Here is a 57,671-nt window from a genome sequence, read left to right as displayed (position 1 = left end):
TTGTCGAGATGCTGGTTCGACAGGACGATGGCCTGCCCGTTGATGTTCTCTACCGCCGGCATGATGTAGGGCGTGGCAACACTGCCTGCGCCAAGGGTCATCGCCAGAGGCATGGGCGTCAGCATGTGCGAGGCGTCATATTCCCCCGCCAGAGACTTGTCGCGCGCCACGGCCCAGCCGGCGGTCTTGATCACCTGGGCGTTCAGTCCATGCTTTTCATAAAAGCCCATGGGCTGAGCCATGATGATTGGCGTCGCACAGGTGATCGGAACGAAGCCGATGCTCAGATCGGTCTTTTCCGGCTTGCCAAGTGTATCCAGGATAGCTGCCTTGGCCTTGTCGATCGGAAATACCGAGGCCAGGGCTGCTGCAAAGGTGCTGCCGCCAACCAGTCCCATGAAGGACCGGCGGGACAGGTCATTCTGGCCGAACATTGACCTGACGATCGCATTTTCGACGGCCCGTTCCATCATGTCGTCCGACGACATCAGAGGCGCATCATCCGCCTTGAAGCCTTGGGTGGAACAAGACACGCAACGGCATCCCGAGCCATGGCGCAGATCTGTCTTGTGCGAGAATGGATTTCCGAGACTTTTGGTCATTGAGGTCCCCCTGCATTGCTGCCGAATTTAAATCTGCACCAAGGGTAGCCGACCTGAAGCTTAGATATTGAGCATGCCTAAGAAAAGACATTTCTTTTTTAGTCTTTATAATTCAATGTCTTATTAAATTTCAAATTGAGAACAAGTTACGCTATTTCATATTTTACGAGATTTCGTATTCTTGACCCATAGGAATTTGGAGCAATGCCATTTCAGGAGAAGAGCCGGTTCGATGATTGTCCTTTTTTCCAATGAGGCGATGCTCAATCGTCTGCCATCGGCGGCCATCGTGATTGATGCTGCAGCGGATGAGATCCTTCATGCCAACACCAAGGCGCAAGAACTGCTCGGACCAGATGCCCAGCCAGGGCAACGCTTCTCGGGTTTTATTTACAAGGATCTCGCTGCGTTCATCGTTTTCCTGGACGAGGTTATTTACCGGCGCCAGGCATGGACCCGCGCTGTTCAGCTCATAGTGGGCGACGGTGACCGGCTGAATGTGGAAATGCGCGCCTGCCAACTGGATGACAGCCCAAACCGGATCTTGTTGCTACTGATAGACCTGGAAGAATTTCGATGGCATGAGCGTGTCACCGACACGGAAAAACTTCATCGCGAAGGTCTTATGGGCTGGCGCCGGGCGCAGGAGTTCTTCTCGGAACTGGAGCACCAGAACCAGCTTATTCTCAATGCTGCCGGTGAAGGCATTTATGGTGTGAACACAAAGGGGCAGACGACTTTTGTCAATCGGGCTGCCCAGGAGATGCTTGGCTGGGACACCGAGGATCTTCTCGGAAAGCCGATCCATAACATCATCCATCATCACCACCAGGATGGAAGCGTCTACAAGGCGCATGATTGCCCGATCTACCAGGCCTTCAGGTCCGAAAAGGTCAACCGGGTGGAGGATGAGGTTTTCTGGCGCAAGGACGGCAGGCCGATCCAGGTCGAATATATCTCGACCCCGATCTACGACCGTAATGTGCTTGCCGGAGCGGTCGTGATTTTCCGGGATGTGACCGAGCGCAAGCTGAACGACAAGAAACTTCGTGAGGCGTTGGCCGAAGTCGCAGAGCTTCGCGACCGGCTGGAGAAGGAAAATGCCTATCTTCAGGAGGCTATTACCAATGAACGCGCACATCACGACGTCATCGGTCATTCTCCTGCCATTCGTCAGACCCACGCGAAGATCAAGCTGGTTGCGCCGACTGACGCTCCGGTCTTCATTACCGGCGAGATCGGGGCCGGCAAGGCCATCGTCGCAAATTCCATTCACAAAGAAAGTAGCCGCAAACGCCGGCCGCTGATCCAGTTTCGATGCGGATCGATTAGCCGCCGGGCCATGGAAATGGAGCTCTTCGGGCATGTCGGTACAGGAGAGCACTCCGGGCCGGATACCTCAGGTGCACTCGAGCTGGCAAACGGCGGAACGCTCTATCTGGAAGACATTTGCGACCTACCTCTAGACCTCCAGGGTGAATTGCTGAGGGTTCTTCAGGACAAGAAGTTCAAACGGGTGAACGATGCCCGTTTTCGCAATCTCAATATACGCGTCATCGCGTCTTCAGCTAAAAATGTGGAGCAGGAAGTTGCCCTTGGCCGATTTCGCGAAGACCTTTATCTGTTGCTCAGCGTCTTTCCCATTCATTGCATTCCCTTGCGCGACCGCCGGGAGGATATCCCCGAGCTGACAGCCCGGATTCTGGAAATTATGTGCGAAAGGTTGAACCGGAAGCTGCCGATCGTGACGGAGCGCACGATGCAAACGCTGATGGATTATCACTGGCCGGGAAATGTCCGGGAATTGCGAAATGTCATCGAACGGGCGGCCATCGTTTCCACTGGTGGGAAGCTCATAGTGGAGCTCGGTCAGGCCGGTCAGAAAGCGGAAACTCATCTCCGAACGGTGCGAACGGAGAAGGAAATGCAGCAGGAAGTTCGGGCCAACCTTGTTGCGGCTCTGCGCGAAACCGGAGGGCGGGTCGCGGGGAAGGAGGGCGCCGCGGCTCTTTTGGATATGAAGCCCACCACGGTTTATTCTCGGATTGAGAAGCTGCAGATTAAAGACCAGGAATGGTGCGCGGATTAGGTGCTCCGCGATGACCTTGTCCGTCTTTCTCCGGCTCGGCGAGGATACAATTGAGCATCCGCAGCCATGTGATAGTACTGCGAGCCTTGTCCGGCAAAGCAGAAGGCGATGGGCAGGGCGGAGGAATTGAAAGCCATGCATAAGACCCAGATGGGCAATCCGGACACTGAAGGTTTCTTGTTGGATGGCCCCGTCGCTGACGGCCAGCAGCTCCTTTCCTCCAATCGCGTTGCGGTGTGGTGGCTGTCGCTAGATGAAATCCAGGACATGGATTGGGGGAAGCTTGATAGCCTCTTGATTGAGGAAGAACGTGAAAGATCAGAGCGGTTTCATTTTGACCGGGACAGGCTGGTTTATGTTGCCGCACATGCAGCCTGCCGGGGCCTGCTAAGCTATTGTCTCGGGGGATCGCCTCTGAGTTGGCGATTCAGCGTCGAAGATCACGGCAAGCCTGAACTCGTTTGTTCGCCGGGGCAGCCCCGGTACCGGGTCAACATTTCCCATACGCGCGGGCTGGCAGCCGTTGCGCTGTCGCAAGAGCACGATATAGGCGTCGACGTTGAGTGGCGGCAGCGGAATGCGCCAGCGGATCAACTCGCCAGGCGGATGTTCGCTGAAAGTGAGCGATTGAGGGTCGAAGCTGCGGCGGGTGCGGAGAAACTCGATCTTTTCCTCGGCTTCTGGACCCTCAAGGAAGCCTATGTGAAAGCCATCGGGAAGGGCCTGTCTCAACCGCTGGACGCCTTTGCCTTCGATTTGGAAACCCATGAAATCAGCTTCCGGGACAGTCTGGCGGATAGGCCTGCCAACTGGCACTTTGAGCGCTACCGGCCCGGGCCGGACTACCTGATGGCTTTGGCCGTGCGCCACCCCGACAAATCCAGTCTGATTGTCGACGCTCGACCGGCTCCACTGGGCTATCTTCTCGACCTTGCCGGATCTGAGCTTTGATCGTGAACGCGCTTATTGGCACGTGCACCCTGAGTCATGCGGCCGCGTTCATGCGATCTGACGAGGTTACTGCTTATGCCGCGTGAGATTGGGTGACCGCTGCGCAAATGCTCCCGTTTTGACTCTTCGGGGAATTGAGCTATTCCTTGAATGAAAATCGCTGCTAAAATTTACTAAACTATGGCGCGCAATGGGCACTATCCGGTCGTTGCTCGTGGGAAATGACGATCCATGGTCACCATCAAGCAAATCGCCAAGGCTGTCGGCGTATCGTCAGCAACTGTTTCCCGCGTCCTGAATTATGATCCAGCGCTATCGATTTCAGCGGCCAAGCGGGAAGCGATCATCGAGACCGCCGAAGCTCTGAATTACGAAACCCCTCGGAACCGGAACCGGGGTGCGAAACGGGGAACAGTTGGAAATTCTGCCGATGACCGGTTGCCGCGGCTCGCATTGGTGCATTTCCTTCAGCCTTCGGAAGAACTGAGCGATCCCTATTACATCGGCGTCCGGCTCGGTATCGAGAACCGTTGCCGGGATCTGAAGACGGAAATCGTCAAGGTCTATCACTCTGATGAATTTCCGGCCCCGGATCTTCTTCAGGAGGCAGCCTGTGTCATCGTCGTCGGCAAACATTCTGCCAGGGAAGTCGCCTGGCTGAAGGCGAACAGCCGCCATCTGGTCTTTGCCGATTTCAATCCCCGGCGCGACGATATCGATTGCGTGTTCTGCGACCTTGGATCCGCAACCCGCGCTCTGCTTGATGAACTGGACAGCCTTGGCTACCAGCGCATCGGTTTTATCGGCAGCTTCGAAAACATTGACGGCCATTCGGAGCCACACGGAGAGCAGCGGTGCCGCTCCTATATCGACTGGTGCCGCGAGAAAGGCCGGTTCGACGAGAACCTGCTGGTTCTCGGCAATATCTGCGACAGCGGCCAGAACCTGCGGCTTGAAACCGGCTACATGCTGGCGCAGCAGCTACTTGCGGCCGCCGCCAGGCCTGATGTGATCCTGACCGCCAACGACAACATGGCGATCGGGGCCTATCGCGCCATTCAGGAGGCGGGCTTGTCTATCCCCGAAGACATCGCCATCGTTTCCTTCAACGACATTCCCGTCGCACAGTTTTTGAACCCACCGCTTTCGACTGTGCGCATTGCTGGCGAGCATGTCGGCGAAGCTGCGGTCGATCTGTTGCTGGAGCAGATCGCGGGCAGGGACTTCAACAAGAAGGTGATCATCCCTACCCGGATGATCTGGCGTCAAAGCAGCCGCGTGCCTGAGCTGAAGACGCTCGTTGCGGCGCAATAAATTTTTAGTAAACTTTACTTGCAGTCCATTTCGCTTTCAGCTTAACTCCTCGTTGCGGAGAGGGAGCTCCGCATCCACTCCGTGGGAGGAACGAATGAAGAAAGCGATTTTGCCGCGTGCGCTGGCTGCGATTGCACTGGGGTCCGCCAGTCTCTTTGCAATGACGGCCGCCCAGGCCAAGGAAATCACCATCTGGTGCTGGGACCCTAATTTCAACGTCGCGATCATGAAGGAAGCCGGTGCGATCTACGCCAAGACCCATCCGGATGTGACTTTCAATGTGGTCGATTTCGCCAAGGCTGATGTGGAGGCCAAGCTTCAGACTGGTCTGGTCTCGGGTGTGACTGACAGCCTGCCGGATATTGTCCTGATCGAGGATTACGGCGCGCAGAAATACCTGCAATCCTTCCCTGGGTCCTTCGAACCGATGACCGGCACGGTCGATTATTCCAAGTTTGCGCCCTACAAAGTCGCGCTCGCCACCGTTGAGGGCGAGACCTATTCCATGCCCTTCGATTCCGGTGTGACCGGCCTCTATTATCGCAAGGACTATATCGAGGCGGCTGGTTTCACCCCTGCGGACATGCAGAACCTGACCTGGGACCGCTACATCGAGATCGGCAAGACCGTTCTGGAGAAAACCGGCCATCACATGCTGGGCCTTGATCCGAACGATGCGGGCATGATCCGTATCATGATGCAGTCCGGTGGCGAGTGGTATTTCACCGAGGATGGTGATCTCAACATTTCCGGCAATGCGGCCTTGAAGGCGGCGCTGGAAACGGAAGCCAAGATCCTGCAGTCGGGCATCGCCAAGCCGGCGGCCGGCTGGTCGAACTGGGTCGGCACCTTCACCTCCGGCGATGTTGCCTCGGTCATTACTGGCGTCTGGATCACCGGCACGGTGAAGGCAACTCTGGACCAGGAAAACAAGTGGGGCGTCGCTCCGATCCCGACGCTGGACATTCCCGGCGCGGTCGCTGCCTCGAACCTCGGCGGATCGAGCTGGTACGTTCTGTCCAGTTCCGACGTGAAGTCGGAAGCGGTCGATTTCCTCAATGAGATCTACGGCAAGGACGTGGACTTCTACCAGAAGATCCTCACCGGTCAGGGCGCGGTCGGCTCGCTTATGGAAGCCCGCAATGGTCCGGCTTATGCAGTCGCCGACCCCTTCTTCGGCGGTGAGAAGATCTGGCAGAACTTCGCCGACTGGCTCGCCATGGTTCCGTCCCTCAACTACGGCATCTTCACCAATGAGGTCGATGCAGCCGTGGCCTCCCAGTTGCCACCTCTCGGCAAGGGCGGTTCGGTTGACGATGCACTGGCGGCCATCGAGGCTCAGGCCCGCTCTGCGATCCAGTGACCGCAACAGGGCAGGGGAGAGTTCTTCTCCCCTGTTCCCTTCCTGGTCTTTTTCCCCTGCACCCACCGGCGACCCCTGGGCGGAGTTTGCCATGCGGACAAGGCATTCCATGGACAAAGCATCGCCAAGACTGAACCGCTACTTCGATGTGAACGGCTGGCTCTTCGTTGCGCCCGCAGTGCTGCTGATCGCGGTCTTCATGGTCTATCCCATCCTCTATTCGCTCTGGATGTCGTTTCAGACCGGACGTGGGATGAAGATGCATTTCGACCTGACCGCCAATATCCTCCGGCTCTTTTCCGACCCCATGCTGGGGCTGGCACTTTACAACACCATGATCTTCTTCATCGTGCAGGTGCCGGTGATGCTGATCCTGGCGCTGCTTCTTGCCACCATGCTCGATGACAAGAGGGTCCGCTTCCGAGGCCTGATCCGCACGGCAATCTTCCTGCCCTGCGTGTCCTCGCTGGTGGCCTATTCGGTTCTGTTCAAAAGCATGTTCGTGCAGGACGGGCTGGTCAACACAACGCTGCTGGACCTGGGGCTGATCTCTTCGCCCATTCCCTGGATGACCGATCCGTTCTGGTCCCGTGTCCTGATCATCATCGCCATCACCTGGCGCTGGACCGGCTACAACATGATCTTCTATCTGGCGGCCTTGCAGAACATCGACAAGTCGATCCATGAGGCTGCCCGAATCGACGGCGTGCCTGCTTATGGCCGGTTCTTCTTCCTGACCGTTCCGATGCTGAAGCCGGTGATCTTGTTCACCACCGTGACCTCGACCATTGGCACCTTGCAGCTCTTCGACGAGGTGCGAAACATCATGACCAGCGATGCAGGCGGTGCCGCCGGGCCCTCGAATTCAGCCCTGACCCTGTCGGTCTATATCTACAACCTGACCTTCAAGTTCATGCCGAACTTCGGCTATGCCGCCACGGTTTCCTATGTGATCGTGATCGCCGTCGCACTGCTGTCGCTGCTCCAGTTCTATGCCTTGCGGGAGCGGACCTGATGGATCTCTATTTCCAGCGGCTGCGCGGCGGCCTCGTCTATCTCTTTCTGATCACGGCAGCTTTCCTGTCGATTTTCCCCTTCCTCTGGATGGTGCTGGGGGCAACGAACACCAGCGCGGACATCAGCCGCGGCAAGTTTGGCCTGGGCGGGGCGCTGTTTGACAACATCGTCAGCTTCCTGGCCTTTGCCGATGTGCCGCTGATCCTGTGGAACTCGCTGAAGATCGCGCTTCTGACCACCTTGTTCACGCTGGCCGTGGCTTCGATCGCCGGATACGGCTTCGAGATCTTCCGCTCGCGCCTGCGCGACCGGCTCTACCGCGTTCTGCTGCTGACCCTGATGATCCCCTTTGCGGCGCTGATGATCCCGCTCTTCATCATGATGGGCAAGCTGCACCTCATCAACACCCACTGGGCCGTGATCCTGCCCAGCATCGGCTCGGCTTTCATCATCTTCTATTTTCGCCAGTCGACCAAAGCCTTCCCGCTGGAACTGCGGGATGCGGCGAGGGTGGACGGACTGAAGGAATGGCAGATCTTCCTGCTGATCTATGTGCCGGTGATGCGGTCCACCTATGCGGCCGCCTTCGTCATCGTCTTCATGACCGCATGGAACAATTATCTCTGGCCGCTGATCGTGCTGCAGTCCAACGACACCAAGACGATCACGCTCGTCGTCTCGTCGATCGCCTCGGCCTACTACCCTGACTATGGCGCGGTGATGGTGAGTGCCATTCTCGCCACGCTCCCGACCCTTATCGTTTTCTTTCTCATGCAGCGGCAGTTCGTGCAGGGCATGCTCGGCTCCGTCAAATAGGACTTTCCATGCGCAAGACCACCCTTTTCAACGATGGCTGGACCTTCCTCGACGGCTTTTCCGAGGAGATGAAGACGCAGATCCAGCCCGGGGCAGAGGTGCGCCTGCCGCACAATGCCGTTGATCTGCCGCTGAACTATTTTGATGAGACCAGCTATCAGCGCGTCTTCACCTATCAGAAGCAGCTGGACTGGCAGCCGGAGTTCGAAGGCAAGGAAGTCTCGATCCAGTTCGACGGCGCCATGGCCAATGCAGTTGTCTGGGTGAACGGGCTGGAAGTGGCCGCCCACAAGGATGGCTACACGCCCTTTGAGGCACGCCTCACCAGACATCTGAAGCCCGGCGGAAATCTGATCACCGTGAAGATCGACGGATCGGAAAATCCCGAGATTCCGCCCTTCGGTGGCCGGATCGATTATCTCACCTACGCGGGCATCTACCGCGATGCCTGGCTGAAGGTGACCGAACCTGTCCATATCCGCCGGCTCAAGATCGAAACGCCCGATGCGCTGTCTCATGAGAAGACGGTGACCGTCCGCGTTGATATGGCTGAGGCCGAAGGTCTGCTGAATGTTCAGCTGAAGGATGCCTCGGGCACGGTGATCGCCAGCTTAGAAAAGACCGTTTCGGCAGAGAGCGAAACGTTGTTCTTTACCGGCCTGACCGGTCTTTCGCTCTGGGAGCCGGGCAATCCGGTCCTTTATACCGCCGAGGCTGTGCTGACATCGTCCACGGGAACGGATGATCTGTCCTCCACGTTCGGCTTCCGCACCGCGGAATTCACGCCGGAAGGCTTCCTGCTCAATGGCAAGCCCTTCAAGATCCGAGGCCTGAACCGGCACCAGGCCTGGCCTTATTCCGGCTATGCCATGGGCAAGCGGGCGCAGGAGCGGGATGCGGAGATCCTGAAAGAGGATCTCAAGTGCAATCTGGTGCGCACCTCGCATTATCCGCAGTCGCCCTGGTTCCTGGACCATTGCGACCGGATCGGGCTGCTGGTGTTCGAGGAAATTCCCGGCTGGCAGCATATAGGCGGCGAGGAGTGGCAGGCCGAATCCGTGCGCAATGTGGAGCGCATGATCGAGCGCGACTGGAACCATCCTTCCATCATTCTTTGGGGCGTGCGCATCAACGAATCCCAGGACAATCACGCCTTTTATCTGGAAACCAACCGGGTCGCCCGTGCGCTTGACCCGACCCGCCAGACTGGCGGCGTGCGCTACATCACCGACAGCGAGTTCCTCGAAGACGTCTACACGATGAATGACTTCATCCTGGGGGATGAAGAACTGCCGGGCCGCAACCGGGGCCGCATCGCGCTTCGGGACCAGCAGGAATGCACCGGCCTGCCGCGCAAGGTGCCCTATATGATCACCGAATATGGTGGCCACATGTATCCGACCAAGCGCCATGATCAGGAACAGCGCCAGGCGGAGCATGTGACGCGCCATTTGCAGGTGTTGAATGCCAGCTACGGCGACCCTTCGATCTCCGGCTCCATCGGCTGGTGCATGTTCGACTACAACACCCACAAAGACTTCGGCTCCGGCGACCGGATCTGCCATCACGGCGTGATGGATGTGTTCCGCGAGCCGAAATTTGCAGCGCATGTCTATGCCAGCCAGTGCGATCCGGCGGACGAGGTCATCCTGAAGCCTGTCACTTTCTGGGCGCGGGGCGAGCGCAACATCGGCGGCATCCTGCCCCTGATCGTGCTGACCAACTGCGACGAGGTGGAACTTGCCTATGGCGAGAGTGTCGTCAAACGGGTCGGCCCGGACCGCAGCACCTATCCGCATCTGCCCCACGCGCCCGTGGTGTTCGACCGGCGGCATTTTTCGGCAGACGAACTCGGCCTGTGGGGCATGCAATGGGAAGATGGCCGGGTCACAGGCTTCATCGATGGCAAGCCGGTCATGACCGTCAGGCTGACGTCAAGTCCCTTGCCCGCCAAGTTGCAGGTGGAAGCCGACGAGGACACCGTGACCGCCGGCCACAAGGACCAGGTGCGCGTCATCGTCCGGGCGCTCGACCAGACGGGTCATATCCTGCCGTTCCTGGACGAGCCGGTGCATGTCTCGGTCACCGGTCCCGCCCGGCTGCTGGGGCCGGATATGCCGGTTCTCACCGGCGGCACCACCGGGTTCTGGCTGGAATCCACCGGGGAGACGGGAGACATCGGCGTTACCGTGTCCTCGCCACGGTTCAGCCCTCAGCACCTGCGCCTGACGGCGGTATAGGGGAGGGTGGCATGAGCGAACTGAGCCTCAGACAGGTCAGCAAGTCCTTTGGCACCTTGAAGGTCATCAAGGATGTCGATCTCGAGATCGAACAGGGGGCCTTTACCGTTTTCGTCGGGCCATCCGGCTGCGGCAAGTCGACCTTGCTGCGCATGATCGCCGGACTTGAGGACATCACCTCCGGCGACCTGGAGATCGGCGGGGCGCGGATGAACGACACTGATCCGTCGAAACGCGGCATCGCCATGGTGTTCCAGTCCTATGCGCTTTATCCGCATATGAGTGTCCGCCAGAACATGGGTTTCGCGCTGCGTTTCGCTGGTGTGCCGAAAGCACAGATCGACCGTCAGGTGATGGACGCGGCCCGGATTCTGGAGCTGGAACCGCTGCTGGAGCGCAAGCCCGGCCAGCTATCCGGCGGCCAGCGCCAGCGGGTGGCCATCGGCAGGGCGATCGTCCGCCACCCCAAGGTGTTTCTGTTCGACGAGCCGCTGTCCAACCTCGATGCGGAACTGCGCGTTCACATGCGCATCGAGATCGCCAAGCTGCACAAGCGGCTCGGTGCGACGGTTATCTACGTCACTCATGACCAGGTGGAGGCCATGACGCTGGCCGACAAGATCGTCGTGCTGCGCGCGGGCCGGATCGAGCAGACCGGCACACCGCTTGAGCTCTATACCGATCCGGACAATCAGTTTGTCGCCGGTTTCATCGGCTCGCCGAAAATGAACTTCCTTCCGGCCCGCGTGGCCGGGGGCGGTGACGGGCAGGGCGGACCGGCGGTAACGCTGGAGGATTTTGGAGTAACAGTGCCAGTAACTGGCCTGAAGAACCTGCCCGCGCCCGGGACACGGATCACCGTGGGCATCCGTCCGGAAAAGTTCAATGAGCAAGGAGATCAGGGCTTGAGCGTCGCCATTGAAATGGTCGAGCATCTGGGGTCTGAAACTCTGGTCCACGGACGTGGTTCGGGCGATCTGATCACAGTCAAATATCCCGGCATTTCCGCCATTGACGACGGCCGTCTCGACGCCCGTTTCAATGCCGGGGATCTTCTGTATTTCACAGAAGGAGGCGAGCGCATCCGCTAGGCTGCGCCGCTTCCACTGCAGAGCTGCCTGATGCTGCCGGTCCAGCGCTGGCAATTTGGACCTTCTAAAATATGCCGCGCAAGGCTGCGGCTTTCCGGAGACTGCAATGCACGCCCCCAAGATTACCTTCATCGGTGCGGGCAGCACCGTTTTCGCCAAGCATCTGATGGGCGATATCCTCTCCTTCGAGGAGCTGCGGGATGCGGAAATCGTGCTTTACGACATCGACGAGCAGCGCCTGGGAGAATCGCTTGCTGTCGGCAACAAGATCAAGCGGCAGCTCGACGTTCCCGCGAGCATCAGTGCGACGACGGACCGCTCCAGAGCTCTGGATGGCGCCGATTTCTGCATCAATATGATTCAGGTCGCCGGTTACAAGCCTGGCACGGTCGTGGATTTCGAGACGCCCAAGGCCTATGGCCTGCGCCAGACCATCGCCGACACGCTCGGCATCGGCGGCATCATGCGGGCGCTGCGTACGGTTCCGGTTCTGGCGGATATGTCGAAGGACATGGAACGCCTGTGCCCGGACACGCTGCACATCAACTACGCCAACCCCATGGCGATGAACTGCTGGGGCCTGAGCCGCCTGTCGAAGATCCGGACCGTTGGATTGTGCCACTCCGTGCCACACACGGCGAAGGAACTGGCCGACGATATCGGGGTTCCGGTCGACGAGATCGACTATCTCGTCGCCGGCATCAACCATATGGCCTTCTATCTGAAGTTCGAGCACAAGGGCGAAGACCTCTATCCGCGCATCCGGCAGGTGATGGAAGAGGGGCGCGTGCCGGACTGGAACCGGGTCCGCTATGACATGTTCAAGCGGCTCGGCTATTTCGTTACGGAAAGCTCGGAGCATTTCTCCGAATATGTGCCCTGGTACATCAAGTCCGGCCGCGAGGATCTGATCGAACGTTTCAACATTCCGCTCGATGAATATCCCCGCCGCTGCGAGAACCAGATCGCCGACTGGCAGCGGCTTTCGAAAGACATGCAGGACCCGGACAAGACGGTCGAGATCGAGCGCAGCGTCGAATACGGTTCCCACATCATCCGCGCCATGGTCACCGGACAGCCTGCGGTGATCTACGGCAACGTCACCAATGACCAGATCATCTCGAACCTGCCGCAGGGCTGCTGTGTCGAAGTGCCGTGCCTTGTTGACCGCAACGGCATCCAGCCGACCCGTATCGGCGCCCTGCCACCACATCTTGCCGCCCTGATGCAGACCAACATCAACGTCCAGGCCCTGACAGTCGAGGCCATCGTCACCGGCAACCGCGACCATATCTTCCACGCAGCGATGCTCGACCCGCATACGGCGGCGGAACTGGATCTCGACCAGATCTGGGCCTTGACCGGCGACCTGTTGAAGGCTCACGGCGACTGGATTCCGGAGAACCTGCGCTGACAGAGCTGTTCATTGCGCCACGAAGCAACCAGGCGTTTGACGGGCTTTTGCGTTTGGTCGCTCGATAGATCGGCAAGTGGGCTCGTCTTGAGGACCGCTTGCCTGCTTGCCATGGCTTAACCAGAGCTTGGTCTATTATCCGCCGAGCTCTCGTTTGAAAAACTCTGAGCATCTTGCGTCATCCACATAGGCCACGTTCAGTCTGAGGTGGCTCCGTTTGCTTGGATCATTATCGATTTCGAATACGGAACCCGGTGCGAGAAAGATGCTCTCGCGCGCAGCGCGGCGTGTGAGTTCTATGTCGTTGATCCCTTCCGGCAGTTCGACCCAGAGATAATAGCCATCGACCTCTTCGATCCAGGGCTGCAGGCCAAGTTTGCGAAGGCTCCGTATCGCAGACACTTGCGCATCCCTGATCCGTCCATTGAGGCGCTTGAGGTGATGGCGATAATGGCCGTCGTTCAGAACGGTGTGAACGATACGTTCGACATATCCGGAGGAGTTGACGATCGTCAGCATCTTCATATTGACGAGATTGCCGATGAAATCCGCTGAAGCGGCGACATAGCCTACCCGAAGGCTGGCGGAGAGGATCTTGGCGAAGGTGCCGACGTAGACGACGCGGCGTAACTGGTCGAGTGCGGCAAGCCGGGCAGCGCTTGCCGGCATGAGATCGCCAAACGCATCGTCCTCCACGATCATAAAATCCAGCTGGTCGGCGATCCTGAGAATGTCGTATGCCCGGCCGAGTGTCAGGGATGAGCCTGTCGGATTGTGCGCGAGCGATTGTGTAAAGAAGAAGCGGGCGCCACTTGCCTGCGCTTTCGCCGCAAGATCGTCGGGATCCGGACCGCTTCGGTCGCGGCGCACGCCAATCAATCGCGCACCGGCCAGCTTCAGTTTCGCGAAGAGGGGATAATATCCGGGACTGTCGGTCAAGACGGCATCGCCCGGGCGCAGATACTGACGGATAATCAGATCAAAGGCATGGTTGGCGCCGAGGGTCAGAAGGATGTTTTGCGGATGAACGGCGATGGACCGTTCCTCAAGCGTCCGTGACAGTGTTTCGCGTAGCGGCAGATAGCCAATAGGGCTTTCATATGCATGCTCGAACAACCCCCTGTGACCGCTCGCTATATTGCGCAGATGGCTCTTCAGGACGGAACCTTCCACCCATTCGGCTGGTGGGCGTCCTTCGCCGAGGCGTGTGGTGAAGCTGTGCTCCAACTGTTCGCGCAGCAGTGTTGCGATGTCGACCGCTTCGGCCTGCCGGACCCCGACCGCATCATCCGGTTGGCGACGGATGCCGGTCACATAGTAGCCAGCGCCGTGCCTGGGTTCCACGTAGCCACGCGCGACCAGGCGGTCATATGCCTCGACGACCGTATTCTTCGACACGTTGTAGGCTGTAGCCGCAGCTCGCAACGAACGTAGCCGCGTGCCCTTCTGCAACACTCCTTCGTTGATTGACAGTACGATCCGGGCCGCGATCTGCTCGGCCTTGCTGTCCTTGCCCGTCACCTGCCTCTCCCACTGTTCCTAAAACTTGACTGGTACAGCAAGTTCAAACTGGTCCAAACTGTACCTTGTATTGATGGTACAATATCAGCAAGCTTAGGGAAAGCTGGCGGACGAGGCAAAGAGCTAGAGTCGCCGAATAATCACTTGGGAGGATCAAAGTGAAAGCTCAGTCGGGCGTCGCAAACTCGCGTCTGGAAGGTTTCCGCAATCTCACGCCGCAACAGCGTTGGCAGAAAGTGGTCGAGGCTGTCGACCTGGATGATGCCGACGCGGCATTGCTGGCTCAGCCGGGTGCGCTTCCGCTCGCGACGGCCGACGGCATGATCGAGAACGTCGTCGGCACCTTCGAGCTGCCGCTGGGTGTTGCCGCCAATTTCACGATCAACGGCAACGACTACATCATTCCGATGGCAGTCGAGGAGCCGTCGGTCGTGGCTGCAGCTTCCTTCATGGCCCGCATCGTGCGCGACTGCGGCGGTTTCCAGACATCTGTCACCGACCCATTGATGCGTGCTCAGGTGCAAATCATTGGTCTCTCCGATCCGTATGGCGCCCGTCTGAAGATCCTGTCCGAACGCGCGCGCATCATCGCGGCCGCCAATGCCTGCGACAAAGTTCTGGTGGAACTCGGTGGCGGCTGCCGCGACATTGAAGTCCACGTGTTCCCGGATATGCCCGGGGGCGCCATGGCGGTGATGCACTTGATTGTTGACGTCCGCGACGCGATGGGGGCCAACACCGTCAACACGATGGCCGAACGCGTGGCGCCTTTGATCGAGGAACTGACCGGTGGAACGGTGCGGCTACGTATCCTGTCGAACCTGGCTGACCTGCGGCTGGCACGGGCACGGATAGTGGTGACGCCAGAGGCGCTGACAACGAAGGACATTGCCGGCGAGGAGATGATCGACCGCATGGTCGCCGCTTACCAGTTTGCGGCGATCGATCCCTATCGGGCCGCGACCCACAACAAGGGCATCATGAACGGCATCGACCCGCTGATTGTCGCGACAGGAAATGACTGGCGTGCGATTGAGGCTGGCGCCCATGTCTGGGCGGTCCGCAAGGGCCACTACACGTCGCTGACGACCTGGGAGAAGGACAGGTCCGGAAACCTCGTCGGTACACTTGAGCTGCCCATGGCCGTCGGGATCGTCGGTGGGGCCACCAAGACGCATCCGCTGGCAAAGCTGGCGCTGAAGATCCTGAATATCAGTTCGGCCGCCGAACTGGCTCAGATCTGCGTGGCGCTCGGCCTTGCACAGAACATGGCCGCGATCCGGGCCCTTGCCACTGAAGGCATCCAGCGTGGACACATGGCGTTGCATGCCCGGAATATTGCGATCGTGGCCGGTGCAGTTGGCGCCGAGATCGAAGCGGTGGCGAGAGAGCTTGCTGCTGCCCACGATGTCCGCGTAGAGCGGGCGCGTGAATTGCTGGAGACGCTGCGCAAGTAATCATTGAGGCCGGAACCTTCGGGAAGGGTTTGGGTGGAGGAAGCCGGCCGCACCGGCGAAGAGAGGCCTGCCCTTTGAGGCAAGTCATTATTTTCTAGGGAGGAACACATGACCAAGATCAACATTTCACGCCGCTCGCTTTTGCAGTTAACCGCTGGCGGCATTGCCGCGGTGGGGGCAAGCAAGCTCGCGACACCGGCTATCGCACAAGGCAGCAAGGTGTCCTGGCGTATCCAGTCGCTCTGGGACGGTGGCACCACGCCACAGAAGTACGAGGAAATGTTCGTCCAGAAAGTCGCCGAGAAAACCGGCGGCGCGTTCGAACTCAAGCTGTTTTCTGCGGGCCAGATCGTTCCTCCGGCGCAATCCTTCGATGCCGTGCGCGGCGGGGCCTTTCAGATGATGAAGACCTTCGACGGATATACCGCCGGCAAGATCCCCGCACATGCCTTCACCAGCACGATCCCCTTTGGTTACAAGAATTCCCAGGACTATGCCGCATGGTTCTATGAACTTGGCGGCTTGGAAATGGCAAGGGAATCCTACGCGCCGGCCGGGTTGCACTATATTGCGCCGACCATCTACGACCAGGAACCTATTCATTCGAAGGTCGAGATCAGAACCGTCGCCGAGTTCAGCGGCAAGAAGGGCCGTTTCACGGGCCTGGCATCGACTGTTATGGGCGCCTTTGGCGTTGCGGTCACTCCGCTTCCCACCGCGGAAGTGTATTCAGCCCTGGACAAGGGCCTGATCGACATCGCCGATCGCGGAGACCTGCAAGCGAACCTTGACGCTGGTCTTGCCGAAGTCGCGCAGTTCATCATCCTGCCGGGCGTGCACCAGCCGACCACCGCAACGTCTTATGTTGCCAACAAGGCGGCGTTTGACGCTTTGCCGGACGATTTCAAAAAGGCACTTGCGGACGCTGCCAAGGAAATCTCCGACAAGTATCAGGCGAACAAGACCAAGACGGATGCCAGTGCGCTTGCAGCTTTCAAGGAAAAGGGTGTGACCGTTATCGAACTGGACGAGGGTGATGTCGCCGCAAGCAGACTTAAGGCTGTTGAAGCGTGGCGTTCCGCGGCCAAGAGCGATGCGCTTGCCAACAAGATTCTCGACAGCCAGATTGAGCAGATGAAGAAGCTGGGGCTTCTCGCCTGATCTTCAAAAGGCGCGCCGCTCGCGGCGCGTCTCCCCTCTGATTTCCAGCCGTCGAGCAGCTATGCCCACTCCGGTCAAAATACTCTACGACGCGGTTACCGCACTCAATCGGTTCATCTTTCAAGCGGCCAGCCTGTTGATGTTCCTCATCGTGCCGGTCATGCTTTTCGCCGTCGTTTCCCGTTATGTGTTCAACTCTCCCTCGACCTGGGCGATGGAGCTTGCGACGCTCATTTTCGGCCCGTACTTCCTGCTGGCCGGGCCCAATCTCCTGCACGAACGCGGCCATGTCAGCCTGGACCTCGTTCAGCACGCAGTTGGAGCGGGCGCGCGCCGGGTCCTGGAAATCATCAATTATCCCATAATCATCGCCTTCTGCGTCATCCTGCTGTTCTATGCGGTTCCCTTCGCCTGGCAGGCCTTTGAATATGGCGAGACGTCCTACTCTTCCTGGAACCCGCCGATCTGGCCGGTGAAGCTTTTCATTCCCGTGGCGTTGGTGCTGCTCGGTCTGCAAGCGGCTGTCGAATGGCTGAGAGTTCTCTTCGATCCCACCGCTGTGACGGGACCCCATGCGGACGATGAGGTCGCAATCTGATGTCGCCGACCGAAATTCTCATCATCATGTTCGGAGGCCTCAGCCTCTTCCTGCTTGCGGGCCTGCCGGTTGCCTTCGTGCTGGGTGGCCTCTCGGTCATCTTCACGGTCGTATTCTGGGACTCGAGCGCGCTTGTCGTCCTCGTCCTGCAGATGTTCGACACAATGCAGTCGGAAGCTCTGCTCGGCATTCCGCTCTATATTTTCATGGCCATGCTGCTGCAGCGCTCGGACGTGATCCGCGATCTCTATACCGCCATGGAGCTGTGGTTCGGCCGCGTGCGCGGTGGCCTTGCCATCGGCACCGTAGTGATCTGCCTTGTCATGGCGGCGATGACCGGTGTCGTTGGTGCCGCCGTGACCGCAATGGGTATCCTTGCGCTGCCGGAGATGTTGAAACGCGGATATGACCCGCGCCTCGCCTCGGGTACGATTTGCGCCTCAGGAACGCTTGGCATCCTGATACCGCCCTCCGTGCTGACTATTGTCTATTCGGTGACGGCCCAGGTATCCATCGGCAAGATGTTGATCGCCGGCATCGTTCCTGGCGTCCTGCTCGGCCTTCTCTACATCAGCTACATTCTTGTCATCGGATATGTCCGCCCGGAAATGATCCCGGCACGCGAGGATATCCGGAGGGTCAGCTGGGGTGAGAAGTTTGCGTCACTCAAGACGCTGATCCTGCCGGCGATGATCATCATCATGGTGCTGGGTTCGATCTTCTTCGGCATAGCGACGCCGACAGAGGCTGCTGCTGTTGGTGTGCTTGGCGCAGCGCTCGCGGCCCTGCTGCGTGGCAATCTCAATCTCGGCATGCTCTACGGCTGTGCGACGGGCACACTCAAGACCACTGGCATGATTCTCTGGATAACGCTGGGTGCAAAGGCCTATGTGGCGATCTTTACCGGTCTTGGCGGTGCTGACACCCTGTTCCAGTTGCTGGAAGGCCTGGATGCCAATCCCTACGTCGTGCTTGCCTTGATGATGCTGATCCTGATCTTTCTCGGCACCGTGCTCGACGAAATCGGCATCATCCTCCTGACCGTCCCTGTCTTTCTGCCGGTGGTCCAGTTCTATGGCTTTGATCAGATCTGGTTCGGCGTGTTGTTCGCGCTGACCATCCAGATGGGCTACATCAGCCCGCCCTTCGGCTATACCCTGTTCTATATAAAAGGCACTCTTCCGAAGACGGTCACCATGGCGACAGTCTATCGGGGCATCCTGCCTTTCTTTTTGCTGCAGGTCGTGGGGCTTCTGATCTGTGTCGCCTTCCCCGATCTCGTCACTTGGTTGCCAGAGCTTATGCGTTGACCGCGGAGGGCGTCATCCCGCCATTGCGTTTGCCCAGTTGCAGAACGTGGCGTCGCGGATGCCTTGCCTTGCGGTGCACGTCCGCAATGGGTGAACCTTCGCCGTCTGGCGCAGGATGAACGTGATCTGCGCATCGGAAAACTTCGACTGCTTCATGGAGCTTTCCTTCTCCCGTCATCGGGACCAGAATTGGAAAATTCCAGCTCACAACGCTCCAAATTCAGGGATGTACGTCACTACGATACGCGAGCGAACGGCTCTCACCAGTTGAGATCTCCCTCCCTCTCGACAGGTAAGCGTATGTCGTTCGCAGAAACCAGAGGCACTAAATATTCAGGATTTCACGTAGGCGGCGGGTTGCAGAGCGGCCGAGTTCGACAGTTTCACTACATGTTTCGAAATAGAGCCGGCTTTTGTTCGCTGCATACCTTTCCACCTTCCGGATATGGCCCTTGTTCACTATGTGGGAACGGCTCAAACGGAAAAATGGCGGATTAGGCAGTTCGGGTTCGAACTTTCGAAGCAGCTTGCTGATCAGGTGGGTCTGGCCCGTTTCCAGAAAGATGCGGGTGTAATCCCCGTCGGCCTTAAGCATGGATATGGTCTCGGCCTGGACCAATATGGTCGTTGAGTTTGTTTTCAGGCGAATTCTGCCGGCTCCGTCCAGCAGCATGCTTTCTTCAGCTCTCTCCGTGTAACCGTCCGGAGAGGTGGTACGTTCGCGCAGGCGATTGATCGCGGTTTCGAGGCGTTGCGGTTCAACGGGTTTGAGGAGGTAGTCAAGCGCTGCGACATTGAAGGCGTCGATGGCATAAAGATCATAAGCGCTGACGATGATGATAAAGGTGTCAGGGGGTAAATCCCGCGCGATGTCGAAGCCAGTCCCATTGGTCAGTTCCACATCTAGAAAAACCGCATCCGGTTTGAAATGCCTGATGCTGTTGAGGGCTGTCGGGATGTCACCGGCTTCTGCGACGATCGAGACATCTTCGAATTGACCGAGCATACGCCGGAGCCCTCGCCGGGCTGAGGGCTCGTCATCGACCAGGATTACACGCAGCACGCCTGTCCCTTCAAAACGATTGTGGCAACGACTGTTCCTGGCTGCTCGACCAGGGAAAACGAATAGGCATCGCCATAGTGGAGGTTTAGACGCCGCTTGAGGTTTGACAGCCCGATTGCCTGGCGGTTTGGATCCTGTGCGGAAAGCTTGCCTGAATTGGATACACTTATCGTGATGGTATCTGTTCCCGTTCTTTTCACAAAAACAGCAATTTCGATGCTCGCGGACGCAAGCTTCAATCCATGTTTGACGGCATTTTCGACCAGGCCCTGTAAGATCATGTGGGGAACCTGGGTGTTGAGAGCCTCAGGTTGCGCCTTGACCGTGCATTTCAATCTGTCTTCGAACCGAAGCTCCTGAATTCTCAGATAGGCCTGCATCGCCTCGATTTCGTCGACCAGTGGGCAAAGGCTCCTGTTCGCTTGATTGAGGCAGTATCGCAAATAACCTGCAATCCCGCGGACCATTTCGAGCGCGCTATCTGGTCTTTCGTGAATTTCGGAAGCAACCGAGTTCAGGGCATTGAAAAGAAAATGCGGTGCCAGCTGCAGACGCAGTTGTTCCAGCTCTGACCGCATTGCTTCTGTTTGCGCCTCGCTCCGCCGCAGCCGCTCTACTCTGGCTTCATATTCGGATCGCAAAGAGAAATAGGCCAGGGACCAGCCCAGCAGAACGGCAATGTAGAAAATGGCCGGTGAGACCGGATCGATGATGGGATGCGCATTGGGAAAAAACAGTTCGCGCAAATACCAGGCTGCATAGGTCTCTGAAGTTCCGACAGCAAGGCAGAAGCACGCCATGAACAGGATGACCGGCATGCTTATGATCTTTTTGAGCCTGGCCAGAAAAAGCAGGTGCACAAGGGAGGTGAGCAAAAAGCCCAGACTTTCGAGTGTAAGTGTTAGAACAAAAGCGGCCTTCAGATCGGCCAATGTGAGTGTCCGGGCAAGCATGCCCAGGACCGCGATGAACAGCCATGCGCCAATCTGCAGAGTCCAGAACATCCGCTCAGGCCCTAGAGCTGTTCTGATTTCCGGGTCTGTATCCGGTTGAAACAAAACTTGTGCGCGACGATCCGTCGATTGCAGCTTCAAGGGGCGCTGAATTGTAGCTGCTTCACCGTCAATCATTTTCAACCACCCGGTAGACCGGAGGATGCTGCCTGACTTTTGAACAATCTGCAATCGTACGACGGGAAATGCCGGTTCATCGAAGAATCCGGCACGTTCATCGAATCCCGAATGAAATACTCAGACACAATTGCAAGATGGGGGATCTAGTTTTTTTGACTTTGAGTGACGCTGGTGCTGCCACTTGAGGGTGTTTTGGTTTGGCAATCAATATTTTGGCTGGGGGGAATTATGCTTGATGTTTTGGCGAGAGAACGCAGCATCCGGAAATTGTCAGATACATTCCCCTCTAGAATTCCAGCTAGGGCGTTCTTCCTGACCTCGGTTTCGCTGACGTGCCTAGTGGCAATGAGACCTGCCTGGGCGGGCAATTGCAACTCGGACGGAGACCCTATCGTCTGCACCTACAGCCAGCCAAACTCGGCCAAGGGAATATTTCATGAAGAAATTGGGAGTGCCTCGAACGGCGATGGAAAAGGCTTCACGGTAAGCAACAGTAGTACTCAGGATATCAACGTTCCGTGGAACCAAAATTCAACCGACTATATTTCCGGATGGACCTTTTTCACGGAAGGGTCACCGGGCCATGATGCGGGGGCGGCCAGAAATGGCGGCAGCATCACCATCGACAACAGCTCAGGTCTGCAGTTTAACGTCAATCAGCCATATCCTCTTAACATTTATCAAATCGATCCTCCGACTTTCGGGATCAACGTCAAATCTTCGGGAGGGGACGGAGACCAGGATAACGACGACAATAACTCCAACGGTGGAGCAGGTGGAGCTGGTGGGGATATTTCACTTACCACCAGCGACGGGTTCAACAACCATGGTCAGGCCTATTGGGCCGGGGGGACCTCCTATTATGGATTTACCCTCTTCTCCGGAGTGAGCCAGGGAGGACTTGGCGGCGCACAGAACAATTTTATCGGTTCAGATCAGCTTGGAGGCCATGGCGGCAATGGCGGTGCGGTCAGGATCTCAAACATCAATTATGACCACCCCTTTCTGATCGGCTCCAGTTCAAACCGGTTCAGCGGCCAGGCGAGCGGTGGAGGCTTTATTGCAAAGTCGATCGGCGGCGACGGCGGACAAAGAAATGGCAACGCTGGCTCGGGCGGGGTCATTTCAATCACCAACAGAGCGCATGGAGAGATCTACTGGAACGCCACCGTTGCCGGAGGCAGCGGCTTGTTCTTACTCGCCGGTATAAGCCAGGGCGGAAACGGATCCGCATCCACTGACAACAGCGATAATGGCGGCAACGGCGGCAACGGAAGCGCCGTGACAATCAGCAACAGCGAGGCGGGGTCGATTCTGCTGGATGTCGCCGGAAGCGGCTATGAGCCGGGCGCGGCAATTCTCGCCCGCAGCAAAGGTGGCAATGGCGGTACAGGTCCGACAAAGGACAAGTCCGGAGGGAACGGCGGGGCCGCAGGCAACGTGGACATCACGCTTTCCGATGGTGGTACGATTGCAACCAGCGGGCACAATATCTACGGCATCCTGGGGCAAAGTATCGGCGGAAATGCCGGCAATGGCGGCGATGGATCTGCTTTGGCCGGGACGGGCGGCGGCGGTGGTTTCGGCGGCAATGCGGGCCACGTAACAGTCACAGTGGAAGATGACGACCTGCGTTCCCCGATCATTCAGACGAACGGCGACTATTCCACCGCCCTGATCGCTCATTCCGTTGGTGGCGGTGGTGGCACCGGCAACGACTTCCTGAGTGTTCTTGGCGGACAGGCAGGCAATGGCGGCGACGGCGGAGATGCTGGCGATGTGCTGGTTTCCATCGACCTGGGGTCCAGTACCTCGATCGCAACGCAGGGAGATCATGCTTTCGGTGTGGTTGCCCAATCGATTGCAGGCAGCGGCGGCGCAGGCGGCGTATCCACCGCCAATTACGTCAGCCTTGGAGGAGATGGCGCCGGAGGCGGAAACACAGGCACTGTGACAGTCAACTCCCATGGCACCATCACGACACAAGGGGTCAACAGTCTGGGGATCATTGCCCAGTCCATCGGCGGCGGCGGCGGTGCTGCCGGGTCGTCGAGTGGACTGGTCAGCGTTGGTGGCAATGCGGCAGGCTCAACCAAGTCCAACGGCGGCGCCGCCGGTCTTTCAAACACCGGGACCGTTATCACCAGTGGCAAGGGGGCTGCGGCTGTCCTTGTACAGTCCGTCGGCGGCGGGGGCGGCTCCGGAGGAGATGCATCCGGGATTGCTGGAGTTGGCGGCAAGGGATCTGCCGGCGGAAACGGCGGCACCGTCTCCATTGCGAATGTCGGGGCACTCCGGACGTCGGGCGATTGGTCCCCCGGTGCGATCTTTCAATCAGTCGGCGGCGGCGGCGGCAATGGGGGCGGCTCGCAAACGCTCTCCACCATCCTTTCGGTCGGAATTGGTGGCGCGGCGGCAGGCGGGGGCAATGGTGGAGCGGTTTGCGCGGACAACACGGTATCCTGTGGCGCGAACCTGCCCGATCTCGATGCTAGGAATTCTTCTGGTCATGCGAATATCTTCACCTCCGGTGATTTCGCGCCAGGCATGATCGCACAATCGATTGGCGGCGGTGGCGGCAACGGCGGCAGCGACCAGAATTACAGTGCGTTGTCGTTCCTCGCCCTCCAGACCGGAGGCATGGCAGGGGCAGGTGGCGCAGGTGGGACCGTGACCATCCGCCAGGATGACCTTTCGATCTCGACAGTTGGTGCCCATTCCTATGGATTGATTGCCCAGTCCATTGGCGGCGGTGGCGGCACGGGTGGCAGCGCCAGCTATTTCAACGCGACGGCCGGTTTCAACGCAGCCTTGATCACTGGCGGCAGTGGTGGCACGGGTGGTGACGGCCAGTCCGTCACCGTTGATCTTCGGAGTAGCAGCATCACGACGGGGCTTGCGGCCCAATCGGCGGACCGCAGCGCCCCAAGCAACTCAATCGGCATTCTTGCGCAGTCGATTGGCGGCGGTGGCGGCAACGGCGGCGCGGCATCCGCAAAAGACTTTGTGCTCGCCGCCCCCACGGGAACCGGCGTTCCCGTGGCTTTCAACTTCCAGGCTGCCGTTGGCGGTAACGGTGGTAACGCCGGACATGGCGGCAGTGTCACGGTCGATTTTGACCAGGATTCCGCGCTGACGACCATAGGGGATGCTGCTCATGGCATAGTTGCGCAGTCAGTTGGCGGCGGCGGAGGTAACGGGGGTGATGCCTCGGTTCTGTCAACAACCCTGGGTGACAAGGATACTGTGGAAGTCACGGCAAGTACTGCTTTAGGGGGTGGCGCTGGCAACATCCTGCAGAACCTTCCCTACTGCTATGCGTCGACCACGCCGGGTATCAGCAATTGCTATCAATTCAATACAATGGGTGGCGGCTATGGTGGCCAAGTCGAGGTCTCACTTGGGACCTATGGTGCTGGGAGCAATTCTCCGGACACGGGCAGCACCAAACTCACAAGTGCAGCACAGGCAGGCACCCTGCTGACATTTGGTGACGGTGCCCATGGCGTTCTGGCACAATCGATCGGCGGTGGCGGCGGGAACGGCGGCATCGGCAACAGCGATGCCTATGCCCAAGGCGGCGTTGCAGCCGTAAAGGCGAAAATCGAGCTCGGTGGCAAAGGCGGGACAGGCGGCAACGGCGGGGATGTGAAGGTCCACAATTTTGCCGGTCACACGGTCCAGACCCAGGGATCCGGCTCAAAAGGCATTGTCGCGCAATCGATCGGCGGCGGCGGCGGAAACTCTCAGGGAGGAACCCTCTATATTGCCGCGAGCGGAGAGAGTTATTCCGGGCAGCTTAATGTCGGGATAGGTGCCAGCGGCGGACAGGGCGGCTCCGGCGGACATGTCTATGTCGAACAATATGGTGTCGTCGAGACATTTGGCGGCGATGCGGACGGTTTTGTGTTGCAATCGATCGGCGGCGGCGGCGGGATTGGCGGCTCGCTCGGCAATGATGCATCTTCCCACAAGGTCCTCGATCTGATCGGCAATCTTGAAGATCAGATCGGACGTCTGACAGATGCCGGAACCAGCTATGAGTTGACGGTCGATGTCGGGGGGAAAGGCGGTTCTGGCGGCAATGGGGGCAAGGCTGAATACTATCACAATGGACGGGTCACGACCTACGGCGACTGGTCTGACGGGGTTGTCGTGCAATCCATTGGCGGTGGCGGTGGGCAAGGCGGCTCTTCCGTTGCCGAGGGCAGCCAAATCACGGCGAATGTCGCAATTGCTGTTGGAGGAAAGGGAGGCTCCGGAGGGGACGGCGGCGAGACCACAATCTGGAGCATTGGGAACCAGCAAAATGCCATCACCACTTATGGCTACGGCGCTTTCGGCCTGCTGATGCAGTCCATTGGCGGCGGTGGCGGCCAGGGGGGCGATGGATCTGTCAATCAAGCGGGAACGTTGGCAATTGGCGGCGATGGCGGCGGTACCGGTGGTGCTGGCGGCAATGGCGGATCGGTCAATACCAACAAGGACCACGGCAGCAGCTTGGTCATCCGGACGATTGGAAATGACGCGACCGCTCTCGTGGCTCAGTCCATCGGCGGCGGTGGCGGCACGGGAGGTGTCGGCACCAGTTCTGACGCGACCCGAATCAAAAGCAAAGAATTCAGCACGTCCGTCGGCGGCCGTGGCGGCGTTGCCGGTAATGGTGGCGACGTCACAATGAAATTTGATGCAGATATCGTCACCACCGGTAAACGGTCTTCCGGTGTCCTTCTGCAGTCGATCGGTGGCGGCGGGGGCCTGGGGGTAACTGGCAGCGTCGACGAGAATTACAATCTGTCGATCGGGGGCAAGGGCGGAGCGGCCGGGAATGGCGGCAATATCTCCCTGGACCTGACCGGTGGAGCCGGCATCTTTACCATCGGTGACGGAGCACACGGAATTGTTGCGCAAACGATTGGCGGCGGCGGCGGTCTGGCGGGCGATCCGACCGGCGGGATTCTGACACTGAGGGCTGGCGGGGGAAGCGGTTTGTCCCAAGGCGCAAGTGGTGACGGTGGCGCCGTTGTGCTTGATATCAATGCACCAGTTTCGGTCACTGGCGCCGATGCAATTGGTGTTATTGCCCAGTCGATTGGCGGCGGCGGCGGTTTTGGAGGTAAAAGCGGGGGCGCCTTTGCCGGCGTGACTTCTTCGGATAGTTCGGGACGCGGCGGGGATCTCTCGCTCTCCGTGAGTAAAACCCTCTCGTCGATCGGAACTCGTGGCATTGGCCTCTTCGCTCAAAGCGAGGGGCCGGATGGCAATGGTGAGATTGCAATTGCCGTAAACTCTGGCGGGAGCGTTTCTGGCGGGAGAAGCAATGATGCGGCCGCGATCTATGTCGCCGGTGGGAAGAACAGCGCCCTCTCCCTGAATGGAGACGCCGTGGTTCAGTCTGGCGCCTATCAAACCGGAGTTGATTATGCGGAAAACTACGCTGTTCTCTATAATGGTCGCGGAACAACTGCAGACGGAGCGGTCTTGAACGTAACGGTCAACGACACTGCATCCCTTTATGGCAACGTTTTGCTGCATAATAGGGATGGGAACAGCGCGGGCACCGTTACCAACAACTCCCACAATACACTGGCTGGGGGATTTTTTTACGGTGCCAATATCGTCAACAACGGCCGTTTCGTCCTGAACCGCGTGCATGAAACCGGAACGACAAAGCTTACCGGCAATTTCACGCAGACAAGCGAGGGACGCCTCGTCACGGATATCGATCTGGGCAACTCCGGTTCCGATGTTCTGGAAATCGCTGGCGATGCCAGCCTGGCAGGAACGCTCGGGATTAATACGATCAGTCTGTTGCCGAACAGCCAGACACGGTTTCTGTCGGTTGCCGGGTCGTTGAGCGGCAGCTTGGCAGCTCCAGAATCGCTGATCTTCGACTATGGCATCCACACGGCTGGGAACGATCACTATTTCACCGTGAACTCCGTCGATTTCACGCCGCTGGACAAGGTTCACCTGAACAGCAGCCAGCAAAGAGTTGCGGAGAGCCTGCAATCCATCTGGAACCTGGACGGGAATGCCGCCTTCGGGGTTCTTTTTGGTGCAATCGCGAATGAGGTCGACAACGGATCAGGAAACTATGGTGGTCTGCTGGACCAACTGCATCCCAAATCCACGTTGGCGCCTGCGGTCGAGCAAACGTTTGAAACGCTGTCTTTCAGCAACAGTCTCATGAGCTGCCCTGTTTTCGCGGCGCAGGATGCTTCGTTGTCGGAAGGATCTTGTGCGTGGGCGCAGGCGTCCGCAGGAACGGGGCACCGGTCTGCTATAGGCAATTCCCCAAGCTACAATGCGGATTCCCTCAGGTATTCTGCAGGTGCACAGAAGGAGTTCGAGGACGGGTGGTTTCTCGGAGGCGCCGCCGCTTTTCAGCAAAGCTGGATTTCTCAGTCTTCCAAGACAGTTGCAGGGGAAGGTACTGGCGGCTTTGTTGGTGTGAGCCTCAAGCACGAATTGGACGATTGGACCTTCTCCGGTGCCCTGTCGGGCGGCTACTCCGTCTACGACATGAACCGGAAAATCTTGATACCAGGTGTGGCGGAAACCGTTTCAAGCTCTCCAAATGTTTACAACGGAGCCATTCGCGCCCGGATTGCCAAGACATTTGCGGCGACCAACTTCTATGCCAAGCCCTTTGTCGATCTTGATACGGTCTATAGCCGGATTGGGGGGCACCGCGAGTCCGGAACCTATGGGCTTACGTTTGACGATACCGATCAATGGATTTTTGCGGTTTCTCCCGCGCTGGAAGTAGGCAGCCGGTACACCTATGACAACGGAACGAGCCTGAGATTTTTCGGACGGCTGGGCGTCACGGTACTTTCCACTAATGACTGGGAGGCAACGGCCCGCTTCACCTCAGCTCCCTCCGGTGCAGGCAAGTTCACGACGTCACTCGAACATGAGGATGTATTCGCAACCATCGGAGCAGGTCTTCAGCTGTCGTCGACGGAGGGCTTTGATCTCAGATTGGAATATGATGGCCGGTTCTCTGACAAACTCGCAACGAACAGTGGTTCGCTGAGACTGAGCATTCCATTCTGAAGGTGTTCAGTATTGGGCGCAAATGTCTGCACGAGGCTTTGCGCCCGTTCACTTCCGACAGTCTAAGCATCCTCGTGTAGTCTAAATCTTTGTATTCAAAAGCGGCAGCCATCCGGGAGATCTCGCCGTGGGGCGCGTCGGCTTTGGGCGTATTGTTTCCAGTTTGCAGCAACTAAAAGGCCCACCGGGGAATCCTGTTTGCGGCTTCCGGCCGGACATAAGATTAAGCAACTTCCCGCAGCAAGGACAGCGAGGCTGTCGGGTGACCTACTCATATCGCCGTCGCCGTCGCCGTCCTTCTATGCACTGAATAGCCCCTCGATTTCATCGGCTAGTGAGCAAAGGCTCCTGTTCGTTTGATTGAGGCAGTATCGCAAATAACCTGCAATCCCACGGATCATTTCTAGCTTCAGCGTTAGAACAAAAGCGGCCTTCAGATCGGCCAATGTGAGTGTCCGGGCAAGCATGCCCAGGACCGCGATGAACAGCCATGCGCCAATCTGCAGAGTCCAGAACATCCGCTCAGGCCCTAGAGCTGTTCTGATTTCCGGGTCTGTATCAGGTAGAGGCAGTATCTGCGGCTAGGTGTCCGTCTATTGCAGTGCCTATCGGCCGGTATGCTCAATATTCTGGCGAGCCGACTATTTTTTGGTCTTGCGGGACCCAATCCTTGTTCGTACACTTGTATACAGGTAATCTTTTGATATGTTGGAGGTCGGTTATGCAAGACGTGTATGTGGAAACGGTCGCGGCGATAAACTTTAATAACGGCATCGTTCGTATGCTTCTCGTTGACCAAGATCCTGCTGTCCTAATGACCAAGGGTGCCAAGCCTGAGGATATGGAAGCCCGGTTGAAGCAGCAGGTTCTGATGCCGCTTCCCGGGTTTCTCTACATGCTCTCGGTCATCAAGGGTCTGATGGATGATCCGAAGATGCAGGAAGTCATCAACAAATACACCGAACTCGGCCTGCTGCCCTCACAGCAGCAGGGCGCTTCCGAAGAGGATAGCGCAGCCGCCTGACGCGGCTCATTCTTTTTCCGGTCCGGAGAGCCATCAAGATATTTGACGTGCCGTGCCAGCTGGTGCGCGCGAAGCGACTTGGGAGTCTGAAATGGGACGGCTTAGGCGGCGTATTAAGCGTGCAATTCAGTCGGTAAGATATGCGATTACCGGTGAATACGATGGTACGAACGGTAATGACAGTATCACTGCCATCGGCTTCGGCGGAAATATCTACGCCAAGGGTGGCAATGACACGATCACTGTAGGGTCCATTTCAGCGACGGTTTATACCGGCACGGGCGACGACAAAGTTTACGGCGCCTCCGGCAAGCTGACCGTCATTGACGAAACCGGAAACCTAGGAGTCTACGGTGCCGCCGGTTTCGTCGATATTTCCAAGGATGGCGACGGGGATATTACTTTTAGCGGAGCTTCGGGAGCAACGAAGATTGTTCACGAAGGTGATGCCGGGAACATCGACTATGCCGGCGCTGCTCTGAACAACAACATCTTGCGCTCGGGGATCTCCGGCAACATTACTTTCCGCGGCGCGGGCCTCGGCAACACCATCCTCCTGGATACGCAGTACGGCGATATTCTTTTCGAGGGCGCGGGCGCGCGTAACACCGTAAAGCGTGACTGGAACGGGGACTACGACAACTCTGAAGGTGATGTGACCTTCAAGGGGGCAGGGGCGTCCAATGACGTCCGGAACCTGGTCAGGGTTGGCGATATTGTTTTTGTCGGTGCCGGTGCGTCGAACTATGTCAAGCGGGAAGGGGAAGGGGAAGGGGAAGGGTCTTCTTCCGGCGACGTCCGGTTCACGGGCGCTGGCGCATACAACAAGATCGATCACGGCACGTATGATGGCGACACCCATTTTACCGGCGCTGGTGCGGCCAATCTTATCAATCGCTACGGAGCCTCCGGTTCCTCCGGCAACGTTTATTTCAAAGGGGCCGGCGGTGCGAATGTCATCAAGCACACGACGGCCTCCGGCAACACCTATTTCACGGGTGGGGGAGCCGCGAACATCATTACGCGCTCTGGCATCAGCGGAAGCATCATCTTCGCGGGGGGCGGCGCGGCCAACGTTGTCACCAACTCTTCGGCATACGGCAATATTGATTTCAACGGCGGTGGTGCGGCCAACGTGTTGACGCGCACCGGCAAGGATGGTGACGTTTTCTTCGTGGGTGGGGGCTATGGCAATGTTATCACCCACGAGACTGATATCGGCGATACGACATTCAAGGGCGCTGGTCTTGCCAATATCATAACTCGCACGGGAAATAGCGGTGACGTGACGTTCCAGGGTGCTGGTGGAGCTAATGTCATCACCCATTTGACGGCGACTGGCGATACTTTCTTCCAGGGAGCCGGGGCTGCAAACGTTATCACCCGTAGTGGTGAAAGCGGCGATGTCACCTTCAAGGGCGGCGGCCTTGCGAATGTTATCACTCATACGACGAAACACGGTAATACCCTGTTCCAGGGCGCAGGTGGGGCCAACGTTGTCACTCGCGTTGGCGAAACGGGCGACGTGACTTTCAAGGGTGCCGGGGTGGCCAACGTCATTACGCAGGTCGTCGATAGTGGCGACCTCAACGTAACCGCGGTCGGTGGCGCCAATGTTGTGACGCGAACCGCAGGGAAGGGCACGGCGAACCTGAACCTCGGCGGTGGCGGCAATGTCGCGACAGTTACTGGCGGCGGCGATGTCAACGCGCAGATGTATGGCGGGCTGAACGTTCTCACCACCGACGTTGACGGCAAGACCACGGCAACGCTCGGCGGCCATGGCAATATCGCGACCGTCCTGGGAGGTGATGCCAAAATCAGGGCAGCCGGCAATGCCAATGTCATCACCACGAGCGGCATCGGTAACGACGTCAAGGCCTATGGCTCTTACTCGATCATCAATACACTCGAGAATGCCAAGGCTGAGACGGAAGCTGCGTCCGCTTCTTCCGAAGGTGGAGCTGCTTCTGGTGGAGAGCAATCGGCTCTGCACAATCTAGGTGACAGCTTGGGTGCTCTCCTGGATGGTGGAAGCGATGCTTCTTCCGGCGATGGCGCGTCGCCCCTCTCAGCGCTCGATCCGATCCTCTCCGTTTTGGGTCTCGGCATGGAGAGCGGAGCGGAAACGACGGATGAGGCATCCAGCTTGTCGGAAGAAGACAAGGCTGAATTGGCGGCTAAGGGGGTTGATCTCGATGCCCGTCTTGCGGCGATGGGACACAGCAGCTCCGGCCTGAATGCAGACGCGCCGGCCTATGAAGAGCCGGACGAGAGTGATTTCGACCCTCAGGCGGCATCGGACAGCGCGAAATCCAAGAGCGCCGCCGACTACCAATCTCTTGTCGGCGAAGCCAAGCAGGCAGCAATGATGTCCGATATGGATGCGCTCCTGGCTGGTTACGGAGGCGGCACGGCATCCGGCGGCATGAGCGAAGACGACTACGCCAAAATGCAGGCGCAGGCATCTGCATCCAACGGTGATGCTGATGAGGATGTCGACGAGGATGAGGCTGCCAAGGCGGCAGAGGAAGAGCTTAAGAGCGGCAGCTCAAAGTTTGGTGCCGGTGGGGGCAGTATCTTCGATACGCTGGGCAAGAATTATGACAACGGGGTAATAGCGGCCGGCGCGTATAACATCATAAAAACCGGAGCCGAAAATGATATGATTTCCGCGCTTGGTCTCGGCGGAAATTACATCAACAGCGGTGCCGGCGATGACGGGATCATTGCTCTCGGTTTGGGCGCGAATATCATTCGCGCAGGCGATGGCAACGATTGGGCCTTCATGCTTAGCGCTGCCAATTATTTCGAGGGCGGTGACGGCAAGGACCTCGCCATCATGGGCGGTCTCGCGAACATTGCTTTTATGGGCAATGGCGCCTGGGATGCTGTCGTTCAACTGGGCGTTGCCAACGTTGCGGTCAAGGATGGCTGGGGTGATTTTTATGCGGTGATGGCAGGCCGTTATAACGTCGCAACTGCTGTTGGTGACGGCAGGGCGATCTTCGTCATGCTCGGCCAGTTGAACGTCGCAACGAAGGCCGGCGACGGCTACAGCCAGTTTATCATGGGTGGTCTGTACAACGTTGCGACCCAGGTCGGCGATGGTGGCACGGGCGCCATCATGGCTGGCAATTTGAACGTCCTTACCGTCGTCGGGGACGGGGTTCTCTGGGGCATGTTCCTGGGCAAGCTCAATGTCGTGACGAAAGTGGGCTCCGGTGATGTCGCCACCGTCATGGCCGGGCAGGCCAACGTCTTGACCGCGGTCAACGAAGCCGGGGACTCGGCGTTCGTCGCCGTCATGGGCGGCAAGCTCAATGTGGCAACCAAGGTTGGGGATGGCACGGTCTTCGTGATCGGTGTCAACTCCGTGGTCAATGCGGTGACACAGGTAGGAGACGGCGTCTTCGTCTCCCTTCTGCACGGGAAGGCCAATGTCACCACCAAGGTAGGCAACAGCCATGTGAGCGATGGTGTGCCCGGGGCGACCGTCATGGTGTCCTATGGCACCTTGAATATCTCCACACATATCGGCGACGGCACAACGGTCATGGCCGCCATGGGGACTTTGAACGTTGCGACCAAGGTTGGCGATGGCGACATGGTTGCGCTGCTTGCCGGGCAGGGAAACCTTGTGGTTCACGTTGGCGACGGATTGCTGGTTGGGGGGGCATTCGCTTCTCAGAAAACGAACAAGACCGGGTCTTCCCAGAAAGAGAAAGATCTGGACAAGAGTCTAGATTATATCACCGGCGCGCCGGCCAAGTTCTTCCTGCCATCTGAGAAGAATACGGGCGGAAACAACTCGAGCGATAGCTTGATCCGGTTAAAGCAATTTTTCGGGATGGGCCTCGCTTCTGATGAGAAGCCAGAAAAACAGAATAGGCTTTTTGATTGGCCACTCCGCGGCATCGCGCTTTCCGATGTGGCATTGGGGGCTTTGAACGGAGTTTCGGAGCAAAACGTCGGTGCTGCGTTCAATACTACGAGTAATAACCTGCAAGCCCTCGGCGGCAGTGACCTGTTTTCCGAGATCAAGGAGGTTGCTGCGAACGTCACTGTCAAGGTTGGTAATGGGGATGTCTATTTTGCGCAGGTAGCCCCTGGGCAAAAAGATTTCGATGATGATCTTGGCCCGTCCCCCTTTGGAAAGGTGGTCGATAAGCTACCTGACGATGTCAGCGAGATGGTCGAGAAGCTGATGTCCGGATCTACGTTCAATGTTCTGGTGCAGGTTGGCGATGGCAATACGGTCACGGCTCAACTCGGCGACATGAACTTTGTCATCAAGATCGGACATGGCGATCCTGACGCAGTTGCCGGGCAAGATGCGGACGGCGGGTGGGATGTCGTCAACTTCGCGCTTGGCAACTTCAATACAGTGATCGAGGTCAATAAGGACTCGATCTTTGCCGGTGGCGACGTCTACGGCAATCCTTACTCTGATCCGAGCAAGGTCAACCGGGCGGACCGGTCAACCAAGAGCCTGCAGGTCATGTATGGCGCCTTGAATACTTCGATCAAGATCGGGGATGGCATCAGTATCGGCGGGATGTACGGCGATCTGAATGTTTCCGTAAAAGTGGGTCATGGTGCCGACTACAAGGTAATGCTCGGCAACGGCAATCTGTCCGTCCGGGTCGGTAGCTCGTCAATTCCTGATGCCAACGGCACAAGGAACGATCAAGAGGAATTCGGCGGCCTCAAGGTCCTGTACGGATATTACAATGTTTCGGTCGACTACGGCACGTCGAATGACACTTTCCTGGCATTTGCAAAAAACAGAAAATCTGAAACAGGTGAGAGTTCAGGTATTTCCGGAATTCTTTCAGATAATTTCAGCTACGCTAGTATGTATTTGTCCGACGCGCTTGGGCGTGTAGGTAATCAATCTGCCGGAAAGCGGGATAGCAACGGTTTATTGAAGGACAACGATCAGGTTTACTCGAAGCTTGTGAGTGAAATGGGGCTCCCCTTCTCTTCGAGTCAGGATCCGAAGAAGGGCATCAAGGGGCCATTTCAATTCATATCGAACTCTCTTTTGGGGTTCTCGTTCCAGGGTAATATTCAGCAAAAACCCGTTTTGGATGATCAGGGTAATCCGAAAACCAATGCGGATGGGAGCATCAGAACCAAGCCCGCGAACCAGTTCCAGAAGCGTTCGAAGACGCAGGTCAACAAGATATTCGATTTGCTCGATACCGTCGGTGGGAGCCTTCGCGGGAAGAACGTCAAGCAGAAATTCGATAGTAACGGGCAGCCGACTGTAAGTACTCTTTCCACGCAGCTTACGTCCAATGCAAATGATGCCATTGATAGCGCAGGCGAAATCAAGCAGCACACCATGCTTATGTGGGGAGCGGTGCAAGAGGCTGCGGAAAGCGGCGGCAACATCATCCATGCTGGCGGCGGCTCCGATTTCATCCTTACCGTCGGTGGTGGAAACCTTGTGTTTGGCGACTACTGGACCAGCCTGTTCGATGCTTCGCTGGCATCCTTCATGCCCGCGAATGGGCAGGCAATCTCGTTCAACGAATTTCTCGGCATGTTCACCACTGAGAGCGGCACGTCGCGTGCAAAGTCCGCTGCCAGGGGCATTTCCGGCCTCGTGGGCTACCTGCAGACCTTCGGCGACATCGGCGGCACGATCCCTTACGATTCCTTCGGCTCGATGTTCGGGACGACCTATGACGAGGATGGCCAGCTCACCACAGACTTCGATGCACGACAGTTTTACTCGTATTTCGTCCGGATTTTCTGGGTGGAAGCGACAATACCGTCGAGTATTTTCAATTTTGCACAGCTGGGAGACTTGCTTGGCGATCAAGTTGGAGCAGGTGTTTTCGACTTTGCGACCAGTTTGTCAAACACGGGCTCGGAAACGATCTTGAACAGTAATCCCGAGCAAGTGATAGATGACTTCGCTATGAATAATTCGGAGACGTCTGGTCCGCTTTCTTGGGGTAGTGCGTCGGGAATTCCGGCCATCTCAAGTGTTCCGAATTTCAAATCGATGTTCAGTCTTTTCGCTAACTTTGCAGATATTGCAGCAGTTGGCGAAGGCGGCGCAATCGATAACGTTGGAACTTTCTTCCAGAATATCAAGCCGATGAAGGATGACGGCGATATCATGGTCGCTCTCGGTATGGCGAACTTTCAGTTCGGCGGCGAGGGTGATGACATCATGGCCTCCGTTGGGGAAGTCGGAAAGCTTTTCGGGGGATCGGGCGATGACATGCTGTTTAGCATTGGCGCCTACTCCTATCTTGCCGGCAACGAGGGCGATGACTGGAACTTTGCGCTTGGTGTCCAGAACGTCATTCATGATATTCAAGGCAACAATTCGATCATCGCCATCGGAGACAAGAACGATATCCGGACCGGACGCGGAAATGACTTCGTTTTTGCTTTCGGCGACAAAACCAAGATGCGCATGGGCGATGGCTTCAATTTCGGCATCGTTTACGGCAACAAGAATTCGATCTATCTGGCTGGTGACAACATCGTCTTCGCGTTCGGTGCGGAGAACAACTACTACATCGTTGGTTCCGAAGGGGACCGAAGCCTTATCTATAACTTCGGACCGGCGTCCATCACTTTCTCGCCGGGGGTGAAAGGCTTCGTTGAATCCGGTGGCGGCAAGATCGTCGGCAATATCCAGGACGATTACATATCCTTCAGCCGCGACAGCGAGGGAGGCGACCTCCTGGGCGATGACCGTTTCGACCTTAACCAGCAGGGCCTCGACAACCGTAGCAAGGATACCATCATCCTGCGCGGCAAGGACGCGGTTGCCTGGGGCGGTTTTGGAGGCTCCAAGGACCGGGATCACTTCATTGTTGGCTATGGTGTCAAGGACGGCGTCATCCAGGAAGCCGGCGGGACTAAGCTTGGCTTTGGCGATGAAACGGAAGACCTGGTTGTTCTGGGGGAACGGATCGGTGTGGCGGACTATAGCGGGTCCATCAAGGATACCCCCGTTCAGTTCGAAAGGAGCGGCTACGATCTGAGGATCTATATGCCGGATCACCTGAACTTCGAAGATGGCACCGCGCCGCTTGCGGAGGGTGAGCTCAACAGCGTGACCGTCGAGGACTATTTCCGGCCTGGCGGTGACCAGGCAGCACAGATCGTCCTGTCGGTCTGGGACGAGAAATTTGACACGAATATCCTGTCGAAATGGCTGTCCGAATATGTCGCGGAAGAAGCGGATGCCAAGGCGAAGCAGGATGAGGGGGGAGAAAGTATCCAGGCAATCCACACGTTCTCGACCCATAGCTTCTCGAACTACAGCTACCTGACGCGGGACGGTGTCAATGCGTTGCTCAATGCCTACGGAAAGTTGACGGAGGGGACCGGGGCGGAAAAGTGGGCCAAGGTCTGGGCGCAACAGTGGAACTCCGTCGTCAAGCAGGGTGAAAATCTCGAAGATTTCAAGCTTGCCCAGAACAGCGGCCTGATGATCGCCGGCGATAGCGACGCCAACGTCATCACGGGTACGCTCAACAGCGATACGCTCGAAGGGTTCGCCGGCAACGACACGCTCAGCGGTGGCGATGGCAGCGATATCCTTTTCGGAGGCGTCGGTGACGACAGGCTCAACGGCGGCGATGGCAGCGACACTGCACATTACGGCGATATCAAAGGCGCCGTGACAGTTGATCTTGCCAGCGGTATTGCGACGGGTGCTGGCGGTGAGGATACGCTCAATAGCATCGAGAATGTTGTAGGGACCGACTTCGCGGATCATCTCACCGGTAACGGTGAGGCCAATCTTCTCGCGGGCGGCGGTGGCGACGATGTGCTGCGGGGAGGCGGAGGTGATGACGAAATCTACGGCGGAGCGGGCAATGACACGCTTTATGGCGGAGACGGAACCAACAGCCTCGACGGTGGAACCGGCAGTGACACGTATGTCATTGCACGCACGGATGGGGACGCAGTCATCTCGGACAGCGGCAACCAGGCTGGCGACCATGATCAGGTGGTTCTTGAGGAGGTTGATCACGATCAGATCTGGTTCTCGCAAAACGGGGATGATCTTTTGGTCAGTCTTCTTGGCGGAGATTCGACAGACTACGCCGACGTTTGGGTCGAGAACTGGTTCGCCGAAGAGGCTACCGGCGCCTCCAGGGTCGATAGTTTCAAGGTTGGAGACCTCGCGCTGGATCAAGGCTCTGTGCAACAGCTGGTTGATGCCATGGCTGCCTGGGATGTGACGAACGGCGTCTCGGATGACCAGCGCCGCGATGCACTTCAGAGCGACGTGTCCATCCAGAACGCTTTGGCCGCATGGGTAGGCTCCCCGAGCTTGGCCGCATAGTGCCAGGGAGAATGGTGATGGTGAGGCGAGAAAACGTGGAAGATGATCGAGAGGCTTCCGCGCAAGCCGGGCCTGAGGATGCTGCAGGGCGCGATAGCGGTGCGGTCTGCCTCGTCAGAGTCCTGCGCTTCTTAGGCCTGCCAGGAGATACCCAGCAGTTGCGGCACCAGTTTGCGGAGCCGGGCAGGGTGATGTCGGCGGAGACGCTCGTGCGTGCTGCCAGACGGCTGCAGCTGAAATCCCGGCTGATCGCTAGCAACTGGACGCGGCTGCAGTCGACCCCTTTGCCGGCGCTGGCCGAGATGAAGGACGGCAGCTTCGTCATTCTGGCCGGAGCAAAGGATGACGTCGTCCTCATCCAGGACCCTCAGGCCGAAGGTGTGCAGGAACTCGACCGCGTTGCGTTTGAGGCACGCTGGAGCAAGCGCCTGATTCTGATTGCAAAACGGGCTAAATTCCTGGGTGAAGGTTCGAAGTTCGATATTTCATGGTTCATCCCGGCACTTCTGAAATATCGCAGACTGTTCGCCGAAGTTCTGCTGGCCTCGTTCTTCCTGCAGGTCGCCGCGCTCGTGACGCCATTGTTCTTTCAGGTGATCATCGACAAGGTTCTTGTTCATCGCGGCCTGACGACGCTGGATGTCCTGATCGTGGCGCTGGTCGCTGTTTCCATCTTTGAGGTCGTTCTGAGCGGCCTTAGGACCTATGTCTTTGCCCATACCACGAACCGGGTCGATGTCGAGCTGGGGGCCCGGCTCTACCGGCATCTGCTCGGACTGCCTCTCGCCTATTTCGAAGCCCGGCAGGTGGGGGAGTCTGTTGCACGCGTTCGCGAGCTTGAGAATATCCGCGACTTCATAACCGGTTCGGGCCTGACGCTGGTGATCGATCTGTTGTTCACCTGCGTCTTCTTCGCTGTGATGTGGCACTTCAGCCCGTTCCTGACGCTGATCGTCCTCGCCTCGATACCGTTCTATGTGCTGCTTGCCGTGATCGTTACGCCGGTGTTGCGCGCCCGGCTGGAGGAAAAATTCAGACAAGGCGCACAAAATCAGGCGTTCCTGGTGGAAAGTATCACCGGGGTGGAAACGCTGAAGGCACTGGCCGTGGAGCCGCAGGCGCAACGCCGGTGGGAGGAGCAACTGGCGGCCTATGTCGGAGCGTCCTTCAAGACGACCAGTCTCGGCAATATCGCGGGCCAGTCCACTCAGCTGATTAACAAGCTAACCATGGCAGCAACGCTCTATTTCGGTGCCATGGCGGTTGTGAACGGCAATCTGTCTGTCGGTGAACTTGTTGCGTTCAATATGTTGTCGGCGCGGGTTACCGGTCCAATCCTCAGGCTGGCCCAGCTCTGGAACGATTTTCAGCAGGCCCGGATATCGATTGACAGGCTTGGAGATATCCTAAACAGGCCTGTTGAACCCCAGTATAATCCCAACCGCGCAACGCTGAAACGTATCGAGGGGCGCATTCGTTTCGACCATGTCCGGTTCCGATATCAGCCGCATCTGAAGGATGTCCTCAGCGGTGTCGACATCGAGGTCCCTGCGGGACAATTGGTCGGGATTGTCGGCCCGTCGGGGTCGGGAAAGTCGACGCTTGCGAAGCTGGTGCAACGTATGTACGTGCCAATTGCGGGCCGAGTCTTGATCGATGGTGTCGACATCTCCGCCGTGGATGCGAACTGGCTGAGACAGCAGGTTGGGGTGGTGTTGCAGGAGAACCTCCTCTTCAACCGTTCTATCCGTGAAAATATCGCCCTGGCCGATCCCGGCATGCCGCTGGAGCGGGTGATTGCAGCGGCCAAGATGGCCGGTGCGGACGAGTTCATTTCAGAGCTTTCTGAAGGATACGACACGCATGTCGGCGAGCGCGGCACGAACCTGTCCGGGGGGCAGCGGCAGCGGATTGCGATTGCGCGGGCGCTGGTTGGGAATCCGCGCATTCTCATCTTCGACGAAGCCACCAGCGCGCTCGACTATGAATCCGAGCACGTCATCCAGCAGAATATGAAGCAGATCTGCCGCGGCCGTACGGTGTTGATCATTGCGCACCGGCTGTCTGCCGTCCGCCATGCCGACCGGATATTGACCATCGAAAATGGGAGGATCGTCGAAGACGGTTCTCATGAGGTTCTGGTAAAGGCGGGCGGTCGCTATTCCAAGCTATGGGGAATTCAGAGCGGGAATGCAGTCGATGCGGCATAAAGGCATGAGGGTCCCCCTCGCGAGAATTCAACCGGTCAGGATGCCTGCGGACGAGGTGATCGACGCTGAGGTTGAGGACGTGACGCCCGGATCGGGGGCTGCGGCGAAATCAGGTGACGGGACACCAAGGGCAAGACCGCAGAAGGCGAAAGCCACCAAGCGCCCTGGCAGTGTAGAGCGGGAGTTCATGCCCGCGGCGCTGGAGATCTTGGAAACACCGGCCAGCCCTGCGGGGCGACTGATCATGATGACCATTGTTGCCGGATTGATTGCGGCTGTCGCCTGGTCCTTTTTGAGCAAGGTCGACGTGGTCGTGACGGCCCCGGGACGTGTCGTTCCCATCGGCGGCACCAAGTTGGTGCAGGCGCAGGAAATAGGCACCGTACGGGCGATTCATGTGGCTGATGGCCAGCATGTCGAGGCTGGCGAGGTGCTGGTCGAGTTGGATGCGACCGATAGCGAGGTCGATATCGACCAGCTTCTGCTTCAAAAAAATGACGCCGCTCTTGAGGCTGCGCGCCTGGATGCCTTCATCAAGGCTGTCAACGGCAAGCCGTTCGAGTTTCAGCCGGAGCCGGAAGATCTGGATCCGGCACTCGTTGCCATGAACCGCAACCGGCTTGCAAGCGACCTTGCTTCGTTCCAGGCGAAACTCGGAGCATATCGTGCCGAGCGCGACCTGCAGATGGCGTCGATTGAAAAGGTCCGGGCCGAAGTCGACAAGCTGACGGAAATGAAACCGCTGGTGGTCTCCCGTGAAGCCAATATCCGTTATCTGATGGAGCAGGGGCACGCGCCTCAATCGGTCTGGCAGCAGGTCAAGGCGCAACTGGTCGACGTGACGCATGATCTGATCATCAAATCGCACCAGATAACGGAAGCGGAAAATTCACTGCAGTCCGTCGAGAAGCAGATAGAAGGTCTGAGCGCCAACACGCTACAGGCGGCCTATCAGAAACTCCTGGAGTCCAAGGAGCTCTTTGCCCGCGCGGATCTGGCCCTGCGAAAGGCGACGAAGCGGGAAGATCTTCAAACGCTGCGGGCGTCTGTCGCCGGTACGGTGCAGAACCTCACAATTCACACCATAGGTGGTGTCGTGCGACCGGCGGACGCGCTCATGGTCATCGTGCCGGACAAAGCACGGCTTGAAGTTCGTGCTCAAGTTCTCAATCGTGACAAGGGTGTTGTCGTCGAAGGCAAGGACGCAGAAATCAAGTTCGAGGCGTTCGATTTCACTCGTTATGGCACGATCAAGGGCAAGGTGCTGAGTGTTTCAAACGATGCGTTCAAGAGTGAGGATCTGGGTCTCGTCTACGAGGCCCGCATTTCTCTTGATCGGAACACGATTGAGGTGGAACGGGAAACGGTGGCCATTACACCGGGCATGATGGTTCTGGCCGAGATCAAAACCGGTAATCGCAGGATCATTGATTTTCTGCTCTCCCCACTCATGCGGTACCGGGACGAAGCCATCCGGGAGCGTTGATCCTTTGGGCGTCTGGAGTTGGCCTCCCGCATTGTTCAATGCATGCCTTCAGTTGAAGGTTGAGGCAAGATTTACGCAAACACGTGATGCCTGCGCAAGAAGGCATGTGTTTCTTGTTTCCTGAGATGTTTTTGATTTCTGGTTGTGGTGCTCAGAATCCGTCAATCGGGCTAGGTAAAAATGACAGATTAAGCATGTCTGGCATTTTGCAGTGTTCATAAGTGGAAAGTTCGGCGCCATAGCCGCTTCGTGCCATTCACCGGCGCGAATTCCTACCAAAAATGCTTGCTATAAACCTGTATACAGGTATATCATTCACAATCAGTTGAGAGACGGGGTGATGAGTGTCATGCCAAGGAGAATTACAAAAGCTGCCGTGTTTTGGCAGGCAGGATTTATCCTGCTACTCGTTTTTGCTCTTGTGCTCGCGGTCCGGAATATCGACGCCAATCTGGCGCGCGCCGGCATTTCCGTTTCCTTCGATTTCTTGAGCAGCCACGCCGGTTTCGACATCAATGAAAGCTTGATCCCGGTTTCATCCGAAAGCAGCTATGGCGAAGTGCTGTTCGCTGGCGCGATCAATACGGTTGTATTGTCGCTGATCTGCATTCTGGGGGCAACGTTCATCGGGGTCGTCATGGGAGTGCTGCGCACCAGCAATCACTATCTCGGTGTTCGTGTTGCACTTGTCTACATTGAGGTCATGAGAAACCTGCCGAAGCTGCTCATTCTTCTTGCGCTGTTTCTGGCGGCTATTAACACCCTGCCGCCGGTGCGTCAGAGCTGGGCGCTTCATGACATGGTCTTTCTTTCGAACAGGGCGCTTTATTTTCCTGCGCTGGAAGCTGGATCGGGTATGCGCCTGCTGATTGTGTTCGCGTGTCTCTGGCCTGTCAGCTTATTCGTTCTGGGCAGAGTGGCTAGGCGTATCCAGGATACATCAGGCGCCGTCTATCCTGTCTTCTGGCCGGTGACCGGGTTCTTCGCCGCTGTGGTTGCTGCCTCTGTCCTCTTCGGCTGGGTGGATTACCCGATCTCCTATCCCGTGCTGCAAGGCTTTGATTTTCAGGGTGGACACCGGATATCGATCCAGTTTCTCGTGCTCGCGGCGGCGCTCTCGATCTATCACGGCGGCCAGGTGGCTGAACTCGTCAGAGGGGCGATCGAGGCTGTACCTAAGGGGCAATTCGAGGCATCCCGGGCAACAGGCCTTAGCTTCCTGCAGATGATGCGCCTTGTGGTGCTGCCGCAAGCAGTGCGCATCGTTGTGCCGCCGATGGGCAATCAGTACCTGAATATCACGAAGAACACCTCGATCGCGCTCGCTGTGGGCTATTCGGATCTGGTTTCTGTGATGACCACGTCCATCAATCAGACGTTCCGTCCGATCGAGTTGATGACGTTGTCGATGGGCGTCTATCTGGCAATCTGTCTTGCGGTTTCCTTCGCGGTGAATGCTTACAACGCCCGCGTTTCATTAAGAGGGGGCTGAGGTGAGCGTTATCAGCAGAGACGTGCCGGTCATGAAGGAGGGTGCCCTCCAGGCGCCGCGTGTTGGCTTGGTTCAGCAGGTCAGAGGCAACCTTTTCGGCAGCAAGCGCGACGCCTTGCTGACCGTCGTTCTCGGGGCGGTCATCGTTGCGGCGGTTTACTTCGCGGTGGACTGGTTGCTTCTCAGCGCTGCGGCCCCGTGGGCTCCGGCAGAGAGCTGCGCTGCAGTTGCAGGAGCCTGCTGGCCGTTTGTCGTGGAGAAATACCGCCTTATCCTTTTCGGAACCTACCCCTATGTCGAGCAGTGGCGCTCGTTTCTCGCAAGCGTCCTGCTTATTGTGGCCGTTGCTGTCAGCATGCTGCCGTCCTTTCACAACGGCCGGCTCGTCTGGCTTTGGAGTGTCGTTGGTGCCAGTTTCTATGTGTTGATGCGCGGGGGGTATTTCGGTCTGGACTATGTTCAGCCTGAGCGCTGGAATGGCCTGCCGGTACTACTCATGCTTGCGATATTCGGGCTGGTATTCGCGTTTCCGGTCGGCGTTCTACTCTCTCTTGCGCGCTATCAAAGCCAGTTGCCCTCCATTCGCGCCTTCGCGGTGCTCTACATTGAGCTTGTCCGCGGTGTTCCGATGATCATGGTCCTGTTTCTGGGCCTGTTCGTCCTCCCTTTGATGATGCCGGAGGGGATTACCCTTTCGCCGCTGCTCACCACCATGATTGCGCTGGTGTTCTTTCATTCGGCCTATTTCGCCGAAGCTGTGAGGGGTGGTCTCCAGTCGGTACCACGCGGGCAGCACGAGGCGGCCGATAGTCAGGGTCTTGGGTATGTCCAGAAAACCCGTTTGATCATCCTGCCACAGGCGCTGCAGAGGTCTATGCCGGAGATCATGAACACGGTGCTCGGTGCCTACAAAGACACATCGCTCGTCGTCATCATCGGCATTCACGACATCATGGCCACGGCCAAAATGGCCTTCAGTGACCCCAGCTGGCAGCACTATGGCCTTGAAGCATATTTGCTCGTAGGGATCTGGTATCTCGCAACATGTTGGTGCCTGTCGTCCTACAGCAGATGGTTGGAAGCAAGAACGTCCTAAGTCTCATCTCTATTGGAGCGCAAAGATGTCCCCTCTTCGTAATTTTCTCGTTGCAAGCTGCTTTATGATTGCCACGGCGGGGTCCGCCATCGGCGGTCCCGTGATGGACGAAATCCGCAAAGATGATCGATTGGTCTGCCTGGTCAACACCAATTCCCCAGCCTTCTCCGTGCCGGATAGCGAAGGCGTCTACCGTGGTTTCAATACCGACTTCTGCCGCATGGCAGCCGCCGCCATCCTGGGCGACGCGGGCAAGGCCGATATTCGTGGGATTGGCTTTTCCGATAGTATGAAGACGATCGTTGCGAAGGGGGCCCACATGGCATCCCGTAGCATTACCAACACGGGCACCCGCGATGCAAATCCTGGCATGCGGTTTGTGGTGACGACCTTCTTTGATGGTCAGGGATTTATGGTCCCTCGCAGCCTCGGCGTGACCAGCGCGAAGGAGCTGAGTGGAGCCACGGTTTGTGCGGAAGAGGGGTCGACAACGCTGCTGAACATCGCCGACTGGTTCTCTGACCGCGGCATCCAGTACCGGGTAGAGAACATTGCCGACAAGACCGCTCGTCTTCAGGCATTCTTCAGTGGAAAGTGTGATGTCCTGGCCAGTGACCGGACGGCGCTCAACTCCGACCGTCTGCTTGCCGATGATCCTGAGGCCTACGTCATTCTTCCAGAAGTTATCTCCAACGAGCCGCTGACCTTGTTGTCGCAGCCTGATGCAGAACTGGAAAAGGCACTTTACTGGAGCTTCCAGGTGATGCTCAACGCTGAGGCGTTGAAGGTCTCGTCCGGTAACGTCGACAATGTGGTGGCGGACCTTGCCGATCAGCCGAAGTCCGTGCAGCGTCTCTTCGGGCAAGATTCCGCGGCTGGGGAGATGGCGTCTCAGATCGGTCTGCCGGCAGAGTGGAGCTACAATATCATCAAACAGGTTGGAAACTACGGTGAGGTGTACGACCGGAGCCTCGGTACCGAGGACTATGGGCTGGAGCGCGCGGGTACAGCGAATGCTCTCTTCTCTCAAGGCGGGTTGATGTACCCGCTACCCATCCGTTGACACGCCGAGGAGCAGAAGGCGGTCTGATCCCGCCTTCTGCTCCAGAGTAATCTCTGGCGGCGTGTAAGCCTCCATGGGGGCGGAGACCCGGCGATCCCGGCCGCTCTCTCCATGACCGCAATGATCACGGCTCACAAACGGCCTGGTGTGGATCGGCGCATGTGCAGCCTTGGCTATAAGCAGGAAAGCAGAACAATGTTCGAGCAGCCGGTGATCCGGATTAGGGATCTAGACAAGTGGTATGGTGTCTTTCATGCCCTGAAGAACGTTTCGCTGAACATAGGTATTGGCGAACGTGTGGTGATCTGTGGTCCCTCCGGATCTGGCAAGTCTACGCTGCTGCGCTGCATGAACCGCCTGGAGCGGCACGAAAGCGGCACGATCGAGGTCTCTGGCATTGAGCTTTCCGACGATCCCAAGGCACTGTCTCGTGTCCGCCAGGAGACGGGAATGGTGTTCCAGCAATTCAACCTCTACCCCCATCTGACCGTGCTAGAGAACTGCACCCTTGCTCCCATCTGGGTCCGGAAAAGCTCCCGGCGTGACGCGGAACGTGCAGCCGGACATTATCTGGAACGGGTCAGGATCGCGGATCAGGCCAACAAGTATCCGCATCAGTTGTCGGGCGGTCAGCAACAACGGGTCGCTATTGCCCGTACGCTTTGCATGACCCCCAAAGTCATCCTGTTCGACGAGCCGACGTCGGCCCTTGATCCCGAGATGATCAAGGAAGTCCTGGACGTGATGGTCGAACTGGCCAATGACGACATCACCATGGTTTGCGTGACCCACGAGATGGGATTTGCTCGGCGCGTGGCCGATCGGGTGATCTTCATGGACCGCGGCGAGATCGTCGAGGAAAACGAGCCGGCTGCTTTCTTTGAGAGGCCCCGGTCGGAGCGCACGCGGCGGTTTCTCGGTCAGGTCAACGCCCACTGAGGCTCATGTCTCCGGACCAATTGCTGCAGGGCGGACGATTGTTTCTGCGTCCCCTTCCTGTGCCGATTGTCCGGTCAAGAATTCGGCATGCAGACGGGATCGGACCTTCGGATTGTTCTGACATCGATATGTCATAAAACTGTCATTTTGGCTTGCTTGCCATGAGATGTACCTGTATACAAGCGTTCCATTGAACGGAATGCGATAGATGATCAGCGACTTTTCTTCCAAGCGATTTAGCGAAGTGCGGCTGAAGAACACGGATCTCCATATGTGTCTTCAGTCGTGTCCCGGAGTGCGTTTCACATCTGACGCGAAGATTGCGAGGGTTGAGTTTCTTCAGGAAGATCTTCAGCGTCTGAAGGACAGCAATGTCAGGTTGTTGCTCTCCTGTCTGACTGCGGAAGAGCTTGTTCTGGGCGTCAATCAATACGCCCGTACGCTAGCCGCATTGGGCATTGACTGGCAATTGATCTCCATTCCCGATATGTCGCCGCCCTCGACGGAGCATGCGGACAAGCTGGACAGTGCTTTTGCTTCCGCCCGCTCTGTGATGGCTTCGGGCTATCCAGTTGCAATTCATTGCATGGCGGGGCTGGGCCGGACCGGCACGGTTGCCGCTGGTCTTGCGATGACTTATGGCCTGAGCGCTGAAGAGGCAATTGCCTTCATTCGCGCCACCCATGATCGCGAAGCGATCGAAACTCCGGAACAGAAAGCCTATTTGCTGAAACAGCAAACAGCATCCCATCATATTTTACCTTAGGGTCCAGACCCTAGCTCCGTTCCAGACGGACCAAGCGTTTGCGTGAATAACTCTCTGTTCAGGAACGCGGGACCGCGCATGGTTTGCGCAATTCTGTCCGCAAGGCCCGGCGAAAGGCGAAACGGCCGTTTCCGGCCGATGGTCCATCGCCTCTTGCAGCCAAGAACTCAGCTCTTGACTGCAAGTGCCTTATAAGCGCGAACCAGATCACTTAAAGCCATGAAGAAGGTTTCAAAATCGGACCGCTCCAGCGGGCCGGTCAGCTTCACGATATTGTCCTGAATGAGGCTTGCCGCCAATTCGGGGGAATGGCGGCCGCCTGCGATCAGTCCCCGCACAGCCCGGTAGAACAGCATCTCGTTCATGTGCCGCAACGTGTCGTCAGCAAGAAGCTGATCGGTCAGCTCCTGGATGGTTTTCAGAAAGGACCAGATCCGTTCGATGTCCGGGGCACTCGACAACATCGAGACGCGAACCTGTACGTTTGCAAGAGCTTCCTGATTGTTGGCTATAGGGCGGAAGAGCTTCAGCTCGGCGACTGTTTCAAGGATGCGGGCGTGAATCTCCAGATAGTTTCTTACATCGGCATCAGCATAGTCTTCAACGATCGTTCCCACGCCGGTTCGCACGACTGCCAGCCTCTCGAAAGCAAGGCGCTGCAAAACCTGACGGATTGGGGTCCGGCTGACCTGAAACTCTTGGCCGAGTTCGTTTTCGTGAAAAACATCCCCGGGCTTGTACTGGCCGAGGCAAATCCTGTCACGAAGCGTCTGGTAGATTGTATCGACGCGAGTCTTTTCACGCATATAGGCTCTTTCGATCACATTATGTTCGTTTGTATGGGCCACGATCAGGATGGCTTGGCACCGCATATGCATCAGTAGCCGTATACGCATCGGTAAATGGCGCGAACGCGGCTGCGTGCAGCCTGCATCAAGATGGAACTATGCAGAATGCCCTTCGCAAGACGGTTGAAAAAGAAACTTTTTAAGGAGTCCTCCTGGGCCGTCCCTGATCATCGGTCTGCCTCCCCAAATCCGGTCGGGACAGCCTGCAGGCACAGCGATTCATTTTGCGCCTACTTTAACGCTTTGAAGTCGGAAAATGCATAGAAAATCGCTGCAACCAATCACCCTGTTAAGAACTCCAATCAGCGAAACCGCTCAGATAATTCTGAGCGGTGCGCCTGGTGTGGTTATTGAGGAGGATGGCGTCCTAAGCCTGAATGAAGACGTGCTGGAGGCAGAGATGTCGCGCTTGGCATCGCACGGCGTCAAGCTACTTGTCGCCCTGGTAGAGGACGCGGAGATCCACCCCGTCGCCTACGAGGATATCGCCGATGCGGCGAACTTGTCCGGCATCAGTTCCATCCGTCTTCCTATCGCGGATTTTCAAGCTCCGGCTTCCGGTCAGGAGCAACATTGGCAGACAATCCGGAACGAGGCGAAGCAGGTTTTCAGCCGTGGTCACAGCGTCGCATTCCATTGCCTTGCCGGCATCGGCCGCAGCAGCATGATGGCAGCAAGCCTGCTCATTCATCTCGGCATGTCGCCCGATGAAGCTCTCGATGCTATCCGCCGGGCATTGCCCGGCGCCGTGGAAACAAGCGCGCAACTTGCGTATCTCCGCTCGCACTGAAATTGGCGGGCTTCCTTACCGGCTCTGAGTTCCGGTCGCAAACTGGCCGCCGGCGAAATTTGGATAAAATCGTAAGTTAGAATTTGTTGTTTGAACGCTGGACTATTCTGTCTGGCTGTCAAAGCTGATGTCCGCTTTTAGGGAACCGATGCGGGGCGCCTAACGATCGACCTGGGGACGCGATGCTGTCTATCCTAATGCAGTTGCGGACCTGACATCTTGCCTGCAAAGCTCATGCTACGCCTCAACCTGACGAAGCGGATAGCGCACATAGGCAAAGTGGCACGAATCCGGGGACCAGGAGGCGACATTGATGGTGCCTTGCCCCCCGTTGAAGCGGTCAATATCGCGGATCGAACCGCCATCCGGGGTCATCGTCCTGACGATCACATCCCGGTCGGCGGGATGCCCGACCGTTCCAGGGGGATATGAAAGGTAGGCAATGAGACGGCCATCGGGTGAGGGATGGGGAAACCAGTTCACCCGCTCATCGAAGGTGAGCTGTTCGATCCCCGTTCCGTCCGGCTTCATACGGAAGACCTGGGCGTGTCCGGGGGCCGACGAGCCCTGCTCCGAATTGAAGTATATCCAGTCGCCCTGCGGTGCAAACTCGGGTCCGTCGACGGGGTGGGAGCCGTCAGTGAGGGCAAGATCGTCCCCGCCCGACGCCGGAATGAGGAAGACGCGCGTCACCGTCTTGCCGGACCCGGTTTCCAGCCCGACATAGGCGAGCTGCCCCCCATCCGGTGAAATGCCGTGAAGATAGTAGCGGAACCCGCGCTCGGGCGGATAGGTGTTAGAGATTCTGACCGGGTCACCGCCCTCCGCCTTGACGCGGTAGAGATGCCCATCGTTGGCACTCACGTAAAGATAGCGCCCGTCCGGCGAGACCAAATGGTCATTGTTCAGGTCTTCGATCGGAGCCGTGTTGATCCGTGTCGGCCCTTTAGAACCGTCTGGCGAAATTCGGAACAGTCGGCCGTCCCCGTTGTAGATCAACCATTTGCCGTCAGGCGTCCAGTTCGGCGCCTCGATCAGCTCCCCAGTTTCATAGATAACATCGGTACGTCCGCCATCATATGAGGCAACAACGAGTTCCGAGATCTGGCCTTCTCTAAGACGGCGCTGATTGATTGGGCGCATTTCGATCTCCTATCCAACCAAGCAATGAGCGGTTCGAACTTTGAGGAAAGGGGCCGGGGCCGAAGACACAAATTGGTAAAAACAGCTCGCCCCGCACACGCGCAAGCAGGATGTCAGGGTAACTCGCATGCGTCCCCACCGGACGATACGTCCATCCGAAAAATGCGACCGTTCTCCGCGACGAGAATACACAAGAGACAAAGGATGCCCATGGCAAAATAGCCGGCGGCGACCGGGATTACCGTCCCGTCGAACTGCTGACCGATATACCCGCCGATCAGAACGCCCCCCACGGTCTGGATAAAGCCGAATACCGATGACGCCGTCCCGGCAACTTCTCCAAGCGGCTCCATGGAAAGCGAGTTCATATTTGCTGCGGCCCAGCCGAAACACGACATGATGATGGCGAGCAAGGGGAGGAAGAGCCAGAACGGAACCGCGATGGTTTCGGCAAGAACAAGCCACAGGCCGCTCACCCCGGTGAATACGAGGGCAGCTCCATGCGACAGGCGGCGCATGCCGAGCCTTGCGACTGCTTTTGAGTTTGTGAAGGATGCCAATCCCATCAGAGCCGCAACACTCGCGAAGGCCACCGGGAAATACGGTCCGAGTCCATAGATACCGACGTAAATCTGCTGGGCTGAAGTCAGAAAACCAAAGAGCGAGGCAAACATGAAAGTGCCGGCAAGTCCGTAGGATATGGCTTCTCGGTTCATCACGACGATGTTGAAGGCCTCGATGACAGCACTTGGGCCAAGAGAGCGCCGGGCGTCAGAAGACAATGTCTCCGGAAGTCGAATGAGCGTCCACAAGCCAACCACCATTGCCAGCCCGCCCATGAAGAGAAAGATCGACTGCCATGGCCAAAAGGCCAGCATCATTTGTCCCAGGCCAGGAGCCAGAATGGGAATGGCCATGAACAGCATGAATACCATGGACATGACCTCGGCCATGGCCCGGCCGACATAACGGTCACGGACGATCGAGGTTGCTATCACCCGCGTGCTGGCGGCACCAAGGCCCTGGACGAACCGAAGCGCCAGGACCATGAAGAAGCTTGGAGAGAATATTACGGCAATTGCTGCGAAAATATAGATAGCGATGCCTGCCAGAAGCGGTCCCCGCCGACCGAAGCGATCCGAAACCGGACCAAAGAAAATCTCCCCCACACCGTAGCCCATCATGTAGGCGCTGATAATGAACTGGCGTTCATTCTCGGTGCTTACTCCAAGCGCATCGCCCATGAAGGGGAGAGCCGGCAGCATGATGTCGATGGCCAGGGAGTTCAGAGCCATCAACGCGGCGACAATACCGATGAACTCGGCGCGCGAGATATCGCGGCTTGGAAGCAATTTCATGAAGGATATCCGTGATGACTTGCCGGGTCGGGATTTTCTCTTCCGGCCTTTGCCGCATTATCTCACCGGGCCGACCAAAAGTTGGCCGAGAAATCCTCAACGCTATAATGAGCGCCATTCATCACCTGATGAATAGATGAACGTTGGACGGTCGCACAACATTCCCGACGGGACCTTCGCATGTCGAGCGCGCCCGCAAGATCCGCACCTGGGCCTGGTGCCCTTAGCGGTCCGGTCAGCCAAGCGGGCATGCTCGCGGCAGTCTCTTGAAGATGCGCTTGCGGACCATGACGTCAGCTTTTCATCGGTACTCCACCTGGTGTCAAGCCTGGCTGCACATAGCGTTGAGCTTCGAGCCGGCTGAAATCCTCTGCCCCGCGCATACGTTGAGACTGTTGCGCGGGGCCCCTCGCGCGGTTTTCTAAAGAGGAGTTCTCATGACTGATGCCACCGACACAGGCTGGATGGATACTGACACCGGACGCCGCACCTTTCTCAAGTTGGCTGCCGGGACAGGAGCGCTGAGCGCGACAAGTCTCGCAGGTAGCGCAACAGCCTATGCCGCTGCCGAAGCAACGCCTTCCGCCTTCAACGCACCGTTTCCCGTGTCAGGCTATGCTGCCCAGTCCGCGACATCACCTTTGGGGCCATTCGATTTTAAACGCCGTGCCATCGGCACCAACGATGTCGCCATCGAAATCCATTACTGCGGAGTCTGTCATTCCGATATTCATACCGCGCGTGGTCACTGGGGCCCCCAACGATATCCTCTCGTGACGGGGCATGAGATCGCAGGGGTCGTCACTGCGGTCGGGAGCGGCGTAAGCCAATTTCGCGTGGGCGACCGCGTCGGCGTTGGCTGCATGGTCAATTCCTGCGGCCACTGTCACGAGTGCGATGCCGGCTTTGAGCAGTATTGCGAGAACGGATCGACCATGACCTATGGCACGGGAGTGTCAGTCGAGGTGGAACCGACGGAAACCACTCAGGGTGGTTACTCGACAGGGGTGGTCGTGGACAAGGACTTTGTGATCCGCATCCCCGAAACCTTCGATCTTGCGGCAGCAGGTCCGGTAATGTGTGCCGCGGTTACGGTTTATTCGCCGTTGCGACACTGGAACGTGCGCAAGGGAGCCAAGATAGGGGTCGTCGGAATGGGTGGGCTCGGCCACTTTGCCGTGAAGATCGCGAATGCGCTTGGCGCTGAAGTGGTGGTCTTCACAACGAGCCCGGACAAGGAAGAGGATGCCCGAACGTTCGGCGCTTCGGATGTCATCGTGAACTACGGAGAGGCGAAGATGGCAGAGCATGCCAGGTCGCTCGACTTCATCCTGAACACCGTGCCTTACCAGCACGATATGGACCCGCTAGTCGGCATGCTGAAGCGTGACGCCACCATGTGCCTCGTGGGTATCGGAGACGTGAGCGAGCCGAACCAGCTTTCGCCGTTCTCGACGATCCAGCGGAGAAACTCTTTCGCAGGTTCCCTGATCGGCAGCATACGGGAAACTCAGGAGGTCATCGACTTCTGCGATCTGCACGGCATCGCGCCGGAATATCAGCTTATCCGCTTCGAGGACCTGAATCAGACCTGGGAAGACGTGATCGCCAAGCGAGCACGCTACCGCTACGTGATCGACGTCCAGAAGGCCTAAGGCGGCTCTGATGTTGTGGCCACCCGCATGCCCCAGCGGGCGGCCACCCAACTGCGCTGAAGCCTCGCATCGCTGCTGTCTGACCCGATTGAAAAACAAGGCGTGGCGCAATAACCCCTCTTCACTTCGCAAAAACAAGGAATGCACCCTTCGTGTTTCACCTCGTGACCGGGTTCCTAGGCCTGTTCGTGGCCCTACATGTCTGGCCGCTCTTGCCGAAAGGCTTTGCCTTCAAAGCCTTTTCCTTTGCATTGATCATGTTGGTGTCCCAGCATCACCTGATCACGAAGCTCACCTTCGGTACGATGTTCGCGGCTGAGATCCCCCGCAGCATGATGATCGTGGTGAATATTCTGTTTGCCACCCTGGTTTTCGCTGCGGTGCTCTTTCTTGCGCTCGAAATCCTGCGCATCGTCGGCTTCATCGTGAACCAGAGATGGCTGCCACTGCCACCTGTCGCGAGCTGGCTCGTATTGTCTGTGGCGCTGGCGCTCGGCGGCACCGGCGTCCTGTCTGCAATTGGACAACCGGACGTTCGACGAGTGGAAATCCCGATAAGGGGCTTGTCGACATCTCTCGACGGATATCGGGTCGTTCAGCTCACGGACCTTCATCTGAGCCGAATTTTCACGGCATCCTGGTCAAGCGAGGTGGTCGAGCGAACCAACGCGCTGGAAGCCGATGCTATTGTTATTACGGGGGATTTGATCGATGGAACAATCGCCGACCGGACAAAGGATGTCGCCCCCCTTGGCAATCTGAAGGCTTCAGATGGGGTTTTCGTGATATCCGGAAACCACGAATACTACTTCGGCCATGACGCCTGGATGAACCATTACGAAGGGTTGGGGATGACACGTCTGGCAAACTCCCATGTGGTCCTTGGCTCCGCTGAAGAGGGGCTGGTTCTGGCTGGAATCCCGGACCTTTCTGCGGCCGGGTTTGGTCACCCCGGTCCGGATTTGGCGACAGCCCTGGAAGCCGCACCTGAGGATCTGCCCGTCGTCCTCCTCAACCATCAACCGAAGATGGCCGCTGACTACGAGGAAGCCGGCGTTGCCCTACAGCTCTCCGGACACACTCATGGCGGCATGATCAAGGGCTTCGACTGGCTGATCAGCAAGTTCAACGGGGGCTATGTTTCTGGCTTGTATTCCGTCGGTGAGATGACGCTCTACGTCAGCAACGGAACCGCGCTTTGGCCCGGCTTCGCCGTGCGGCTCGGTGTGCCGGCAGAGATTACGGTTTTTACCCTGCGGACGCCTTGATCCTCGGCAAACCTGTCGGAAATCGCAATTCGAGATAGGATGATGACAACCGCATCCGCGGTGGCAGGCTCAGCCCGGCAAAGCGCAAATGCCCCGCCGGTTTTTCCGACGGGGCATTGATGATTTGTCCGTAGAGTATCAGTCCCACTTCGGCGACAGGTCTTCCGGCGCGATGATGCGTCCGTCCGGGCGCGCAAGAGCGTAGATGGCCTGCATTTCCGCGTCAGACAGCTCGAAGTCGAAGATGCCGAAGTTTTCCGGCAGGCGAGCCAAACGGGCGGTCTTGGAAAGGGTGACAACCCTCGGCTGCTGAACGAGCCACCGCAGGGCAACCTGAGCCGCTGTCTTGCCATGGGCCGCGCCAATATCCTTCAGGATCGCGTCGTTCGGAACGGCACCGTCCGCCATGCCGTAGTATCCGGTCAGGGCCATGTCGAGCTCTTCACAAGCCGCGAGGACCGGAGCCTAGCTCAGGTATGGGTGGTATTCCACCTGATTGGTTACCAGCGGTGCGGCGGAGAGCCGGGCGGCCTCATGCATTTCGGCAACATTGTAGTTGCTGATGCCGATGTGTTTGGCCATGCCCTTGGCGACGGTCTTGTTCAGCTCTTCAATTTGAACTTCGCGCAGGGTGTCATTGCCGTGCGGCCAATGCAGCAGAAGGAGATCGACATTGTCGACGCCAAGCTTCGTGAGGCTTTCCTCGACCGAGGGAAGGAATTTTTCCGGCGCGAATTCCGAGACCCAGACCTTGGTGGTCAGGAAGATCTCGTCGCGCGGCACGCCCGAGGCCCTGATGGCAGCACCGACCGCAGCTTCATTGCCATAGACCTGTGCCGTGTCCACGTGACGGAACCCGAGCTTGAGGGCTTGCGGCAGAACCTCGGCCACTTCGGCCTCACTCATCCGGAAAGTGCCGAACCCGAGCGCGGGGATCGATGCCCCGTTTGCAGTTACATCATGCATCTTTTTTTCCTTTATCGTGTTTTTGGCGGCCGCGCCTTTTCGGCGTGACGGCGGGCCTTCTCTTCTTCCGAAAGGTCCTTGCGCTCCTCACCGATGCGCTGTGTGGCCTCGTCGCCACCGATCAGGCTGGTGACGCCTGCCATCATTGCCTCGACGCCCTGACGGGCCACCAGCACCGGATCGTTCTTCCAGCTGTTGTCACCGAAAACGGTAGCGTCCATGCCGGCGCGGTGATGGAACTCCGTTGCCGTCGCTCCCGGATGCAGGATCGTCACGTTGACCCCGGTTCCGCGCAGCTCTTCGCGCAATCCGTGGCCGAAGGAACTCATGAAGGCCTTGGAGGGACCGTAAACGCTTTCGTACGGGGTGGGTGCCATGGCCGAGACGGAGCTGACCATGAGGATCTTGCCCTGCGTCCTGATCAGATCGGGGACCAGAGCGTGGCAGAGCCGCACCGTCGAGCCGATGTTCAGATCTATCAGGTTCAAGTGGCGTTCCAGAGCGTTGTCGAGAAAAGCACCGCCAACGGCGATGCCGGCGTTCAGCACCATGACATCCAGCCGGCCTGCCGCCTGCACGGCCTCGACAACCTGCTGAACGCCTTCCGGGCGCGACAGATCCGATTGGACGGCGGTCACTTTGCCACCACAGGCGCGCAGCGCTTCGGCAGCGTCATGCACCCTAGGGCTGATACCGGTGACGATCAGGTCGTGTCCGTCCGCCGCCAGAAGCTTGGCAATTTCCAGCCCGATTCCGGCCGAACCGCCGGTGACGAGTGCAATGGGCCTCATGATTTCATCCATTGTGCGAAATCCTCCTTGTAATCAGGGTGCCAGCGCGACAGCGCCGGGCGGTTGCGGATCATGTCATCGGCTGCCCAGCGAATGCGTTTGGCATCCATGGTGGCCGTCACCTCGTTGTCCGGGCACAGAATGTAGAAATCGCCATTCAGCAGCCGGGCTATGAAGTAGTCGACCATTTGCCTGGCGGACCAGGGGGCCTCGGGTTTGCGGTTGCCCGGTTTGGCCTCAGGGAAGTTCATCGGCGTATAGGTGTAACCGGGAACCAGCAGGTGGGCGGAAACACGCCCGGCTGAGACATTGCGTAACTCATGCTCAAGCTGCTCTGTCAAAATCTTGATGCCAGCCTTGGCGACCGAATAGACGGCTTGTCCCGGCGGGGTGGTAATGCCTTCCTTGGATCCCAGATTGACAATGGCAGCGGGCGCATCTGCCTCCAACATGCCGGGGACAAAGAGGTGTTGCAGCCTCAATGCAGAGGTGAAGTTGACGTCAAGCGCCTCGCGCCAGTCTTCGGGGGAGGCCCAGGGGCCAAAGCGCCGCATCATTCCCGCGTTGTTGATGAGCAGGTTCGGCGAGCCGAAGCGGGCCGTTGCCTCCGCGTGGAGCCGTTCGCAGTCGTCCATGCGGGCAACGTCTCCAACGAGGGAGAGGGCTTCTGTCTCTAGGTTTCCGGCCAGCGTGTCCAAAGCCGTTTCGTCGCGGTCGAACAGCACGAGGTTCATACCGCGAGCCGCGAGATCCTCGGCAATGGCCGCGCCAATTCCCTTGGCCGCCCCGGTGATCACGGCAACCGAACCTGGTGAAACGATCTGTTGCATTCTGTTCATGACACATCCTTTCCGTGAAGCTTGAGCGATATGGCAAAGAGAGCGAGGCTCATGAGGGCGAGTGCAGCTCCGGCACTTCCTTGTTCTCGTTGCCGGAGACATAGAGACAAAGACCCGGATCCGTAAGACGAGGGAAACTGCACGCAGTAATGAGTAAAATTAAACGAAGTTTGCGTTATGATGGCGTACAGCAAGGAATACGTCATGAAACTCAATCGCACTGACCTGGGCGATCTCAACCTGTTTCGCGTGATTGCCGAGGCCGGCGGCTTCCGCAAGGCGGCAGCCGAACTTGATCTGTCCCCCTCGGCGCTCAGCCATGCCATGCGCGGACTGGAAACCCGGCAGGGCGTGCGGCTGTTCAACCGGACCAATCGCAGTGTCACGCTGACGCAAGTCGGAAGAGAACTCTTGGCGGATGTTCAGGAAGGTCTGGCCGCGATCGAAGCGGGACTTGAGGGCCTGAACCGCTATCGCGACAGGCCTGCTGGAAATCTGCGGATCAATGTGCCAAGCGATGCCGCACGGCTTGTCCTCGCTCCGGTTCTCGCTGACTACATGCACCGCTATCCGGAAGTTCATGTCGAGGTAGAGATCAACGACCATGTCATCGACATCGTCCAGGAAGGCTTCGATGCGGGCATCCGCTACGGCGGCAGCGTACCCGAAGACATGATTGCTCTGCCGCTCGGTCCCGAACTTCGCTGGCTGGCGGTCGCGTCACCCGGCTATCTCGCATCGGCACCGTTACTGGAACACCCTGACGATCTGAAGAACCACAAGTGCATTGGGCTGCGCATGGGCAACGGCCGCATCTACAATTGGGAGCTGGAGCGTGGAACGGAGGAAGTCGTTCTGTCGCTTGACTGGTCGGTGATCGTCAATGAGACCATCCTGTCTCTGGAACTGGCAGAAACCGGTGGAGCAATCTGCTACACGCTCGAAGACAGGGTCCGTCCGCAACTTGCAGACGGACGCCTGATACATGTGCTTCCTGAATGGTCCTCCATGGGACCGGCTTTCCACCTTTACTATCCCAGCCGCCGGCAGCTTCCTGAAGCCCTGCGCGCCCTCTTGAGAACAATGCAACGCGGGCGACGTCCTGCTTGAAACGTGGCGGATACGCTGCAATTTGCGGCGCTACTGTAAAAGTCACTCGTCTTTTCACGTCCGGTTTCGGGGAGCTATTCTGTTCGTTGGAACGTCCGGAACGGCATCGCTTCGCCATCGGAAGCCGCAGCGCTTGGCGTGATGGGGTCGTTGATTATCGTCCTGTTCCAGCGATCTCTGACCTTCGTGCAGTTCAACAAATCGGTCAGCGGAGCGATCCGTGCCACGGTCATGATCGTCACGATCGTTGCCTGCTCTGCAATCTTCTCGAACTATCTGGCCTTCACCCGCATCAC

General features: G+C 57.9%; 38 protein-coding genes and 2 pseudogenes (1 of these 40 running past the window's edge). 28 read left to right on the top strand and 12 right to left on the bottom strand.

Annotation, left to right across the window (positions count from 1 at the left end; all coding sequences use genetic code 11):
- A protein-coding gene (locus tag BUA94_RS19125; RefSeq protein ID WP_073014970.1) for a CmpA/NrtA family ABC transporter substrate-binding protein crosses the window boundary here: on the bottom strand, window positions 1-602 show its 5' portion. The gene continues 775 nt to the left of window position 1, outside the view; the window shows 602 of its 1,377 coding nt (coding positions 1-602); its start codon is at window positions 600-602; its stop codon lies beyond the left edge, outside the window.
- Between the two features lie 181 nt (window positions 603-783).
- Here BUA94_RS19125 and BUA94_RS19120 point away from each other — a divergent pair, with 181 nt between their 5' ends.
- From BUA94_RS19120 to melA, 9 genes are all read left to right on the top strand, one after another.
- Complete coding sequence (locus BUA94_RS19120) at window positions 784-2,691, top strand: sigma-54 interaction domain-containing protein (RefSeq protein WP_208980173.1); 1,908 nt, start codon at window positions 784-786, stop codon at window positions 2,689-2,691.
- Window positions 2,692-2,826: 135 nt separating this feature from the next.
- Window positions 2,827-3,642: a 4'-phosphopantetheinyl transferase family protein gene (locus BUA94_RS19115; RefSeq protein WP_175558085.1), complete on the top strand. Its 816-nt coding sequence runs from the start codon at window positions 2,827-2,829 to the stop codon at window positions 3,640-3,642.
- A 231-nt stretch (window positions 3,643-3,873) separates the two neighbouring features.
- The gene (locus BUA94_RS19110; protein WP_073014968.1) at window positions 3,874-4,956 is read left to right on the top strand and encodes a LacI family DNA-binding transcriptional regulator; all 1,083 of its coding nucleotides are present in this window, start codon (window positions 3,874-3,876) and stop codon (window positions 4,954-4,956) included.
- 94 nt (window positions 4,957-5,050) lie between these two features.
- Window positions 5,051-6,319: an ABC transporter substrate-binding protein gene (locus BUA94_RS19105; RefSeq protein ID WP_073014967.1), complete on the top strand. Its 1,269-nt coding sequence runs from the start codon at window positions 5,051-5,053 to the stop codon at window positions 6,317-6,319.
- Window positions 6,320-6,428: 109 nt separating this feature from the next.
- Entirely contained in the window at window positions 6,429-7,334 is a 906-nt protein-coding gene (locus BUA94_RS19100) for a carbohydrate ABC transporter permease (RefSeq protein ID WP_073014966.1), read from the top strand.
- Complete coding sequence (locus BUA94_RS19095) at window positions 7,334-8,152, top strand: carbohydrate ABC transporter permease (RefSeq protein WP_073014965.1); 819 nt, start codon at window positions 7,334-7,336, stop codon at window positions 8,150-8,152. Before BUA94_RS19100 ends, BUA94_RS19095 begins: the two co-directional genes overlap by 1 nt.
- A gap of 8 nt (window positions 8,153-8,160) precedes the next feature.
- Complete coding sequence (locus tag BUA94_RS19090; protein WP_073014964.1) at window positions 8,161-10,392, top strand: glycoside hydrolase family 2 protein; 2,232 nt, start codon at window positions 8,161-8,163, stop codon at window positions 10,390-10,392.
- 11 nt (window positions 10,393-10,403) lie between these two features.
- Window positions 10,404-11,483: an ABC transporter ATP-binding protein gene (locus BUA94_RS19085; protein ID WP_073014963.1), complete on the top strand. Its 1,080-nt coding sequence runs from the start codon at window positions 10,404-10,406 to the stop codon at window positions 11,481-11,483.
- Between the two features lie 106 nt (window positions 11,484-11,589).
- On the top strand, window positions 11,590-12,897 hold the full coding sequence (gene melA / locus BUA94_RS19080) for an alpha-glucosidase/alpha-galactosidase (RefSeq protein ID WP_073014962.1): 1,308 nt from the start codon (window positions 11,590-11,592) through the stop codon (window positions 12,895-12,897).
- 135 nt (window positions 12,898-13,032) lie between these two features.
- Here the strand turns inward: melA and BUA94_RS19075 are convergent, their stop codons facing one another.
- Window positions 13,033-14,418: an aminotransferase-like domain-containing protein gene (locus BUA94_RS19075; protein WP_073014961.1), complete on the bottom strand. Its 1,386-nt coding sequence runs from the start codon at window positions 14,416-14,418 to the stop codon at window positions 13,033-13,035.
- A gap of 152 nt (window positions 14,419-14,570) precedes the next feature.
- Here BUA94_RS19075 and BUA94_RS19070 point away from each other — a divergent pair, with 152 nt between their 5' ends.
- The 4 genes from BUA94_RS19070 to BUA94_RS19055 all read left to right on the top strand — a co-directional run bounded on the left by BUA94_RS19070 (window position 14,571) and on the right by BUA94_RS19055 (window position 18,944).
- Window positions 14,571-15,875 carry a hydroxymethylglutaryl-CoA reductase, degradative gene (locus BUA94_RS19070; RefSeq protein ID WP_208980181.1) on the top strand — a complete coding sequence of 435 codons (1,305 nt, stop codon included), beginning with the start codon at window positions 14,571-14,573 and terminating at the stop codon, window positions 15,873-15,875.
- A gap of 108 nt (window positions 15,876-15,983) precedes the next feature.
- Window positions 15,984-17,036, top strand: coding sequence for a TRAP transporter substrate-binding protein DctP (dctP, locus tag BUA94_RS19065; RefSeq protein WP_073014959.1), 1,053 nt, complete (start codon window positions 15,984-15,986; stop codon window positions 17,034-17,036).
- A gap of 61 nt (window positions 17,037-17,097) precedes the next feature.
- Window positions 17,098-17,634, top strand: a complete 537-nt coding sequence (locus tag BUA94_RS19060; protein WP_073014958.1) for a TRAP transporter small permease subunit — start codon at window positions 17,098-17,100, stop codon at window positions 17,632-17,634.
- Window positions 17,634-18,944, top strand: a complete 1,311-nt coding sequence (locus BUA94_RS19055) for a TRAP transporter large permease (protein ID WP_073014957.1) — start codon at window positions 17,634-17,636, stop codon at window positions 18,942-18,944. Before BUA94_RS19060 ends, BUA94_RS19055 begins: the two co-directional genes overlap by 1 nt.
- 12 nt (window positions 18,945-18,956) lie before the next feature.
- On the opposite strand, the gene BUA94_RS23635 is transcribed toward BUA94_RS19055, so the two are convergent.
- The 3 genes from BUA94_RS23635 to BUA94_RS19045 all read right to left on the bottom strand — a co-directional run bounded on the left by BUA94_RS23635 (window position 18,957) and on the right by BUA94_RS19045 (window position 21,137).
- Window positions 18,957-19,100 carry a hypothetical protein gene (locus BUA94_RS23635; RefSeq protein ID WP_175558084.1) on the bottom strand — a complete coding sequence of 48 codons (144 nt, stop codon included), beginning with the start codon at window positions 19,098-19,100 and terminating at the stop codon, window positions 18,957-18,959.
- Between the two features lie 169 nt (window positions 19,101-19,269).
- On the bottom strand, window positions 19,270-20,007 hold the full coding sequence (locus BUA94_RS19050; protein WP_073014956.1) for a LytR/AlgR family response regulator transcription factor: 738 nt from the start codon (window positions 20,005-20,007) through the stop codon (window positions 19,270-19,272).
- Complete coding sequence (locus BUA94_RS19045) at window positions 19,995-21,137, bottom strand: sensor histidine kinase (RefSeq protein WP_073014955.1); 1,143 nt, start codon at window positions 21,135-21,137, stop codon at window positions 19,995-19,997. Before BUA94_RS19045 ends, BUA94_RS19050 begins: the two co-directional genes overlap by 13 nt.
- A 1,284-nt stretch (window positions 21,138-22,421) precedes the next feature.
- Here BUA94_RS19045 and BUA94_RS19040 point away from each other — a divergent pair.
- The 4 genes from BUA94_RS19040 to BUA94_RS19020 all read left to right on the top strand — a co-directional run bounded on the left by BUA94_RS19040 (window position 22,422) and on the right by BUA94_RS19020 (window position 39,765).
- The gene (locus BUA94_RS19040) at window positions 22,422-28,202 is read left to right on the top strand and encodes an autotransporter outer membrane beta-barrel domain-containing protein (protein ID WP_139251211.1); all 5,781 of its coding nucleotides are present in this window, start codon (window positions 22,422-22,424) and stop codon (window positions 28,200-28,202) included.
- Window positions 28,203-29,016: 814 nt separating this feature from the next.
- Window positions 29,017-29,226: a hypothetical protein gene (locus tag BUA94_RS19030; protein ID WP_073014953.1), complete on the top strand. Its 210-nt coding sequence runs from the start codon at window positions 29,017-29,019 to the stop codon at window positions 29,224-29,226.
- Window positions 29,227-29,317: 91 nt separating this feature from the next.
- Complete coding sequence (locus tag BUA94_RS19025; RefSeq protein ID WP_073014952.1) at window positions 29,318-37,555, top strand: calcium-binding protein; 8,238 nt, start codon at window positions 29,318-29,320, stop codon at window positions 37,553-37,555.
- Window positions 37,556-37,590: 35 nt separating this feature from the next.
- Entirely contained in the window at window positions 37,591-39,765 is a 2,175-nt protein-coding gene (locus BUA94_RS19020; protein ID WP_235860646.1) for a type I secretion system permease/ATPase, read from the top strand.
- A 27-nt stretch (window positions 39,766-39,792) separates the two neighbouring features.
- Here the strand turns inward: BUA94_RS19020 and BUA94_RS23630 are convergent, their stop codons facing one another.
- A complete protein-coding gene (locus BUA94_RS23630) occupies window positions 39,793-40,011 on the bottom strand; it encodes a hypothetical protein (protein WP_175558083.1) in 219 nt (72 codons plus the stop codon).
- On the opposite strand from BUA94_RS23630, the gene BUA94_RS19015 reads away from it, so the two are divergent.
- The 6 genes from BUA94_RS19015 (at window position 40,010) to BUA94_RS18990 (ending at window position 46,607) form a co-directional block, all read left to right on the top strand.
- Window positions 40,010-41,251, top strand: coding sequence for an HlyD family type I secretion periplasmic adaptor subunit (locus tag BUA94_RS19015; RefSeq protein ID WP_175558082.1), 1,242 nt, complete (start codon window positions 40,010-40,012; stop codon window positions 41,249-41,251). The genes BUA94_RS23630 and BUA94_RS19015 overlap by 2 nt on opposite strands.
- A gap of 340 nt (window positions 41,252-41,591) precedes the next feature.
- Window positions 41,592-42,743 carry an amino acid ABC transporter permease gene (locus BUA94_RS19010; RefSeq protein ID WP_084082132.1) on the top strand — a complete coding sequence of 384 codons (1,152 nt, stop codon included), beginning with the start codon at window positions 41,592-41,594 and terminating at the stop codon, window positions 42,741-42,743.
- A 1-nt stretch (window position 42,744) separates the two neighbouring features.
- A complete protein-coding gene (locus tag BUA94_RS19005) occupies window positions 42,745-43,839 on the top strand; it encodes an amino acid ABC transporter permease (protein WP_139251209.1) in 1,095 nt (364 codons plus the stop codon).
- A 25-nt stretch (window positions 43,840-43,864) separates the two neighbouring features.
- A complete protein-coding gene (locus BUA94_RS19000; RefSeq protein ID WP_073014950.1) occupies window positions 43,865-44,902 on the top strand; it encodes a type 2 periplasmic-binding domain-containing protein in 1,038 nt (345 codons plus the stop codon).
- 195 nt (window positions 44,903-45,097) lie between these two features.
- Window positions 45,098-45,841: an amino acid ABC transporter ATP-binding protein gene (locus BUA94_RS18995; protein ID WP_139251208.1), complete on the top strand. Its 744-nt coding sequence runs from the start codon at window positions 45,098-45,100 to the stop codon at window positions 45,839-45,841.
- Between the two features lie 208 nt (window positions 45,842-46,049).
- Window positions 46,050-46,607 carry a phosphatase domain-containing putative toxin gene (locus tag BUA94_RS18990; protein ID WP_073014949.1) on the top strand — a complete coding sequence of 186 codons (558 nt, stop codon included), beginning with the start codon at window positions 46,050-46,052 and terminating at the stop codon, window positions 46,605-46,607.
- A gap of 167 nt (window positions 46,608-46,774) precedes the next feature.
- On the opposite strand, the gene BUA94_RS18985 is transcribed toward BUA94_RS18990, so the two are convergent.
- Window positions 46,775-47,413 carry a GntR family transcriptional regulator gene (locus tag BUA94_RS18985; protein ID WP_084082153.1) on the bottom strand — a complete coding sequence of 213 codons (639 nt, stop codon included), beginning with the start codon at window positions 47,411-47,413 and terminating at the stop codon, window positions 46,775-46,777.
- A gap of 298 nt (window positions 47,414-47,711) precedes the next feature.
- Between BUA94_RS18985 and BUA94_RS18980 the strand changes: the two genes are divergently transcribed.
- Window positions 47,712-48,245, top strand: a complete 534-nt coding sequence (locus BUA94_RS18980; RefSeq protein ID WP_073014947.1) for a phosphatase domain-containing putative toxin — start codon at window positions 47,712-47,714, stop codon at window positions 48,243-48,245.
- 237 nt (window positions 48,246-48,482) lie between these two features.
- Here BUA94_RS18980 and BUA94_RS18975 read toward each other — a convergent pair whose 3' ends face one another.
- Window positions 48,483-49,388 (bottom strand): TolB family protein, encoded by a 906-nt coding sequence (locus tag BUA94_RS18975; protein WP_073014946.1) that lies wholly within the window; start codon window positions 49,386-49,388, stop codon window positions 48,483-48,485.
- A 113-nt stretch (window positions 49,389-49,501) separates the two neighbouring features.
- Entirely contained in the window at window positions 49,502-50,746 is a 1,245-nt protein-coding gene (locus BUA94_RS18970) for a multidrug effflux MFS transporter (RefSeq protein WP_073014945.1), read from the bottom strand.
- Between the two features lie 437 nt (window positions 50,747-51,183).
- Here BUA94_RS18970 and BUA94_RS18965 point away from each other — a divergent pair, with 437 nt between their 5' ends.
- Both BUA94_RS18965 and BUA94_RS18960 read left to right on the top strand, forming a co-directional pair.
- The gene (locus BUA94_RS18965; RefSeq protein ID WP_235860645.1) at window positions 51,184-52,401 is read left to right on the top strand and encodes an NAD(P)-dependent alcohol dehydrogenase; all 1,218 of its coding nucleotides are present in this window, start codon (window positions 51,184-51,186) and stop codon (window positions 52,399-52,401) included.
- A gap of 152 nt (window positions 52,402-52,553) precedes the next feature.
- Window positions 52,554-53,669, top strand: a complete 1,116-nt coding sequence (locus BUA94_RS18960; RefSeq protein WP_073014944.1) for a metallophosphoesterase — start codon at window positions 52,554-52,556, stop codon at window positions 53,667-53,669.
- A 138-nt stretch (window positions 53,670-53,807) separates the two neighbouring features.
- On the opposite strand, the pseudogene BUA94_RS18955 reads toward BUA94_RS18960, so the two are convergent.
- The 3 genes and pseudogenes from BUA94_RS18955 to BUA94_RS18945 form a co-directional block, all read right to left on the bottom strand.
- Window positions 53,808-54,635: pseudogene (locus BUA94_RS18955) on the bottom strand (aldo/keto reductase).
- An 11-nt stretch (window positions 54,636-54,646) separates the two neighbouring features.
- A complete protein-coding gene (locus BUA94_RS18950) occupies window positions 54,647-55,426 on the bottom strand; it encodes an SDR family NAD(P)-dependent oxidoreductase (RefSeq protein WP_073015206.1) in 780 nt (259 codons plus the stop codon).
- The gene (locus tag BUA94_RS18945) at window positions 55,423-56,265 is read right to left on the bottom strand and encodes an SDR family NAD(P)-dependent oxidoreductase (RefSeq protein WP_073014943.1); all 843 of its coding nucleotides are present in this window, start codon (window positions 56,263-56,265) and stop codon (window positions 55,423-55,425) included. The genes BUA94_RS18950 and BUA94_RS18945 overlap by 4 nt, the downstream gene beginning before the upstream one ends.
- Window positions 56,266-56,469: 204 nt before the next feature.
- On the opposite strand from BUA94_RS18945, the gene BUA94_RS18940 reads away from it, so the two are divergent.
- Together BUA94_RS18940 and BUA94_RS18935 are read left to right on the top strand one after the other, a co-directional pair.
- Window positions 56,470-57,375 carry a LysR family transcriptional regulator gene (locus BUA94_RS18940; protein ID WP_073015205.1) on the top strand — a complete coding sequence of 302 codons (906 nt, stop codon included), beginning with the start codon at window positions 56,470-56,472 and terminating at the stop codon, window positions 57,373-57,375.
- Window positions 57,376-57,477: 102 nt separating this feature from the next.
- Window positions 57,478-57,671, top strand: a pseudogene (locus BUA94_RS18935) (TRAP transporter large permease subunit); the annotation flags it as partial.

The organism is Roseibium suaedae (assembly GCF_900142725.1).
Classification (GTDB): Bacteria; Pseudomonadota; Alphaproteobacteria; order Rhizobiales; family Stappiaceae; genus Roseibium; species Roseibium suaedae.
The sequence above is the reverse complement of the archived record's forward strand: the minus strand, read 5'-3'. Positions and strand labels throughout refer to the sequence as shown.

Coding starts and splice junctions, on each gene's coding strand:
- BUA94_RS19025 (WP_073014952.1), top strand. CDS start 29,318: ATGGGACGGCTTAGGCGGCGTATTAAGCGTGCAATTCAGTCGGTAAGA.
- BUA94_RS18980 (WP_073014947.1), top strand. CDS start 47,712: ATGCATAGAAAATCGCTGCAACCAATCACCCTGTTAAGAACTCCAATC.
- BUA94_RS19045 (WP_073014955.1), bottom strand. CDS start 21,137: ATGATTGACGGTGAAGCAGCTACAATTCAGCGCCCCTTGAAGCTGCAA.
- BUA94_RS18990 (WP_073014949.1), top strand. CDS start 46,050: ATGATCAGCGACTTTTCTTCCAAGCGATTTAGCGAAGTGCGGCTGAAG.
- BUA94_RS18975 (WP_073014946.1), bottom strand. CDS start 49,388: ATGCGCCCAATCAATCAGCGCCGTCTTAGAGAAGGCCAGATCTCGGAA.
- BUA94_RS19105 (WP_073014967.1), top strand. CDS start 5,051: ATGAAGAAAGCGATTTTGCCGCGTGCGCTGGCTGCGATTGCACTGGGG.
- dctP (WP_073014959.1), top strand. CDS start 15,984: ATGACCAAGATCAACATTTCACGCCGCTCGCTTTTGCAGTTAACCGCT.
- BUA94_RS23635 (WP_175558084.1), bottom strand. CDS start 19,100: ATGAAGCAGTCGAAGTTTTCCGATGCGCAGATCACGTTCATCCTGCGC.
- BUA94_RS18965 (WP_235860645.1), top strand. CDS start 51,184: ATGACTGATGCCACCGACACAGGCTGGATGGATACTGACACCGGACGC.
- melA (WP_073014962.1), top strand. CDS start 11,590: ATGCACGCCCCCAAGATTACCTTCATCGGTGCGGGCAGCACCGTTTTC.
- BUA94_RS18970 (WP_073014945.1), bottom strand. CDS start 50,746: ATGAAATTGCTTCCAAGCCGCGATATCTCGCGCGCCGAGTTCATCGGT.
- BUA94_RS19055 (WP_073014957.1), top strand. CDS start 17,634: ATGTCGCCGACCGAAATTCTCATCATCATGTTCGGAGGCCTCAGCCTC.
- BUA94_RS19010 (WP_084082132.1), top strand. CDS start 41,592: ATGAGTGTCATGCCAAGGAGAATTACAAAAGCTGCCGTGTTTTGGCAG.
- BUA94_RS18945 (WP_073014943.1), bottom strand. CDS start 56,265: ATGAACAGAATGCAACAGATCGTTTCACCAGGTTCGGTTGCCGTGATC.
- BUA94_RS18940 (WP_073015205.1), top strand. CDS start 56,470: ATGAAACTCAATCGCACTGACCTGGGCGATCTCAACCTGTTTCGCGTG.
- BUA94_RS18995 (WP_139251208.1), top strand. CDS start 45,098: ATGTTCGAGCAGCCGGTGATCCGGATTAGGGATCTAGACAAGTGGTAT.
- BUA94_RS19095 (WP_073014965.1), top strand. CDS start 7,334: ATGGATCTCTATTTCCAGCGGCTGCGCGGCGGCCTCGTCTATCTCTTT.
- BUA94_RS19000 (WP_073014950.1), top strand. CDS start 43,865: ATGTCCCCTCTTCGTAATTTTCTCGTTGCAAGCTGCTTTATGATTGCC.
- BUA94_RS19015 (WP_175558082.1), top strand. CDS start 40,010: ATGATGACCATTGTTGCCGGATTGATTGCGGCTGTCGCCTGGTCCTTT.
- BUA94_RS18985 (WP_084082153.1), bottom strand. CDS start 47,413: ATGCGTGAAAAGACTCGCGTCGATACAATCTACCAGACGCTTCGTGAC.
- BUA94_RS19085 (WP_073014963.1), top strand. CDS start 10,404: ATGAGCGAACTGAGCCTCAGACAGGTCAGCAAGTCCTTTGGCACCTTG.
- BUA94_RS19030 (WP_073014953.1), top strand. CDS start 29,017: ATGACCAAGGGTGCCAAGCCTGAGGATATGGAAGCCCGGTTGAAGCAG.
- BUA94_RS18950 (WP_073015206.1), bottom strand. CDS start 55,426: ATGAGGCCCATTGCACTCGTCACCGGCGGTTCGGCCGGAATCGGGCTG.
- BUA94_RS19110 (WP_073014968.1), top strand. CDS start 3,874: ATGGTCACCATCAAGCAAATCGCCAAGGCTGTCGGCGTATCGTCAGCA.
- BUA94_RS19060 (WP_073014958.1), top strand. CDS start 17,098: ATGCCCACTCCGGTCAAAATACTCTACGACGCGGTTACCGCACTCAAT.
- BUA94_RS19090 (WP_073014964.1), top strand. CDS start 8,161: ATGCGCAAGACCACCCTTTTCAACGATGGCTGGACCTTCCTCGACGGC.
- BUA94_RS23630 (WP_175558083.1), bottom strand. CDS start 40,011: ATGATCAGTCGCCCCGCAGGGCTGGCCGGTGTTTCCAAGATCTCCAGC.
- BUA94_RS19100 (WP_073014966.1), top strand. CDS start 6,429: ATGGACAAAGCATCGCCAAGACTGAACCGCTACTTCGATGTGAACGGC.
- BUA94_RS19115 (WP_175558085.1), top strand. CDS start 2,827: ATGCATAAGACCCAGATGGGCAATCCGGACACTGAAGGTTTCTTGTTG.